This is a genomic window from Pseudoalteromonas rubra, from assembly GCF_000238295.3.
Taxonomy (GTDB): Bacteria; Pseudomonadota; Gammaproteobacteria; order Enterobacterales; family Alteromonadaceae; genus Pseudoalteromonas; species Pseudoalteromonas rubra.
The window spans coordinates 346,029-403,699 of the sequence record NZ_AHCD03000026.1 but is presented as its reverse complement, the minus strand read 5'-3'; the positions used below and the strand labels follow the sequence as shown (position 1 = coordinate 403,699).

The following is a 57,671-nucleotide window of genomic DNA, read 5'->3' as shown; positions in this document are numbered from 1 at the left end:
TTGTTGAGCCACTGTGCGGCGGTGCAGTCTTTGTATCAATACCAGGCAGAAGATCGCTGTGCCATTTCGGTATCATTTGGCTTTGATGCGTCCATTGAACAGCTATGGGGGCCGCTGCTGGTTGGTGCCACTGTGGTGCTGGATGAATTTAAACTGCTCAGCGAGCAGGAGTTGAACGACTTTATTACGGCGCAGCGCATTACCGTGGCGGGCTTCACGCCGGCGTATATTCAACAGTTTGACACCTTACCCGCGCAACTGCGTTTGTGTATTGTGGGTGGTGAGGCCTGGTCAGCTCAGCACTGTCAGACGCTAATGACAAGATTGCCGCAGACTCAGTTTGTCAATGCTTATGGTCCGTCAGAAACGGTGATCACGCCGCTGGCCTGGACTCAGGTGCAGGGCAGTGAGCTGCAAGGCGGGTATGTGCCACTGGGTCAGCCCATTGGTCAGCGCGGTATGGTCATTCTCGATGACAGCCTCAATATGCTGCCCTACGGCATGACCGGTGAGCTGTACCTCAGCGGGGTGGAAATGGCGCGAGGTTATCTGGCACAACCGGGCCTGACGGCCGAGCGCTTTGTAGCAAACCCGTTTGCTGACGATGGCTCACGCTTGTATCGCACTGGCGATTTGGTGCGCTGGAATGCACAGGGTCAGCTTGAATATATGGGCCGCTGTGATCATCAGTTAAAGATCCGTGGTTATCGGGTTGAAGCCGGGGAGATAGAAGCGCGCTTGCTGGCTCACGAAGAAGTGGAAAAAGCCATTGTGGTGGCCGATGAGTCGCTGGGCTCCACGCGCCTCGTAGCCTACGTCAGTGGCCGTGCTGAACAAACGCCACAGGCCGACGTGCTGAGCGCGTCACTGGCCGAGCAATTGCCTGATTATATGGTGCCCAGTGTGATTATGGTGCTGGAACGCATGCCTTTGACCCACAATGGTAAAATTGATCGTCGTGCTTTACCGCAACCACAAAGCAGTCAGCGCGCTGATGCCTTGCCACCGCAGGGGCCACAGGAAGTGTTATTGGCAAACATTTGGCAGCAGTTGCTGAATTTGGCGTCGGTTGGTCGCGAGGATAACTTCTTTGCGCTGGGCGGCGACTCTATCCTGAGCTTACAGATCATTGCCCGACTGCGACAGCAAGGGTATGCCCTGAGTGCTAAGCAAATCTTTACCCATCAGACCATTGCTAAGCTGGCGCCACTGATGACTCGCATTGAAGGCGACGCGCAGGCACAGCAACAGGTATCCGGCGAGGTTGCCTTATTGCCTATTCAGCAGGCCTTTTTTGCGCGCACTATGAGCAACCAGGCACACTGGAACCAGTCGGTAATGCTGGAGCTGGATGCCCCGATCACACAGCAAACTCTGTTGACACAGTTAGCGTCGTTATTGCGTCATCATGATGCGCTGCGTTTGCGTTATCAGCAGGACGAAGCGGGTCAGTGGCATCAGCGCTATCGTGATTTTGACTCGACCATGGCGCAACAATGTTTGTGGTATCGCGATGCCAGCGTGGATGAGATCACGCTTATCGCAGAGCAGGCGCAGCGCAGTCTCAATCTGCAAGATGGTCCCTTGCTGCGCGCCGTTCATTTACGTCTGGATGATGGCAGCGCTCGTCTGTTGCTGGTGATCCACCACCTTGCCGTGGATGGGGTGTCCTGGCGTGTATTACTTGAGGATTTCACTACGCTGTGGCAACACCCAGAGGCAGAATTGGGGGCCAAGACCCACAGCGTGCAATTCTGGGCAAAACAGTTACAAAGTTATCCGGCGCAACACGCCGGGGAATTCGACTGGTGGCAGCAACAGGCGACAACGCCCACTATACTGCCTGAGTTAAACCCTGCCGGCAGCCGCCTGTATAAAGATGTTGAGCAGGTCGAGGTCATGCTGGACCCTGCACTGACTCAGGCGCTTTTGACTGAGTCAGGCCAGGCTTATCGCACTCAGGTCAACGATTTACTGCTCAGTGCGCTGAGTGAGGCTTTATACCGCTGGACCCGGCAGGACGTGCACACCATTAATCTCGAAGGGCATGGTCGTGAACCCTGGCGTGAACAGGTTGACCTGAGTCGTACCGTGGGCTGGTTTACCAGCCTGTTCCCGGTGACTCTGACACGTCACGATACGCTGGCCGAGACTATCAAACACAACAAAGAACAGTTGCGGGCGATACCAAACAAAGGCATTGGCTATGGTGCATTTCGCTATTTTGGTTCTGCTGAGCAGCAGACCATCTTGGATACACAGGGACTGGGCGAGATCGAGTTTAATTATCTGGGGCAGCTCGATAGTGCCGCAGATCAAGCCGGCAACTGGCGCCCGGCTGCTGAAAACAGCGGTATGACCCTGGACCCTGAATATGTGATGGATACCGAGCTGTCTATTCTTGGTCAGGTACTGGGCGGACAGTTGCAACTGCGGATCCGCTATGTGCCTGCACGCCTGCCAGCGCATGCGGTGGCTCAATTTGCCGCGCATCTCAAGCAGGCTCTTACTGAGTTGATTGGCCACTGTGGTGACACGCGTGCCACCCTGACGCCTTCCGATCTGCCCCTGAGTGGACTGACGCAGACACAAATAGACAAGCTGCCGCTGGCACATGAGCACATCAGTAACGTGTATCCGCTCTCGCCAATGCAGCAGGGCATGCTATTTCAGAGCCTCTATCAGGGGGGCGAAACCTATATTAACCAGAGCTGCTTTATGGTCACGGGTCTGGATGTGGCACGCTTCAAAGCCGCCTGGCAGCAGGTCATTGAACGTCATGATGCATTGCGTACCGGATTTGTCGATGTCGATGGTATGTCGTTGCAATATGTCGCCAGCTCAACCGAGCTTGACTGGCAGACGCTGGATTGGCGTGATCAGGCCGTCTCTGAGGCGGCACTGAAAGCATTTGCCAGACAGGAATCGTGTCGTGGGTTTGATCTGCAAAACGACCCTGGATTAAGCAGAATGCGTATCATCGCGCTCTCAGATGGCCGCCATGCTTTGATCTGGACCATGCACCATATTTTGACTGATGGCTGGAGCCGCGCCGCCATGCTGGGCGAGGTACTGATGGCTTACGAAGGGCAAACATTGCCACCGGTGGCGGGTCAGTACGGCGATTATATCGGTTACCTGGCGCAACTGGATGAGGCGCAGAATCGTGCTTTCTGGCAGCAACAACTGGCGCCATTGCATGAACCCAGTTACCTGAGCGGCACCCTAACCAAGCCTCAGCATGGACAGTTCGGTGGCTTTGATGTGAGCCTGTCAGAGGCTGAATTTACGCAGTTGGTGGCATTCTGTCAGGATCTTCGTATCACCCAAAATACCTTAGTGCAGGGCGCCTGGGCGCTGCTGCTCAGTCGTTACCTGGGCCGCGACACCGTGTGCTTCGGTGCTACGACTTCAGGCCGTCCGAACGATTTGGCCGGTCATGACGCCATCCAGGGCATGTTCATCAATACGGTGCCTATGGTCACATCGGTGGACCCTGCCCAGTCGCTGAATGAGTGGCTACACACCCAGCAAACAACGGCGTTGGCGGTGCGTGAGCATGAATTCACGCCCTTGTATGAAATTCAGAAGCTGGCAGCACAGTCACTGGAACTCAGTCGAGAAGGCCTCTTCGATACCCTGTTAGTATTCGAAAATTACCCAATTGATGAGGCGATGCTGCAACAGGAAGCACGCCAGACGCGTTTTGAAGTACTGGAAGACCGTGAAGAAACTAACTTCCCGCTGACCATCAGTTTTATTCAGGAAGACACCTTGCGACTGCACTTCAGCTATCAGGGAAGCGAGCTGGCCGAAGCGGATGTAAAAGCACTGGCGGAACAGTACAAAACACTGATCCTGGCTATGTTGCAGACACCACAAGCGCGTTTGTCTGAGTTTTCACTGGTCAGTGAGACACAGCAACAGGCATTGCAGACGCTGGGCTTTGGTGAGTCCATCACGCCGCTGCATCCGGGGGCTGTTGAGCCCATTTATTTACTAGGCGGTGAAGTGCCTCAACCTGGAGCAACGCAATATCAGGATGTGGTGTCAACGATCAACCGCCTGGCAGAGCTAACGCCAGATGCTGACGCGGTGATCTGTGATGGTCGCAGCTATAGCTATAAAGCCTTGGCGGACAAATCCAGTCAGCTGGCACACTATCTGCGCGAACAGGGCGTCCAGCCTGAGCAACGCGTCGGTGTGGCGCTGGCGCGAGGCATTGATTTACCACTGGCATTTCTGGCCATTCTCAAAGCCGGGGCGGTGTATGTGCCGATGGATCTGAGTTATCCGCAGGAACGTCTGGCCTATATGATCAAGGACAGTCAGATGAGCCATATCCTGGTCAGTGATAACAGCCTCGACGACATTGCCGATTCTGCCACTTTGCACCCGTTTGCTGACATTAAACTGAGCGAACAATGGCAGCAGCCAGCGGTATGTCCGGCGCAGGGGGCATATCTGATATACACCTCGGGGTCGACGGGTAACCCTAAAGGGGTGCTGGTCAGCCGGGCTGCTATCGCGGCACATTGTCGTGGCATTGGTCGACGTTATGAAATGCGTCCAAGTGATCGCGAACTGATCTTTATGTCGTTCTGTTTTGACGGTGCACATGAGCGCTGGTTGACCGTACTGACTCATGGTGCGGCTGTGGTGATCCGCCCTGAGCGCCAGTGGGACTTACACGAAACCTATCAGAATCTGCATCAGCAGCAGGTGTCTATTGCTGTATTCCCGCCGGTGTTCCTGCGAGAACTGGCGGCCCATGTTGAGCAGGTGGGCAACCCGCCGCCGGTCCGGGTATATTGTTTTGGTGGCGATGCCATGCCGCAGGCCACTTTTGAGCTGGCTCAGCGTGTGCTGCAACCCGACTTCTTCATCAATGGTTATGGCCCGACAGAAACGGTGGTCACGCCACTGACCTGGAAAGCTTTGCCTGGCAGTGAGTTTGATGCGGTCTATGCACCCATCGGTGAGCTGGTTGGCCAGCGTCAGGCCTGGCTGCTCGACAGCCATCTTAATCTGGTGTTGCCAGGACAGGTGGGTGAATTATATCTGGCCGAAGAGATCGGTCTGGCAAGGGGCTACCTGAATCGTCCTGACCTAACCGCCGAGCGCTTTGTGGCCAATCCATTTGCCAACGATGGCAGTCGCCTATATCGTACCGGCGATTTAGTGCGCTGGAACGAGCAGGGGCTGATGGAATATCTGGGCCGTACAGATCATCAGGTGAAAATTCGCGGTTTCAGGATTGAGCTGGGTGAAATTGAAACCCTGCTGCGCAAGCGCCCGGAAGTACGCCAGGCTGTGGTGGTGGCAGATGATACGCCCAGTGGTAAGCGCCTGGTGGCCTATGTCAGTGGCCATCAGGACAAGCAGCCGGATGAAGTTGCACTCAAAGCCATGCTGGCGGCCAGTTTGCCGGATTATATGGTGCCTGCGGTGATCATGACACTCAGCGACTTGCCGCTGAACAGCAACGGTAAAATAGACCGTAAGGCGCTGCCGAAGGCCGAGCTACAGAGTGAAGTCAGTTATGTGGCGCCACACAATCAAAGCGAAGCTTTGATGGCACAGATTTGGCAAAGTGTGCTGGGTGTGGCACAGGTCGGGCGTCGGGATAATTTCTTCGCACTGGGTGGTGACTCCATTTCCGGGCTGAAAGTGATCAGCCTGTGGCAGCAACGCAGCGAACAACCGCTGGCGCTCAAGCAACTGTGGCAGGCGAGTGATTTGGCGGCGCTGGTGGCGACTATGCAAAACGCTGATAATTCCGTGTTGCAGCCGTTGAACCCACACACGGACAATGCCGATACCTTGTATTGCTTCCATGAAGGCAATGGCCTGACTGCACCATACCGCCCGCTGGCCGAGCAACTGACGGGTCAGTTTAACTGTGTCGGGGTCGCCCCGGCGGCGAACCTGTCAGACATCAACGGCCTGACGGCGCTGGCCGAGCATTACGCTGAGCTGCTGATGGTGGCGCAGCCGCACGGGACTTTCCATCTGATGGGCTGGTCACTGGGTGGCGCACTGGCAGTGTTGGTGGCTCGTACGCTAAAAGCACAGGGACGAACTGTCCGTCAGGTATATCTGGTGGACAGTTGGAACCCGTGTAGTGACTTTGCCGCCACGCAGCTGAGTTGGTCAGACTGGGCGCTGGAGTGGATTGGTGGGGCTGTCCAGCCGGTCGACACGGTATTGCATCAGACGTTTGTGGCTGAGCTCACTGTCGCCTTACAGCAAGACCTGAAGGATGCCGATACACTGGCAACCTGGCTGGTGGCACATCGTACTCGCTTTGCTGAACTGTTCAACGAAGAGTTACTACTGCTGCCTGCGCAGGAGCTTTGCAAATTGCTATCCGATGGGTATGAGCTGTATCGACTGGCTCGGATGGAGCCGACAGAGCGTCAGCCGGACTATGCGCTGGACGGCGTGGCTGAACGGGCGCACGCCTGGTGGTCAGCGGATGCTGAGCCTGCTGCGACAGCGGCCTATCAAACCATGCTGGGCAGCACAGTGACGGCGAGCCATACAGAGGATGATCACCAGCAGATCATTCGTGCTGCAGCGGTTCAGACCGACCTGATAGCCAAACTCACTCAGCGGGACTAACCCTCCCGCAGATCGCTAAAAGCCGCTGTATAGCGGTTTTTTTATGTCTGACAGGCAACGCGAATATCAAAAAAGGGAAGCAGTGCAACAGGCGTGGTAGAGGATGGGGAAAAGCAACACGGGCTTCGCAGTGGAAGCCCGTTTGCAGGGAGATTATAGCTCGAGCGCGTCGACAATCTCTGCAGAGCGCACTGCCAGAATAGACAGCAGCGAGTCGCTGATCCCGTGGGTTTGCTCATTCACACCCTGAGTGAAGATCTTGGGCTTGAACTGGTCGCTGGTTTCGAGCTGATATTGGCGCGTGATGTTAGGTTGCAACCACTCGCTCACTTGCTCAAGCAAAGGTGAGCGGCTTGGGTACTGGTAGCCTGTGGCCAGCACCAGCTGATCGTACTCAACCTGGCTGACACCATGGACACTTTCCAGTTCCAGTACCACTTTGCCCTGGGCATTGATGCTGGCGCCATTGACACTGGTGCGGTTGCGAATAGCCAGTCGATCTGTGCCGTTAAGCTTCTGTTGATAGAGGCTGGCGTAAATGTGGTCGATCAGCGGCTCATCCACTACTGAATAGTTGGTGCTGCGGAATTCATTGAAGTAACGATCTTTTTGTTCAGATGACTTGCTGAACACCACGTCAGTAAAGCTGGGATCAAAGATCTCGTTCACAAACGGGCTGGAATCGGCCGGCTTCATCGCACCAGCGCGCATGATCATATCCACAGCTGGTTGCTCGGTCATCGCAGCCAGATCAGCGAAGATCTCGGCGCCACTTTGGCCGGCTCCGATCACGGCGACGCGATCACCGTCTTTTACTTTATCTTTGTTATGCAGATACTGTGATGAGTGCCAGACGTTATCGGCATCCTGAAGTGCGCTAAACGGGGCTGGCACTTTCGCCGAGCCACCCACACTGACCACCAGGTGCTTGGTCAGGCGAACACTTTGCTGTCCTTCATTGTCGCGGCTGATCACTTTAAGGTGATCAACCTGACCGTCCAGTAACACCGGCTCTACGCCACATACCTGCTCACCAAAATGACAGTGATCACGGAAATGACTGGCTGCCCAGCCAAGGTAATCGTTAAATTCGTGTCTTGACGGGTAGAAGGTTTTCAGGTTGATAAAGTTGTCGAGGCGCTTGTTGTGGTGCAGGTAGTTAATAAAACTAAAGTGACTGGTAGGGTTACGCAGCGAGACCAGATCCTTTAAGAAGGAGATCTGCATCGTGGTGTTGTCCAGCAACATGCCGCCATGCCAAAGAAAATCCTGTTGCTTTTCGATAAAGCAGACTCGATCGCTCAGTTTGTTTTGCTCCTGAAGGGCGATTGCCAGGGCCAGGTTGGCGGGACCAAATCCAATCCCAATCACGTCGTATAGTTTCATTGTTTTGCCTTTGATTACCTTAACCACACGCATAGCTGCGTGAAATAGTGTTTCTTGCCCTTAAGGACGAAGGCAGCGGGGGTTTCTTTAGGCTTGAGTCGGGGGAAATCACAACAAACCACAGAGAAAAAAAACGCCTTGATCCAGAGCAAAAACCCAACGATTAATATGAATTTTTTACCCACCAACTCGTCTAGCTAATCAACTGGGGCAAAGGTTTTACTTTTGTCCACAATTTCAATAACTAAGAATGAATGGGTAAAGCGATATGCAAGTTGCCGGAACGGCTCTGAAACGCTGTGCGATATTGAGTGAACAGGCCATTGCACTGACTCAGAAACTGGTGCGTTATAAATCCATTACCCCGGACGATGCCGGCAGCTTTTGCTTTTTAGTTCGCAAGTTGCAGTCGCTGGGGTTTGACTGTCATGAAGTGACGCGTCAGGGGGTCCGTAATCTGGTGGCTAAACGGGTATTTGGCCCGGGTGAAACACTGGCTTTTGCTGGACACCTGGATGTGGTACCGCCAGGTCCGATGGAATTGTGGCAAAGCCCACCCTTTGCAGCCAATATTCAGGATGGTCGACTTTATGGCCGTGGTGTTGCGGATATGAAAGGCGCGATTGCCTGTTTTATTGCCGCCGTTGAGTCGATCCTGGCGCAGTGTACACGTGGCAGCCTGATGTTTTTGATCACCTGTGATGAAGAAGGAGAGGCAGAGCATGGCACCGTCGCACTGATGAGCTACCTTAAGCAGCAAGGGGTTGATCATCTGCCAGATTACTGCCTGGTTGGTGAGCCCTCAAGCCGCAAGACGTTGGGTGATGTGCTCAAAATTGGTCGTCGTGGATCTTTGTCTGCGCATATTCGGGTCTATGGCCGTCAGGGCCATGTGGCCTATCCGCATAACTGTGATAATGCCACCCATCACACCGCGCGATTATTGCAGCGCTTGTTGGCGCTGGAATGGGATAAAGGCACGGCGCAGATGCCGGGCACCACGTTTCAGGTGACGCAGCTCAACAGTGGTGAGTTTGTTGACAATGTGGTGCCAGGCGCGTGTGATGTCTGCTTTAATTTTCGTTACAGCAGCCGCTTTAATGAGGCGGAGTTAAAGCGCATGATCGACGATATTTTGCTGGATCTGGATTTAAATTACGACATTGAGTGGCAACGTCCTTGCGCACCCTATTTTAATCAGGCGGATGAATTCGTCGCCTTGATCTGCAATGCCATTGAGGCGGTGGTGGATCAGGTGCCTGTGTTGACCACAGACGGTGGTACGTCTGATGGGCGGTTTATTGCCTCCAGTCATACTCAGGTGATTGAGTTTGGCCTCAGGAACGACAATATCCATCAGGTCAACGAATCAGCAGATGTGCAGGATATTGCTGATCTGGCACATATTTACCAGTTGGTGATCCAGGCGTTCTGCCTTGATCCGCAGCGGCTGATGGATGCGCAGGTTGAGCAGCTGGAAGCGTTAACTTAATCGTTTGAATGAGGGCGTGACGTTAAAACGTCGCGCCACCATCTAGGGTGATCACCTGTAAGGTGGTATGAGAAGACAGGCTGGATGCCACAAACACGATACTGTCGGCAATTTCTTCTGCAGTGGCCAGCTTCTGTAACGGGATCCCCAGCTTATACTGCGCTGCAAAGCCATCAATCACTCGTTGTGCACCCTTTTCATCTTGCCACATGCCAGTCTGCATTGGTGTCAGCGTCGAACCTGGTGCTATCACATTACAACGCACACCAAAGTTGGCCAGCTCCAGCCCGGCTGTGAGCGTCAGCTGTGTCACCGCAGCTTTGGAGGCGCAATAGGCTGCCATTTGCTGGCGTGGGGTATCAGCAGCGTTGGAACCAACAGTGACCACTGCGCCTTTACCTTGCTGTTTAAAATGCGGCGTGCAGGCGCGTAAAAAAGTAAACACTGCAGTGCTGTTGACGGTTTGACAGTGCTGCCACTGAGCCAGCGTCAATTGCTCCAGGTCGCCCAACTCCAGCACCCCGGCGACATTGATCAGGTTGTATGGGACAAGTCCCTCCGCGACCAGTTTGTCCAGCTGTTGCGCGAGCAGCTCCGGTGCACTTAGGTCACATTCCACGGCACGATGCAGCACACTGAGATCGCTAAACTGGCGATCAAAACCAATCACTTTGGCACCCAGTGCATGAAAACGCTGTGCGGCGGCCAGGCCGATACCCTGGCCGACGCCACTGATCCACACGATCTGCTCGTGATATTCCTGTTGCAGTCTGGCATCAAACGACATATCCAGCTCCAGCGGTGAGTTCATTGATGACCGAGTTGAGTGTGCGATTCGGTTGTGCTGACCAGCTGCGGGCTGCGGCGAAGATCTGCTTTTGTACTTGCTGCTGCTCAGAGTCTGTATAGCGGGCGACGTTGGCGTCGGTATCCAGCTTAGCAGGTTGGTCCTGCAGCAAGTGCCATTGCAACATAATGTCGTCGGTGGCACCGGCGCTGAGAATATGCGACTGGCACGACACTGCCCCGTATTTAGGGTTGCTGGAAAACGGCAACAGGTTCACTGTTGGGCCATACACATGTGGGCTCAGGCCTTGCTTGTTGCGTTCACGTTTGAGGTCTTCCACCCGGAAGGTCTGCAGTGTCTTGAGGGATTTGATCCCCTGGTTGATCACCCGGCAGCACTGACTGAGGGTCATCTCAGCATCCAATTCCAGTGGCAGTGGCATTACGTTGCTCTGCACACAGGGCGTACTGAGCTCCACCTGGTGCTGGCGGTTCATCATGATCATGCCCAGGGTGACATGGTACTGCCCCGATTTGGCGACCAGTGCAGCGCACACGGCGGCGATTAGCAACTCGGCGTGGCCCGCCTGACATAAGGAAGCAGCCGACTGAATAGTATGCCAGTCTGCACGGCTTAAAGTCGCACTTTGGCGGCGGTTAGCCTCCGTCACATCGGCCTCACTGGTGCTAAAGCTTTTTGCTGGCGGGGTGTTCTCAAGCCAGGAGATCAGGGTGGCTTTCGCCACTTGCTGGCGCGCCAGGTAGGTTTCGCTGCGTTGCCATGCCAATAACTGAGCCTGCGTGCCAAAGCGTAAATTCGGCAGAGCCCGGCCTTTTTGTAATGCGTTATAACTGCGATTCAATGCCTGAGTAAATAAGCCAAACCCATAGCCATCTAGCAACAGATGGTGACCCACAATAAACAGCAGATCTTGCTCTGGCGTGCGTACCAGCGTCAGTTTTAGCAAGGCTTCATCGGGCAATGAAAAACTTTGTGCCATCGCTGGTGCAACAAAGTCATTGGCAAAAGCCTGAACGTCTTCTGGTTGGGTGTCCTGGGTTTGAATGTGGATCTGTGGCACATCTTTATTCGGGCTAAGCTGAGGCACAAAACTGGCGTCATGGACAAACCGGCCTGCCAGACAATCACTGCTTTGCCACACGTGGGCAAGGGCCTGTTGTAACATGGTTGCGGAGATCTGACCCTGAAACTCTATACATTCGGCGACGTTGAACAGTGTTCCCCGGCCGCTGATGGTGTGCAGCAGCCACATCGCCTGTTGCGAGTCGGTTAATGGCAACGCGCTGGACATCAGTCCTCCTTACGCTCTTCGAGCAACTCAACCCAGGCCGCCAGTGTCGGGATCTGAGCCAGTTCGATGAAGTTGGTTTCTATGCCTTGTTGCTGCCACAGCGCGATGAGGTTCATCACCTGCACAGAGTCCAGACCATAATCGATGAGGCTTTCATGCTCATCAAATTCATCATCTTCACAATCAATCAGTGGCAGGATATGCGCTTTGAGGCCTTCCAGTGTGGTGATGTCCTGCGTTTCTTCTCCCAGGATTTCGGCAACCGTCGCCACTTTACCGCAGCGCCCAGCCACAAAGTTCAGTGCCATCAGGTGCTCATCGCGGCTGAAGTCGGCAATCGCATCGGCAATCACAAACGGCTGAATGTCCCGCATAAAGGCGTCTACCGCGGTGGTCATCACCCCGATATGACCATAGATGCCGACTATCATCAGCTGGTCACGGTTGCGCTCACGCAGTTGCGCTTCAAAGTCGCACTTCTGAAAGGCACTGTAGCGCCACTTGGTCAGGACTACATCCTGCTCGCCTGGTGCCAGTGCATCGACAATCGGCTGTTGCGCCGGGTCTTGCAGGCCCGGGCCCCACATATCGCTCAGTAGTCCGCGTTCATGCTGGCCCTGCTTGATTGGCTGGGCGGTGTAATAGACCGGAATACCCTGGTCGTAACAGAACTGCTTGAGGCGCTGAATGTGGCTGATCATGGTTTCAATCAGCGGGTTATTATCACCGTAGTAACCGACAAAATAGTGCTGAACATCGTGGATCAGCAGGGCGGCACGGTTTGCATCGAGCTGCCAGTCAACGCGGTTTTCGGGTAACTCCGCGGCGCGGGGTAACGGATAATGGGATAGCTTAGGAATACTCATCGTGTTTTTGCTTCTTTTATTAATCAGGCCTGGCCGTCGAACGTGGCACGCAGGGCTTTTTTATCGACTTTACCTACCGCAGTCAGGGGCAGGTCGGTTACAAACTGGAACTTATCGGGGACTTTGAAATCGGCGATCCCCAGCTGACGCAGGTATTTGCGTAGTTGCAAAGGGGTGAGCTTTTCAGCGGCCACCACAAATGCGCAACTTTTCTCGCCCAGTGTGGCATCCGGCATAGAGACAATGGCAACCTGCTCGATGTGCTGATGGCCCAGCAGGTGGTTTTCCACTTCTTCGGCCGCGATTTTCTCGCCGCCACGGTTGATCTGATCTTTATCTCGCCCGACCACAATCAGGTGGCCAGAGGGCAGTTGCCTGACCAGATCACCGGAGGCATAAAACCCCTCTGTATCAAATGCACTGGCGTTATGCTGAGGTGATTTGTAATAGCCCCGGAAGGTATACGGGCCGCGGGTCATGAGTCTGCCGGCTTCACCCGGGGCGACCGGCTGGCCGTGTTCGTCAACGACTTTGATCTCATCATCCGGGCTGATGGGGCGTCCCTGGGTCGTCAGAACCAGCTCGTCATCATCGTCATGGCGGGTGTAGTTCACCAGACCTTCTGCCATGCCAAACACTTGTTGCAGTTGGGCACCCAGCACCGGCCTGACCTGCTCGGCCACGGTGCGGCTGAGCTTAGCACCCCCAACCTGGATCAGCGACAGGCTGCTCAGGTCATGGTCGCTGTGGGGGGCGTGTTGCAACCACAGCTGGAGTGCAGGCGGTACCAGCGCGGTGTGGGTTATGGCAAAGCGTTCAATCAAGGCAAAGCAGTTACTTGGACTGGGGTCTGAGGCCAGGATCACGGCGCCACCAGCTGCGAACACGCCCAATGCGCCGGGCGAGCTGAGGGGGAAGTTATGGGGTGCCGGCAGGGCACATAAATAACGGGTATCGCCATGTAACTGACAAATATCCCGGCTGGCAACAACAGAGTACAGATAATCGTTGTGGGTGCGCGGGATCAGTTTTGGGGTGCCGGTGCTGCCGCCAGAGAGCTGGAAAAAGGCCACATCTTCTGGATTGAGCTTTGGTGCACGGAAGCTGCGTGGTTGTAAATACGCTTGCTTCAGCTCGCTGTTGCCCTTGCTGTGATCAACCATGATGTGTTTGATACAGGCAAAGCGATTGTATAGCTCCTGAGAGAATGATTCGTCTGCAAACAAAGACTGAGCGGACGAAACCAGCAGCAGCTTAGGTTGCAGGATCTCACAATAACTTTGTAACTCAGTGCGCTGGTGGTTAAACAGCGCACAAACAGGTGCCACGCCAAGCTTAAGCAGTGCAAAGTAACTGATATAAAACTCCACACAGTTGGGCAGCTGAACCAGCGCGGTATCGCCTGGTTGCAACCCCTGACTGGCCATGTGGGCAGCGAGGTTGGTGCTATATTCATCGAGTTGCTGATAGCTCAGTTGCCGGTTGGCATCCGCCACGGCAATGCCTTGTCCATTGTGCACCAGTTGGTCGTCTAGAATACTGGTAAGCGGTTTATCCTGCCAGTAGCCCTGGGCGCGGTAGTGGGCGGCCAGCTCTTCGGGCCATGGGGTATATTCAATACTCATAGTGTGTGTTTCGTTGCTAAGTGATAGGCATGCCGTACGTCCAGCGCGTTCAGCATAGTGTTTAATTTGGCCTCGGTTTCCAGCCACTCTGAACTGGGGTCAGAGGCAGCCACAATACCGGCACCGGCAAACAAGGTCGCCAGATTGGCTTGCAGATATCCACAGCGGATCACCACCACCCATTCACCATTGCCCTGGTTGTCACACCAGCCAACGATCCCTGAGAATAAGCCGCGGCCGTGACCTTCCAGCGTGTCGATGTGCTGGTACGCCAGTGCAGTAGGTTTACCACACAGTGCCGGCGTGGGGTGGAGGCGGTTGGCCAGCGCGATTGCGGGCTGCTGTGGGGTTGTGAGTGTGCCTTCTATCACCGTTGATAGATGCCACATGGTGGCTGTGCTAAGCAGATCGGGTTGCTCGGGTATATGCAATTGGGTACACAGTGGGCCGAGGATCTGTGCCATGTCCTGCAAAACCACAGCATGTTCGTAACGGTCTTTTTTCGATGCGAACAGAGTGGAGCGGCGCTGTGCTTCGACGCTGGGGCAAGGATCCCGAGGGATTGAACCGGCCAGCGGGTTGCTAAAAATTTGTCCGTCAGATTTGCGCAGCAATAGCTCAGGGCTGACGCCCATTAATACCCCAGCTTCTTGCTCAGTATCTGCATCATGCAACTGGCTGGGGATCGAAAAGTGATAACCACTGGGGCTTTGTGCCAGTAATTGAGCGAGTACGCCAACCTGATCCAGTGGCTGCTCAAACTGTAATTCAACCTGCTTACTGAGTACGATTTTATCCAGCTCACCGTCGGCAAATAAGGCTTTGGCATCGCGCACGGTTTGCTCAAAGTGTGCCCGATCTTGTTTGTAGTGCACGGACTGTAAGCGATTCGGTGTCTGGGCACTCGTATGCTGTGCACTCAGACACTGTGCGAAGAGTTGTTTATCCAGCGTGCTGACCTGCTCCGGGATGATAAACTGAGCCTGCTGCTGCTTACAAAACGGTATCACTCCGAAGGCGATGGCATGATCCTGGTGGCTGGCTGCGTGCGCATCTAATTGTTGTTGCAGCTGACTGGCCAGTGCCTTGGTATCATTAATGGCTAAGGTAAAACGCTTGGCCATACCACGACTTATCAGGCATGACTGTCCGGAAACAAATAAACAGTCCTGCTCGGGCCGGAACTCGCCAAGTTGGTGCGTTTGGGTGGGTTCGGATAATTGACCAGCATGCATGGATTTACTTTCCTCTGTTAACTTTGTCTATAGCGACGCTGATGCAAACTGCGTTCAGCGAGATGTGACCAAGACGACTCATTGTGAAAAAGATTTAGTGCTGCAGGCCATTTGCTTGCGGGCTGTTTTTCGTGCCGCCATGAATTCCGGGCGCTTAGGGCAGTCACCGCAATAGTCTTTGTGCGGGTGAGCATGAAGTAAGCAACAGGCACCTCGCACACGTTTTCCACTTGCCATGTATTCATTGCGCTGTGCTCCGAACAGAGGGTTAGGCTGGTCTTGCCAGCAATCACGGTGCAGCAGGGTACGGACATCCTGTAGCAGCCCAGAGGCATCCGGTAGCACATTGGCAACAGTCGTGCTGATTTGGCGCAGGCGAAACACCAGATTGCTCCACAGTACACGCTCGGCGATGCCAAACTGGGTTGAGAGAAAGGCATGAAGGGGGGCAAAGTGGGCAAAGATCATCGGGTGATATTTGGCCCCAGTGCTGCTGCCTGGGGTAAATGGCTGGCCACAGGTGCGCAACATCAGGCGCTGAGTGACTAAACATAGTTGCACGTCCTGCGCTGCAATGGATAGACCCCGATTGAGGACACTGTGGCTCAGTAACATCGTTGGGAGTACTCTGACGCAATAGCGCATATGCCACACGGAAGCATGTGCCCGGGGTGAGTCAATCCCCTCGTGCAGCGCCCAGCGGGTGATGGCGCTTTTTAACGCGCTCACCTCGGCAAACTGGTGTGAAAGAGTCGGTAAGTCCGGGGTTTGTGACAAAGTGACGGCTTCGCCATATTCTCTGAAGGGCCCCTGAAAAAACGGCTGTAATGTTGGAAGCAAGCGTACCTCTTGGTTGATTTGCTACAAATACCTAGTCATAGACGTTTTGTGGGTGAATTTTTTTACTTTCTGTTCGTCACCACCTAAAGCAAATCCACGTCAGCATAGAAGAGAGACCCCGTGCTTGCAAAATTGATCCGTAATACCTGGTGGCGATTCATCGCGACCGCACTCAGCAGTGTTTTGTTTGGTCTGATCAGCGTGTCGCTGGTCGCGCTGATCAACGAAATCATTAACAGTAATCAGGATGGCCGCTCTGAGCAGTTTGTCTGGTTTGCCGTACTGGCCTGCCTGGGGGTGAGCTTGCAACTGGCTTCTAAATTACTCGCAGAGCAACTTAGTCAGCAAAGTCAGGCGACTGTGCGCCGCGAGGTAGCAGAGCATGTTATCGGCGCGCAATTCAGTCATGTAGAAGCGCAGGGGGCCGGTAAGATCAAATCGTGCCTGACCGAGCACAGCCTAAAAGTCGCCGAGTTCTTCCAGAGCCTGCCAAACATTCTCAGTAACGCCATGGTGGTGCTGGGCAGCTTTGTATATATGGCCTGGCTTGACTGGCAGGTGTTTTTGTTCGCACTGCTGACCCTGGTACTGGGTTCTGTGGGTTACAGTCTGGCTAATGCCAATGCCTTTCGTAAAGTAACCGAAGCGGCAAAAATTCAGGACTCTTTGTACGATCAATTTGATGCCATTTATGCCGGTGCAAAAGAGCTCAAGCTGCACCGCAAAAAGCGTGAGACTTTCTTTCAGGATGTGATTGGCAGCACCATTACTTTGCTGCAAAAGCGCCGTGTGCAGGGCGCCAGTATGTATCACTATGCGGCATCCTGGGGGGGCTTCAGTGTATTTGCATTTATCGGGGGCGCACTGTTTTATCTCTCTTCGCCAGGTGCGGATAGCGGAAAAGTGATGTCGGGTTTTGCGCTGTTATTCCTGTACATGCTGACGCCGTTGGAAGTGATGCTGGCCGCCATTCCAAAGGCCGCCGCGGCGAAGGCCTCGGCCAATACCATTGCCTCGTTAACGGAAGAAATGGCGTTGATGCCACGCAGCAATGAGGCCATGAATGACTTTAATGAACTGACCCTGTCGGACATCAGCCACGGTTATTACCATGAGCAAAGTGATGAGGTGTTTGCCCTGACACCCATCAACCTGACCTTGCGCAAAGGCGAGCTGATCTATCTGGTTGGTGGTAACGGCAGTGGTAAAACCACCTTTGCCAAGTTGCTGTGTGGTCTGTTTGAGGCGCAGCAGGGACAAGTCTTGGTTGATGGAAAAGCAGTACAACCAGTGCAGTTTGATGATTATCGTCAGTTATTCAGCACGGTTTTCAGTGATTTTTATCTCTTTGATCGGGTCTTAGGTTGTGAGGGGCAGGCGCTGGAAGACAAAGGCAATGCCTTGATCCGCAAGCTTAACCTGCATCATAAAGTGGCCATTAAAGACGGCGCGTTTACCACCCAGAAGCTGTCGCAAGGACAGCGTAAGCGTCTGGCACTGGTGGTGGCGTACATGGAAGACCGACCGTTTTATATCTTTGATGAATGGGCGGCAGATCAGGACCCGGTCTTTAAAGATGTCTTTTATCGCGAGCTGCTGCCTGAACTCAGCGCTCAGGGTAAAACCGTACTGGTGATCACCCATGATGACAAGTATTTTGAGCTGGCCGACAGGCTACTGAAAATGGATAACGGGTGTCTTAGCGAACCACTCAGCACTGAGAGTACTAAGGCAGTGAAACCGCACACGGCGCTGGCTTAAAGGTCAGCGCGCAGGCAGCACTCGGTCAGGACCAACTCATCGTTGAGCTGGTAATAGACACTGATTTGGGTGCCCTGTGGCAGGGTTTCATGGAGTGTCTCTGTGAGCGTAAAATGCAATTGGTTGTGACTGAAGTCGTTTAGACAGGCGGCCTCAAAGCCAAAAAAGCGTTGTACGACCGGGTACAGCGCTTTAAAAATACTCTCCTTGGCGGAGAAGATCAGGGTGAGCGGGGAAGCCTGTTCCTGACTCAGTTGCTCAAATGCAGTCCGCTCTTCCTTTGCCAGGATCTGTTTTTGTAGCTCCTGCTCTTGCTTATCCGACATTTTTCTTTCCAGATCGATGCCTAATCCCAGCACTAATGGATCATCACTGACCATGGCCATAGCCAGCTCCTGAGTATGGGTAATGGTACCCTGAATGCCATCTGGCCATATGGGGGCACGACTGTCTGCACTGGCAATTATGGTATGGGGTCGTCCCAGCGTTTTGAGTGCCTGACTGGCGCAGTGACGTCCGGCGAGATATTCCGCTTTACGCTTGGCGACAGCGCGGCTGAGTTTATCCGGCAGTGGTTGCGTGTAACGGGCAAAGTCGCTGTCCTGATACGCGGCAACGCGAAAGGCGCTGCTGTGACTGACGAATGGCAGCTGGGGTGTAAATAGTTCGACTGGTGTTAACGACATACGGCTCCCTCAATTAGTGCCAGCCAGTTTACCGATATGGGGAAGGGTTGCAAGCACACTCAGGAGTAAAGCCTGGAATAAAATTAAGGTGGCTACGGTTGTTGTGGGTTGGGCACACAAGGTATGCTAGGCAAGACCCTAAATTCGCCTGTCTTAGGGTAAAACAAGACACATTGCTCGCCACGTATTTGCAGTTCGAAGCCCGTTACGCCACCTTCTCTGCTGCCGAGGATAGGTTGCCCATAGGCATCGAGTATATTGCCTTTTTCAAGGAACAAGGTGGAGCGCTGCATAAATACGTTATTAGCTAGTTTGGGTGCCTTGCCGCCCTTGAGGGCGACGATGGCGTGTTGTATTTCACGGATCATGTCCGGTGTGGTTTGCTCTATTAAAGCCGCGTGCACCGGTGCTGCCTTGCTGTATTGGCAACCACTGAGCAGCAGGGTCAGTAATGTGGCAAACCATCCCGAACATTTCATCATTATTGTCCTTTCAGTGTGGCGTGGATCGCGCCATCACGTAGTGGTCTGAATGGCAGCGTCACAGTGTTATGCTCATCCGCCTGCGCATTATCATCTGGTCTGGCGGAGACCCCCGTCGCTTCATTGACCAGACAGGTGCCGGTTGCGCTATGATGCAGTGCCGTGGCCAGTAGCTGCTCGTTTTCGTCACCTAAAGCACGACTCAAATCATCACTCACCTGACAACCCGGCACTTTTCCATCTAATCCGGTTTCGCCGTTTATCTGGCTGGCTGGCGTTGGCGTAAAACCATTGGCATAGTCACCAAAGCCTTTTTCATTGGCTGACTTTGACTGAATGGTGTAGTACACCATGCCGCAGTTAGGGGCTGGCAAGAAACCGTAGGGTTTTCCGCGTGTGGTGGAGCCTATCTGGATCACCTCAATATCAATACCACGCAAGCCGTTGATCACCATTTCACTGGCAGAGGCCGTGTCGTCAGTGGTCAGTACGTATACCTTAGAAAGATTCAGGCTGGGCAAGGTGGTGTCGTTGAGAAATACATCCCGGGTCCAGTCTATCCGGCGAGGCTCGAAGGTATATATTCGGTTTTCACTCTGGCGCTTGTCATTGTAGGTTGTGACGCCGAAATTGCGGCTGAGTGAACCATCGCCGGCAATCATATAACCAAGCTGTGCCGCACTGTGGATAAGCCCGCCACCGTTATAGCGCATATCCAGCACCAGTTCATTGACACCTCGATCAATAAAGGTCTCAAACGCGGCGATCAGGGGTTCCTGTGCCGTGGGTATAAACTGATTAAACTGCACATAACCGACGGTTTTGTCTCCGTGTGGTATGACTTTAGTGTGTTGCACCGGCGTTTGTTCAAAATCCGCAGCGGTCATAGTGGCTGATTTTTCTTCGCCTTCGACAGAGCGAAAAGCAAAGGTATAGGCTTTTGGATCGCTGGGAAACAGTGCTTCATTGAACAGTGTGACATTGTCGCCGTCCACAAAATCCTCGCCATCGATATTGATCAGGCGATCGCCCCTGCTCAGCCCTGTGGCCGCAGCTGGCGAGTTTGGCTCGATGTAAGCAATGGTAAAGTTACGATTCGGTGAGGCCGTTTTGATAGCAGACCAGTGAATACCATAGCTGGTGGTCACACCGGACTGTTGTTCTTTTTGATATTCTTCGTAGGTATTAGAAAAATGAAACTGGTCTTTCAGCGATCCATCCGGATTACGTTGGGTGGTTTTTAGCTGGGCAAAATAATCGGCCACTGTGCTGAAGTCCTGCGGATCGTTGTCAGCAAGTTCGTCATACCATAAATAGGTTTCATGGCTGAATGAGCGAAGCCACATTTTTTCATGCATGACCGTCCCGGCTCTGTCCGGAAAAGGCTGGTTATTGTTAAATTCATCCTGCCCGGTACGCGGATTAGCGCAGTAGTTGATGAAGTTAGTGGCTGGTGGAAATACACCGGCCTGCCAGTTGGGCTCGGTGCTGCTGCCCCCTGAGTCTGAACCGTTATTATTGTTGTTATCCGGCGTAGTCACAGTACCTGAATCACCGCCATTGCCGCTCTCGGTACCGCCGCCACCGCATCCTGAGAGCGCTGTGAGGGTTAAAGCCAATCCGATGGCAAGGTATAAGTTGCTGAATTGCATCATGGTTTTATCCTATATATTCATTGCGCTAAAAACTATCAACACTGTTCCTACAATACAATAGATAGACCGGGTTGACTGTTAATTAATGTCAACAGCAGCAAAAATAATCAATTTAACCCTTACTTTGAGTATAGAGTAGGTGTCTGGTTGCGCAATATGTTGCCCATGCCAGCTAGGGCGAAGCGGGGCCGCCGGAGGTCTGAGACTTGCGCAACGTCGCCCGCCAGGCGGGTAAGTAAGTTAACAGCAGCAGTCCCAGGCAGATGATATTCATCAGCAGGTTCAAATAGAAAACGGATTGAAATGCGGTAGTTCCCGACAACGCATGGATCCCTTGTTCTATCCTGCTATATTCTCTGCTCGTGGCATCTAAGCTTAAGTAGCCTGTTGATTCCATGGCATTGCCTGCGGATTGCCACAGCTGGTCTGATGCAATGAGCTTGCTGCGTTCATATAACAGGCTAAAGAGCATCACACCCAGCGCTCCCCCTATTTGTCGGGCAAAATTGATCATGCTTGAACCATAAGCCAGCATAGGTCCTTCAAGGTGCCTGAGCGAACTCACATATAAGCTGGGAAGCATAACTGACATGCCAATGCGTGACAGGGATGTGGCCACCACAATGGCAATAATCGCACTTGAAACATCTTGTTGTGCGGTGAGCCAGATGGCGTATGTATTGATCAGCAAACCACATAAGATAATTTCTCTGGGTGGGAAGCGATCGGATAGCCAGCCCGAAAAAGGCGCCATAAAGGCCATGATAAGACCCGGAATGAGCAGGGCTTCGCCAGCCTGGCGGGCACTGAGCCCTCTGATCTCAAGTAAGTAAAGGGGCACGATTAAAATGGAGCTGAACAAAAAGATCCCCAGTACGCAGATCACCACGATGTTGACGCTAAACACGGTGTCTTTAAACAGTGCGAAGTTGACCAGAGGCTGAGCGGTCTGTTTTTCAAAAAAATAGAACATCAGCGCCAGCAGGGCACTGACGCCGCAGCTTATTGCAAACTCGGTGGCATACATGCCGACCTCTTCAGCCAGCTGTAAACTGATGAAAAAACCAGACAATACGCCAGTCAAAATACACAAACCCGCCCAGTCGTAAGCGTACGCGGCCTGGTGTGGTTTATCTGGATTTAAAAAGATCAATGCACATAGCAGTGACAGGGCTGCCATCGGAATTTGAAACGCAAACAGGCCGCGCCATGACATAAAATCGATTAAATAGCCGCCGATCACCGGACCAAGCGCAGGGGCTAACAGCATAATCGCGCCAAAAAAGCCCATCGCAATGCCCATTTTTTCTCTGGCAAAAATGCGCCCCAAAATAATGGTAGCCAGTGGGGCCTGCAATCCGGCCGCAAACCCTTGCAAGGCACGGCCGCACAACAAGCTGAACAGGCCATCTGCCAAAGCGCCGATCAGTGAGCCTGAGATCATGATGATGAAACTGACTATAAACGTGTATCTGCAACCAATGCGATTCACCAAGTCCGCGGTTAATAACATCGCAATGGTCATCACCACCATGTATAGCGATACGGTCCAGTGTGCTTCACTCAGGTCCATGGCCAGTTCTCCCATCACCTGCACAAAAGCAACCTCAATGGTGGTACTGCTGAGTAAGGTGGAAAAGCTGCCGAGTCCAACAGTAAAAATACATGCAACGGTTTGCCTGTTAAACATAGGGATCCTTTACAGTGGAATAATCACGGTACTCATCATGCCCGGTGCGACCATGGCTGAGGTGGTGTTATCTAATTTGATATCCAGCGTGAACCTTTGTTTTACTCTGACAAAATCGCTGCTCATTTGACTGGTGGGGATTAGCGCCAGTTTGTCATTGCTGACTGACGCAATTCGGGTGATCACCCCCGAAATCGTTTGTCCGGGCTGATAGCTTAACTGCACTTCAACTTGTTGCCCCAGGTGCACTTTGCCAAGGTCACTTTCCAGAATGTTGGCCTCGACTTTCAGGCTGTTGAGATCATGCATCATGTACAGGCGCTGGCCTTCTTCGACATATTCACCATGACGGACAAAGACTTCATCAATCACGCCATCAAAGGGTGCCGAAGAGGTCAATTTTTCCAATTGATATTCCAGCAGCGCGCGTTGTGCCTGAGCGGCTTGCTTTTGACTCTCTAATCTGGAAATCTCATGCAAAATTAAGTCGGCCTGGCGCTTTTCATTACTCAGCAAGGCCTGATTGACGGCGTGTTCCGCAATTCTGGCTTGATGAATATCTATGTCTAGTAGCGCCTGCTGAAGTGCTGACTGGGCGGTGAGTTTATCTTGCCTGGAGACAGCTGCCGTGGTTGCGAGGTTCTGAATATTGTCTGTTTTCTCCATTTGTAAGCGGGTGCTTTCTTGCTTGAGCGCCAGTTCCCGGTTGAGTAGCTCCTGCTGCCAGATAAACTGTGTTGCCTGCTCTTTGTTGTTGGCAATGGCGACCTCATAGCGTTGCTGGTTGAGTTGTTTTTCGGCTTCAATCTGAGCGATTTCAGCGTCAGAAACTTGTAGTTGCAAGCGAATTTCCCGCGCGTCCAGAGCGATGATCTGCTGACCTTTGGGCACCCGCTCTGAGCGCAGTGCCGCATCCGCCATCACAATGCGACCATCGCTTTCACTGCGGATAGTGATCAGATCCGCACTGACCCGGGCATTGTCTATGGTCAGGTACAGTCGGCTGTATGCAACTGCCCAGACTGTGGTTGTGGTGATCAGGATAAAAATAAACACCGCAATGGCTTTATTGCGTTTAGAGAGACTACTCACGACTTGGATTCCATATTGCTAAAATAGTGTTGAAGTCGGTTTTTGACGGTTTGACTGGCAGCATAGTGATAGGCGCAGGCCTTAAACTGTGGGTAGTATGCTTTATCCGTCCCGATATAGACTGCCAGCCATGCCTGAAACTCTTGCTGTTGCATGACGGCGGTTTCCAGCCGCGCACAAAGCAAGATTTTTACTTCCTCATTGGGTTCAAAGCCGCGTGCGATGAACTGCAAAATCCTGATACAGACCACATTGTCGTGGGCCAGTCGCTGCGTGCACATGACAAATGACAAACGGCGATGTTTGAGATCAGACAAGCCCTGCTGTGAAGGGTCGAGAATATGCCCGCTGTCACAGCAATAGTAGAGCGCATTGACGGCGAAGTCCCGTGACAGGATATCGGCTTGCAGGCGTGCGAGAGCGGTGGTTGCTGACTGCTTCACTTCGTCATGCTGGTGCGACTGAGACAGGCCGACTCTGGGCGGCACGGGCATGGAGAAAGCGGCTTCGCGTAGTATATTGATGTCTAATTTATATTCAGAGCCGAGCACGGTCACTAACCCAAAATCTGGGTCAGTGAGCAGTTGATGGGGCTGAAATATACTAAGGCAAAATGCGTACAGGTCGGCAAAGCTGGTGTTCACAGACAGATCAATGTCTTGTGCTTGCAGGCCTTCAACCCAATCTCTTGGTGCTCCGCCTGAGATAAACACCGACCAGTTTAGTGATTGCATCTGTGCGATGAGCTCGCCAATCGTCGCCGGGCTTGCCTGGTCGATGCGCTGTGCCATCGCGGCGTGGATCAAATGCTGGTGGTGCTCTGGCAAAGTGTAATGATCATACATAGTCATGGTGTCACTAAATTACAGCTGGGCGCAGCAAACAGGATGATAGCCTTCCAGGGTGTTGCGTCCGCCAAGACTGGGCAGTTCAAGCAAGAAGCCGGTGCCCACGACATGCGCACCCAGTTGTTCACACAGCTTGATGGCAGCCAGGCAGGTCCCACCCGTACCCAATACATCATCAATCAGCAGGATGTGATCATCCTGATCAATATCATCTTTGTGAATATGCAGGCTGTTGTGTGCATATTCACTGCTGTAATCGGTGCTGATGGTTTCACGCGGTAGTTTGCCGGGCTTTCGGATCGGCACAAATTTTAAATTCAATCGATCTGCCACCATGGCTCCAATGATAAAGCCCAGTGCGTCAATGGCTGCCACACAGTTCACTTTGCCCCGGTAGTGCTCGGTGAGCTGCGTGATAGCCCGGTCTCGTTCATGGGCGTTACTCAACAAAGACGTAATGTCATGAAATTTAATGCCTGGTTTTGGGTGGTCCTGCACGATGGCAATGTGTTGTGAGATCATAGTAATTCTTCCTTATTGAGCGTGGAGTTAAGTGATAGCAACTCTAAAATTGTGCGCAGTGCCGCAGGGTCGGCACCGAGCAACTGCACAACCTGGTCTAAAATTGAGGCTTCCGCCGGGCGCATGGGGATCAGCGCTTTGGCTGTTTTAATGTAAGACAGTGCATGGGCACGATGGCGAATGGTATTGCGCGCTTCGGGGTACAGCCACTTTAACGGTGCGGCCAGTGCCTGCAAGCGGTTTGACGGGGAGAGCTCAAGCACCCCGCTGTCTTGTTCTGCCCGGATAAATACGGAGTGCTCGACTTCTGATGCTGAGTGTTCATAGAGCTTATTCAGGGCCAATATCACAAGCTGACCGGTTTCAATGGGGGCATTTAACCGGTAGGATTTACCATCTTGCGCGCTGGTGAGGGTTTGTTCTGCCAGATAGTAGCGGCTGAGTTGTTCTGCGATGGCTTCGACCAGATCATCCGGGGTTGAAAATGGCTCAGTCACCAGGGTGTCGTACAGATGTCGGGTCAGACAGGTGTAGACAAACCCGTCTGCGACAATTTGACTGTCCAGGTCGCGTTTTCCCGGCAGAGAAATCATACTGCGAAATTGCTTGTTGGTGATCTTGGCACTCAAGTCGTGATAATAGCAACCGTATAGTGTGGGCTTACACAGGGTGCTGACCAAGTGTGCAAAATCATGCAGATCATACACCACCTCATCACCGAGCCGCTTTACCTGTTCACTGTGTCTGTAAAATGCGTCATCGCGATAGTACAGCACCTGTTCTTTGCTGAGCTGAAACTGGTTTGGTGCAATCATCTGCGCACACGCCGCTTTACTGGGCCAGCTAAAGACAAACTGATTGATGGTCAGGTTGTAAATGGTATTGAGCAGTTGTTGCTGTGACAAAACCCGGTAAACCTCATCGATTTGTTGGCTCTTTGCTGTGATTGTTGCCAACCGTGCGGAGACTTCACGTCGGGAAGCAAAAAAGATCATGCCATAACGGTGGGCGATAAAGGCCAGCTGGAATATTTCCCTGGAGTGTGTCCATAATTTTGCAATCGGCTCAGGCAGCTTGGGCAATGCATGCTGCTCGAAGCAATCATGCCAGCTTTGCCAGAATAACGATTTGACGAAATGGTTATGCTTAAGCACTCTGTCAGCTTGATTTACAAACGGCAGCTTAGCAGGGCTATAATCAAACATGCTGCCCTCCTAATGCCAACTGTTGTGTAAGTGCTTCGAAGTGACTGCAATACCAGGTCGGCTGCATCGCCAGAGCTGCTTCATCATCGCCAAAGCCATGGGTCAGATAGGCGCTGTCGGCACCGATGGCATGAGCAAATGCCAGATCTGCTGTGGTGTCGCCAATATGCAATATGTGCTCGGGTTTAATGTCTGGGTAAGCCGGGCGGATCACTTGCTCATAGACATCCGGCTGTGGCTTGCCTGCTATGCCGACGCGCTCTCCTATCACATCGTCAAAGAGCGACGTGAATGCGTACTGCTGTACGAAGGCATTGAGTGCGGCTTCGCCCTTATTGCTGACGATCAGGCACTGCGCACCAGCTTGTCTGAACGCCATGATGGTGTCTCTGGCATGAGGAAATGGTACTTGTAACCGATGGTGTTCCTGATTGTATAGCGCCCGATATTGGTGGCACAGTGCATCCAGCTCAGCGGCAGACAGAGGGTGCTGATGTAACTGGGCAATCACAGATTTAAGCGGGGTACCCACGGATAACTGCGCGTCTATCTGTGTCTGTTCAGTACCGGGAAACAGCTGCTGAAGTGTGCTGATAATGGCAGGCGCGGTGTCACACAAGGTACCATCAAAATCAAACGTGACTAGCTTATAGGTTTTCAAAAGCTCTCTCCCTGATGATGTGAATTAATGCTTGCTCCGGGCAGGTCTGGTTAAGCGTCAGGTCAGCAGCCTGATTGAGTTGCGGGTGCGACCCGATGCAGACGCCCACTTGTGCTTGTTTGATCAGGTGCAGGTCGTTTGAATCATTGCCAAAGGCGATACTATTAAGGGGATCGATATCGAGTTGCTGAAACAGGTTGGATTTACAACACCCAGTTGGAGAGATATCAAAAAAGTCGACGCCAGCATAAGGGTAGACCGTGATCCCAAGTCGCTCAGCATCTCTGTTCAACAGTTCAATGAGCTGGGTATCAAACACCTGAATTTTATTGATACCCTGGGCCAACGCCGCTTGCTGGGAGATTTTGGGTGCTTTGTAACTCCCCTGGGTGTACTCAAAAAAGGGGTGGCTGGTGCGACTCAGGTAAAACCCCTGCGCACAATCCAGAATATAGGGCGCATCCAGATCCTCGAGCAAATGTATCAATCGGATGCTGGTGTTCTTAGTGAAATGTTGTTCAGCGTAAACTTTGTGCTGCTTAAATAGCAAAGCCCCATTGGTACAAGAGATAGTATTGTTGCGTAGCTCGGTTGGCAGCACCTGTAACACATCCCGAAACGGCCTGGCTGTGGCGAAGATCACGTCGCTGTCATCACTTAATTCGACCAGGGCGTCGGTCAACGCCGTACTGACGGGTTGGTTGTTAAAGGCGATTGTGCCGTCAATGTCAAACAGCCAATGTCTGGCTTTTATTTCTGTAAGCATAATGCGTTCACTTTAAATTAAGAACGCGACAAGGCCGCTGTGGCGTCGGTATGTTTATAATATACGGCCAGGTCAAGCGCGGTTTCCTGTGCGTCTGTCAGGGCGTTTTGATCAGCGCCAAGTGAAAGTAACAGCGTGACTGCGTCGGCATGGCCTTCGACTGCGGCTTCATGCAAAGGGGTACGTGCACTAAAAGAAGGCACATCCGGGTTGTTGGTTCTGGCTTCTAAATCGGCGCCCAGCGTGAGTAAGGTATGGATGGCATCAAGCTGACCAAAGGTAGCAGCTTTATGCAGTGCGGTACTGCCGTTGCCAGTCGCCACCTCAAGCGCGCAGCCCTTGGCGACCAGGGCATCGATGACCTCACACTGTCCTTGAATCGCCGCATAATGTAAGGGGGAGTAGCCTTTTTCGTCTTGCACATTGACCGCTACGTTGTCCGCTTGCAAAAGTGTGGTTAGCTGAGTCCATTGTTGCTGTTGCGCTAGTTCTAAAATTTCCTTGTTCATTCCAACCTCGTCTCTAAGAGTTTTTTGTTATGTTTTATGATCTGGGGTGGCAGCGCTGGACACACTGTCCGCGCTGCTTTTCGCTTATTGATATGAAAGTTTTTCTAATAGTTCTTGTGCCAGGGGCAGGGAAGCCGCTGACAACAGAGAGTCGCGTTTTAATAACTGATCCTGATTGCCGTGTAAGTCCATGACCACAGCACCGGCTTCTTGCAAACACACAATCAGTGCGGCGCTGTCCCACGGCTTCATGATGGTGTCGATGGCTGCATCGACTCGGCCGCAGGCGACCTGGACATGCTGAATGCAATCACCTGACAGTTTAAAGAGTCGCGCTTCGTGAAATACGTTATCGATCCGCCACGGATACTTGCCATTTTCAAGCCACAGGTTGGTGCCATGAATACCCGATGCAGTGATCACTGCCTTTTTGACTGAGGTGACCGGATCCTCAATGGTGACTCTGGTGGCCGCTTGATAAGGTGTTTCAATAAAACAGCCGAGTCCCTTAGCTGCGTAGCACACCTCATTGATCCCGGGTAACGCCACACATCCTAATACGGGTTCGCCTTTATCAATCAGGCTGATCAGTGAACCATAAATAGGCACCCCCAATCGGTACCAGGCTGTGCCGTCGATGGGGTCGATTAGCCAGTAAGTGTCTTGTGTCTCCATCCCTGATACACCCAGCTCTTCGCCAAACACGGGGATATTGTAATCAAGGGATTTAAGCGCCAGGCTAATGAACTCCTCAACGTTAATATCCACTTTACTGACAAACGTATTATCACTTTTCATAGAGAACTCAGCATTGAGCTTAGATTTCTCTATTATTTGTGCAGCTTCCTTTGCAATTTTCACCACTTCATCAAGTAAATCAGTAAGATTCATTTTTTGTCCCAATTTGATTTGTCATGTTGTACACGATCAAGGTCAAAGCCAGTGATGAGTACAGGATAAATTTATAAGTGCTTATGTCCTGGTGGTATAAATGAAACCCGATGATCATGCCTAAAATAGGAGACATAATCTGATATAAAGACAACACATTAAAGCTCACTTTTTTACTTGCACTCACAAACAGTGTGAGTGGTAAAAAGGTAATGAAGCCCAACATTAATAGCATTGCCCAGTCATTTAATTTCACACTTTCTATAAATCCAAAATCAATGAAAAACCACAATAAACAACACAGCGGTAGCATCGCTTTGGTTTCATTAAATAGCCCTGTTAATGGATCTAGGTTGTGCTTCTTATGCCACAGTAAATACAGCACAAATGGCACGGAGATCAGCAGACCTATAAATGGAAAATTGCCGCTAATATAGAACTCAAGAAAAACGATAAAGAGGGAGAGCGAGAAAAAGAACCAGTCCTTTTTCTGATTACTCTCGCCGCTAAAAATACTCACTGACAGCAATAAAATAGGCAGTAAAAGATAGGCGTAGCTTGCCTCAATTACATAGCCCGACTTTATTGCTACGGCATATCCACCCCAATTCAGCATTAATAATAATGCGGGGATCAGGTTTAGCTTTAAGCTAAAGCGCTGCGTTTCCTCTGCTCTCATTAATTTTAGGTACAAACCCAGCAATATAAAGGTGCTGATAATTTGTGCCAGCAAGAAGAAAAGCGGGGGATACTCGCCAGAGAAATAAAAATATAAAGGCAGAGAACCCCAAATGACGTTTGCGGATATACCTTTTAAATGGTATTTAAGCATTGTCTTTATAGATCTCTAATTCGAGTGTTTTCTCGACCATTCTGTGGATCGCCGGATCGTCGGTGAGTGCTTTTACTTGCTCGAGCGGTATCCATTGCAACTGTTTTGATTCCGCATTTTTAATCGCTTTTGCCTGCGCCGGGGCAACAAAGTAGCAGGTCACATCATAGTGCGGATGCTGCGGTATTCCTTTGTATTCCGGGATATCGTGAATATCGATGTCGAGCACAAAGGTGTTTGCTGATGACAGTGAGGTGATGCCGCTTTCTTCGGTTGCTTCGCGCAAGCAGGCATCAATAAAAGAGCTGTCTTCTGGCTCAATGTGGCCACCAAGCTGAAACCACTTGCCAATTTTAGCATGCTGAGTGAGCAACACGTGCTGGCGATCATGCGACAAGACCCAGGCAGAAGCGGTAAAGTGCCCTGCCTGATTGCTACTGTAAATGGGGTCGTCACTGTTTTTCAGGAATGACAACATATGCTCCCGATACCGTGCCTCTATCTCGTATGTTGTCGCGTAGTTTTCCAACAAACCTTGTAATTCATTGATTGTATTTTCTTTGTTCATGAGTCGTCCTTGGTATGCTTACAGTTGTGTTGACCAGTTACGCAGCGAGGTGGTTAACTTGTCTTCCAGTTGGCTAAAATCGATTTGCTCATGGGCTAGACACACGAATGAGTTGTGCCCCTGCAGCATGAAAATACCCTCAGCGATCATGGTCTGTTTCAGCTGCTCTCTGGCCGCAAAGTTGTTCAGCATAGGGTCTGAAAAGCGCAGATCAAACAGGGTGTCGTTTAATAAGCTGGTTGCGCTGAGTAACTCGGTTGTGGCCGAGTGGGTGATGGCGGCATTGATGGTTGAAACAATCTTTTGGCAGATGAGCGGCAGGCGCGCATAGCCTTCTCGTTGCTGCATTATGTCTGCGACTATGATCCCGGCGTGCGCTGACAGGACTTCTTTGGTGTGGGTACCGCCAATCCTCGCGTTTTGATAAATCTTGATGTGCTCTGGCTTGCCGAGCAGCACCGCCAGTGGTAATCCATTGCCCACGGCTTTACCAAGGATGATGTAATCTGCTGGGATCGCTTGCGTATCAAGCATGCCTGCCGGGTTTGCTCTGCCGGCGGTTTTGGTTTCGTCGATGATGATTTTTATGCCATATTGGCGACACAGCGCGGTTGCCTGTTGTAATGTTTCAGTGGTCATGAATGCCAGCTGGTAGACATCAATGGCAAAGGCGGCTGTGGTGTCGCCGTGTTCGCTCAACAGTGCTGTCAGGCTCGCGATATCACCATCCGTCCAGTTAAATACGCCCTGCTCACCATCAATCCCGCGCATACCTTGTGAGAATCTCAGTGCTTCGCGCTTTTCACTGCCTGGCCATTCGTGCCAGCTTGGTGTGTTGGCAATCTGGCTGTCGTGCCATCCTAAGAAACCACAACGGATGAATTTACTGCGACCTGTTTCCAGCATGGCGCAGCGCATTGCTGCGGTTACGGCTTCTGAACTGGTTTTGAATAGGGTAACAACTCGCATATCCTGATACTGGGCTTCATACACTTTGGCAAGTTCGCTATGCACATCGGCAAAACCAGGAAATGACAGGCCATTGCTCAGTTGTTCTGATACTCTGCGCACAAACTCTTCATCAGAATGGCCTAATATGACGGGTCCCAGGCCCAGAATGAAGTCGATATACTGGTTGCCATTTTGGTCTGTCACTGTGTAGTTTTTTGCCTTTTTAAATAAAATAGGTGCATCATTTTTGGCAAAGTACCTATCACTTCCTACTAACGGTGAAATCATTTTTTTCCCTTTTCTTCTCTTTTTATACGGTTGCTACATGTTGAAGGCGTTCATTTTTCGGCAGTTTTCTCCAGCCATCATAACTAAACCCATACATTCGGATTAGCCACCTGTCATTGCCATCGTACAGGGCGTGGTTGGTGAGGTTGTCTCTGCCATGCAGGAGTGTTCTGTTATTGAGAATGAGGACTTGTCCTGGTTTGAGCACGAGACGTGTGACGGTACGCTCATCATCAAGGTATGCCTTGAGTTCCGTCAGTGCGGATTTGGCACGTGGCGTTAACCCTTCCAGCTTGCTATAGCTAAAGCGAATGTTGAGCTTGCCATTGATTTCCGCGATGACGCTCACCCCTTCGTTTACATAGTTAATGTCGAAGCTAGACTGGCTGGTGGTTCTAAATTCGGGCCGCATTAAATTGCGAATGGTTGAGTAGGGCAGGCTATCCAACAGATCTTGCAAATACCAAACCCGTGTAGCGCAATTGGTTGGGTTCCTGATGCTGGCCAGACCAAATATGTCGGGTGCAATACAGTGTTTGTCTGTATTGGTTTTTATTTCTTCAGGCCAAAGCCCATTCACCACTTCGGTGTGTGGTTTGAGCTGTTTTGTTGAGCGGCTTTGATATAACGGGTTATTTTTTGCTGGCATCACCATGTGGGCTAAACGCCCATTCATTTCACCTTTATAACTGGCAACTTTGTGTCCAGTTAGAGAAATTAATCCCATTAATGTTGCCGCTGGCATTTTCCATGTTTTATGTTCAGGTGGATTATCATTGCAAGGCGTCGATGGTATACCTGATGTATCAAAACAGTTGTTAAAGATTATCCAGTCATATTCATTGTCTTCAGCAAAGTTTTCTACTTTTTGTAAGATAGACTGATTTTCAAATAGTTTTTGCCGTATTACGTGCTTTGCAATTTCACTAATAACGTAAGGCTCTATTTCCTGATCATAATTGCTCAAGTTGCTTTGCAAATAACTGTGCACGGCATTTGAACTGGTCAGCCCTTTGCTGAAGTTAAGTTCCAATCCTCGTCCTTTTGGAACTGCGCTGATACTCATTGCCTTAACCTCCAATGATGTTAATTCTCAATTATGAGCTTGTATGTTGAGGTTAAGGGTACTTGAAGTAATGTTCAGAATCTCATACATCAGATGTTACTAAGTGGAACAATCAGTGGAATATATGTACAGACAAGAAAAGGCGAGGAGGCATGATATACCGCTGATATAGTATATCATCTTGTGTTAAATTTTTGTGTTATAAAGAGAAAAAAATAATCATGCTGCGGAGTGATATAATTATCACTCCTGGCCGGTTAGGTATTTAGACTCGGGATCAGTGTGATAAGTGCATCGATGAAGTTTCTTACGCGGCTCGACATATTGTCTCTGTGCTGCAACAAGGCATTGAGCTGCACTTCGTGAGTCCACTCCTCAAGACATGTCTCTAACGTCCCGTCTTCAATGTATTGCTTCGATGTAAAGTCTAACGCGGTGGCAATACCTGAGCCGTCTAGTGCGAAAGAGATCAGCATTTCATCACTGTCACAGATATGGGACGTCCCTATATCAACTAAAAACTGCTTTCCAATATCACTGAAACTCCACTTATTACCGGTTTTACAGTGGCGATAGCGAATACACGGGTGATTAATTAACTCACTTGGATGACTGGGTTTTGGGTGGCTGCGCCAGTACTCTTTACTGGCAACAACATAAGTATTAAATGTCGTAAGGCGTTTGCAAATATAGTTGCTGTCGGGTAACTCCCCCAGGTGTAAAGCAACATCCACTTTTTCTGCGACCAGGTCTCCCAGGTTGTTGTCGACCATAATATCTAAAATGACGTTGGGGTGGCTTTTTTTATATTGACTGAGGAGGGCATGAAAGACTTTGTTATCGAGGACGCTGGGGATTTTAACTCTGAGTAGCCCTTCGCTGTTTTGTGAAAAATCACGGAGCATTTCGTGACTCTCTGAAATGGCCAGATTGAGCCGTTTGCATTGCTCAAATAGGGCATCGCCTTCACGGCTCAGGGAAAAGCTTCTTGTGGTTCTGTTGATAAGCCGAACGGAATACAAGGACTCAAGTTCAAACACATGATTTGTTAGGGTACTGCGCGATTGGCCTAACTTTTTTGCAGCTTTGGAAAAGCTACCACTGAGCGCAATATGATAAAAAGACTGAAGCCAGATACTGAGCTTCGCTTGGTTATCCGATACATAACTGCACATCTTCGAATTCCGTTTTACTTTTATTAAATTGCTACATCACCTCTGGGTGTTATTTCCTTTATAACAAAGGTGCAAGTTAAAGTAAGCGCAGGTATCAATTGGTGTGTATCCATACAATTCAGCCAAAATGAAACCCAATAAATTAGTGCGTTTACTGTAAGTTGTCATTAAAGCTTAACAGAGCCAGCTAAGGCAAGAATAAAGCGACAACATGACACGACCGGCAGGCAGGAGTCAGAGGCGAGCGCGCTTTCGCATACTCTTTGTCCGGCCCCGGTCAGATGTTGTACAGAACGTTTAACGGGCGTGTTGGCGACGTCTGCGCCAGGGGGGAGATTGCAACAACAGCACCATACCACTGAGGCAAAACGCGACACTACAGGCTGCAAAGGTGATCAGTAAAGGGTTGTTGAAATCATCCCGCTCGTCATAATCCATGATGTGTAACATCCAAAAAAAGTCGAAAATGCGCCACAAGGTGCTTCTGACCGTGATCACCTGACCGCTAAGGGCATCCAGATACAGGGTTGTGCTGAGTGTGTCGGCAAAGGTGACCTGCCATATGTGAGGGCGATATTGCACTTCCCGGGGACCTGTAGTGAGCAACTGTGCAGAGCCGACGGGGCTGTCACCGAGAAAGTGGGCCTGTGCATTAGCACGGATCTGCGCTTCGGTGGGAGCAGGAAACGGCGCTCCTGTGGCGGTGAAATAGGCGCGTTCTTCACCACTGGCAATGATCATGGGTTGATCAAGAAAGTGACTAAATGTCAGTGTGTTAAACCCTTTAACAGAGTGTGCCAAGTGATTAAGGTCGGCGCGATAATCAGTCTGACTAAACGGGTTGTCCAGCGCACGCTTGGCCAGGTGCTTACCATGCACCATGTCCAGTGGTATGGCACTCATGATCAGACCACCGAGCAGCCAGGCAAAGATCTGTAATGCCAGCAGATAGCCTGTCAGCTTATGGAATTTTCGAATGGGTTTATAGCGGGATTTATTCATAGTGCTGTTTTTTCGTCAAAATTGCTGATAGCTTATGAGAATTCGCGTAAAATCAATAGTGACATATTGTCGCACCTGCCAATCGAATGTGTTCTGGCGCTTGAACATGGCGCAGGTATGGCAGCGAACCACTCATAAAGAAACAAGGTAAATGTCCCGTCATGTCAGAAATCCAGTTTTTAAATGTCGATTTAGAGTTAGAATCCAAGCAGGATATTTCTGCCCTGGTTGCGGATCTTAAAAAGAACGCAGTAATACTGCATTACGATAAGGATGAGTATCGCCAGTTGGCCAGAATTGAGGCCAGTGCCGAAGTGACGAGTCCGGATAAAGCCATCAATCATTTGTGTGAATTGATCGAATCATGCTCTAAAGCAGCGCTTAAGCAGTGGCTGGGGTGCTCTAAGCGCACCTTTGATATCGGCTTCAGCAGCGGCGAGCAGCCAAAGTGCTATTCTCAGGCGCTGCACGCAGACACCTTGTTACGCATCTCCGCCATCGGTGCGGGTATGGAAATTACGCTTTACCCTGTTGAAAAATAACAACGTCTATTAATTACCTTCACTCGTATAGAGAGCCGGGCCTGTTCAGTTGCACAGGCCTTGGTGGCCATTGTACCGTCTGCCTGTCACTGTTTCCCAACCAAAAATAATGAATCAAACAAAATAGAGTCTTCACTCTTGTTTAAATCCAGATCTAAAAATAAATTTAAATTTAACATTTAAAGTTCTTTTAAAACATATATTTAATGTCTTTTTGTTAATTTTTATGTGTAAAGTTTATATTAATATGTTGATAATTTGATTTTCGTGTTTTATCTTGATTTGGCACACGAGAGGTGGCTTCCCGTGGTTCAGGTGAGGCCAGAACAGGATTATTTCTGGAGAATTATAACAATGAAACGCATATCTCAGATGACCTTATCTGCACTGGCTTTGAGCCTGAGTGCAGCGGCAAATGCAACCGCAGCCCCGATTGACGCTGTGAATAATCTGGCAGCACCACTGGCGCAGATTGACCGTTTTAACCCGCAGGCTTTTCAGGTCAGTGACATCAAAAAAGTGATGGCGAAATCACTGGCTCTGGAACTGTCACAGCAAGGTCCGCGCTGGCAGTCAACGCTGGCGAGCCAGTCTCGTCTCACTGTGCAGGAAATGGGCGTATCTGCTCAGGCACAGTCATTGATTGGTCAGGCAAGTACGCAGACACGGGTATTAAAAGGGTTGCCACAAAGCGACAGCAATTTATATCAATTGCGCCTGGCATCTGACACTATGCTGAACCAATGGCAGGAAGGTGAAACACCGCTGATCGCCTTTGCCCCTAAAGGCGATGATAAAACCTGGATCCATGTTGAGGCTTATGACAGCGAGGGCCAGCTGCACTTGCTGGATGCGCAGCAAATGCCGCAGCGTCCGGTGCTGGTCCTGGAGTTGGATCAACAGCAGGTGCGCCGCGAAGGGTTAGCTGTGATGCAGGACATTTTCAGCCGTGCCAGACAGACTCAGACCGTTGAGCGTTTTGCACAGGACATGTTGCAAACCAATGAGGTGCGTATACAGTCTGACGCGATCTCGACCAGCGTTTTAAAGCGTATTCGCCTCAATAATGATCAGGAACCCTGGGTATTGGGTAAGGCGGAAGTCTATGGGATTGTCACCGGGGTGAGCCCATCACGAGACGAACCCGTGCTGGATATCGTTGATATGCCTTACCTGGACCATGATGGTACAGACTACACCCCTAACCAAATCCTTATCCACTGGGAGCGTTATCGCTGGCAGGCTGCTGACGTGCTGCTGATGGAGCAGGATGACAACACCAATTACAAAGATTTAGCAACGACCTTTTTGGATATTGTGACGCAGGTAATGCGCACTATCCCGGATCCAAATGTACAAGGTTATGCGATCATCCCACAGCTGACCAATCAGTTGATTAAAGCCATGCCGGATCATTGGTTCAGTAACGACGATGACTACGTCGATGTGTTCTATACCTTGTTTGAAGGTCAGAATTACAGCGGTTATATGGGGGCCAGCAACAACGCAAAAATCACCTTATCTCCCTTAACTATCGAGCCAAGATAAGCGTCAGTAGCTTGTCTATTGCCTCGCTTATTAAGCTCACAACCCGTTGAGTAGGTTACGGTCTAATGGACTAGACCGGTTTTTTTATTCTCCCGCGAGCCTGCCATAGTGCAGGCTCGCTTGTTTCTGTCGCTGAGTGGTTATACCAATTTCAAATAGAACACTTAATTAAGCAAACTGGTATTAGTGCGAATAGATGGCTTGCATCAGCGCGCGCAGGACTTGCTGATCTTTTTCTTTTTTCACCAGCGCTTTAAGGCGTGGCTTGAGCGCCGGGTCGGTTTTGGTTTGTTGTGCCAATGCCGCGACCGCAGCCAGTCGTACCGCTTGAGGCTGAGATTGACTATAGCTGAATAGCCCATCGACCTGCTTACTGGTGAGTTCGTTGTTGCCAATGGCTTTGAGTAGCGCTGCCTGAGTGTCTTGATCTTGCTCCTGAGTGAGTTGAGTCGTCAGGTAATCGAGACTCTGCGGATTGGGCATTTTACCCAAAGACTCGGCGGCTTGTTGTCTCAGTCTGGGTGCACTGGCTTGCAAAAAGGGGGCAATATGCTGTTGCTGGCTTGCATCACCACTGTTACCGAGCGCAGCCAGCAGGCTGACCTGACGGTGACTGTGTGAGGCTTGCCTGAGTTGTTGCGTCAGGCGCTGCGCAACATCACTGGCGAACTCACTGCCTTGCTGATTATGCGCAATAACGCCCAGTACCATCATGGCGCTGTTACTCAGGCGGCGATGTTCACCATTGCCTGTTTGGCGGGCGGACTCCATGACCAGGTCGACTAATTCAGGGTTGAGTGGCTGCTGCGCATATTTCAGGCCCATCAGGCTTCTGAAGCGTTGCTTACCTTGTATTTCCGGATCTAAATACACATCCACCAGTAACTTGTGTGCGTAAATCGAGTCATTTTTGCCAACCATCATAAACAAACGCTTCAACGCCTGATCAGACAGGCTCTGCGATTTGATCACTGCTTTCAGCGCGCCGAGGTAAATTTGGTTGTCATACAGAAGTTGAGCCAGTGCATCTGAGCTCAATGTGCTGATATCTTGAGATTGCAACAAGGCAATGAACTGCTGGGCATCTTTTAACGGTTGTGCGGGTGGCCTGGGATAGAGTTGTGCTTCGCTGAGCTGTGGCCACAAGGTCGGGTCATCTCCCAGTGTTAATAGCAAAGTAGTGGCCGGGATGGGGGCTGGGTTATAGCGGAACTGGATCTGTTGCTTCACGTCAATTCGGATGTCGCCTTGCTTGCTTTCAATCTGGGTATGATTTTGTCCGCTGAGCCGGGTTAAGCCACACTTGTCTAATGTGAGTGTAAACTGATCAGCACGGACTTGCGGGAGTCTGAATTCGAGCAAGTTCGCACTGGCCTTGGTGCTTAGATAGGCCAGCTTGGCGCGACGGATGGACTGATCTGCATTGCGGCTGTAGACCACCTGATATTGCCCCAGATTGTCTTGTTCTTGCTGTGTGCTGGGTACGGACAAATCCAGCGATTGCAGGTGTTCGCTGTGCAGGCTCTGATAAATCGCCAGCAACTTTTGCTGATCTGCACCCTTGAGCTTACCGGCAAAGTGATGTGCCATCAGTTGCTTGGTCTGGACATGTATTTTCACCGCAAAGGGTACGCTATACAGGGAGGCTTCAACCGCCTGCTGGTCAAGCTGCAGTGTGGGTTTCACCAGCTGCAGGCCCAGCCAATAGTACTTTTCAGTGCGCATCAGAGGGCGATACAGCAGTCGGCCGTCCAGCGTGAGATGATTACTGCTTGGCTGATTGAGTGTCAGCATATTGGTTTCGGCGACGGTCTTAAAGTCGCCCCAAAAGGTGCATTGCGTCTGCGCCTGCAGGCTGCCCAGAGGCAGCGCACAGGCGAGAAGAAAACGTGCAATCGTCATGGGTGTCATCATCAAAACTTAAAGCTGTCGCTATAATCCAGCATTTGCCAGGTTTTATTATACAAGGCGCCAGTATCATACAAAGTTTTGGTGGCCGTTTTAGTTGGGAATGAGCAGCAGAACTCATACCCCGGGTATTTCACCCACAGATAGAACTCACCCTCAATCGCTTTCATGTGGTTGCTGACATCAATGCCGTAACCAATTTCAGAGTCAGAAATTGCTTTGCTGATATCGACATAGGCTTCGGCTGATAAGGTGTCTGAGATGATCAGGAAGTCTACACCAATCCCGCCGCTCGCAACCAGCAGATCGATCCCCGCGGTGGCATAGGCATCCAGGCTGGCCGTGAGCACGTCACCCCCAATGCTGAACTTTTGATCTTCATATTTGAGGTCGGTATTTACACCGACAGAACCTTTTACGCCGGCAGATACAGAGACCGGGACAATCACAATTGTAAAGGTGGTAGAGAACAACTTCTGTTCTTCTTCCCAATCATAACCATAGGATTCATCCAGGGCAGAGACGGTATCGCCTTCTTTGATCAGGCTGTTGCCCAGCAAAGATACCCCCATGGAATAGGTGACTGTACCGTCTGCACCGGAGGCGATGCCTGACGCGCCGGCGGAAAACAGATCGGTGCTTTTATCGAACATATATAAGTCAAAACCACCAGAGGCCACGGTCCATGCCAGGCCACCATTGGAGGACTGGAGCAACACCCAGGACAAGAAAGAGGGCACGATCGCAACCTTAGACTTATCACCATATGTATTACTAAAAATTTCAAATGCCCAGAGCGTGTCACTGTTGCTCAGCAGCCCGGAGATCCCCTGCGAGTCTGTATTTGGCACGTAATTAGCGGCCTTTTGACTGACAGCTGGTGTATTCACCGTTGCCGGGGCTGTGAGATCATGGTCGTCCAGCCAGCTCTGATCGGGCTGCTGCTGATCGTACAGGGAATAGGGCACGGTGATGGTGAGACTGTTGTTCTCACTATTTGCTTCAGAATGCGTCGACAGATCGTGCAACGTGAGTGTCAGCTCAAAGGTGTTCTCTTCTGCATTGCTGTCATAACTTTGCTGCAGTTTGTCCAGGAGGACACCATTGATAGCGATATCGTAAGGGAAATAGTGACTTTGCGTATGGTCGGCAAACTTGATCAACATACTGTCGGCATATTTGTCCTGCCCTTCTTGCCAAAAATGTGCATCAAAGTCGGTTCCGGCAACGTTTAATGTGGCGGTGACTTTGGCATCGCTGACCAGGTGACCAAATTTACTGGCATCAAAATGGCCAATAATGTCGGAACGTTTGTGCTCGGGCGCATCCTGAGAGGTGATCTCACGTTTGCCTTTATCCGGGAACATCGCAAAACCATCGCCGACCACAAGGGTGTCCATGACAAAGTCATGATAATAGGTACTGTCTATGCTGATCTGGGCATAGGTAGTCAGATCTCCCTGGTCAAAGTTGCGAGAGCGGTTATCGCTGAGGTCTGCTTCATTTTCGATACTCTGAGCGCTGTCAACGTAGGCGGCGATCAGGTAGTCCCCGCTTGGCATGTCCTCATTGGGCAGCATCAGCTCGGCAGTAAAGGTGTGCTCACCGTCGGATAGTTGAGGAACGTAATGGGTGCCCAGGTTATAGCCTTGCGGCTCTACCTCGCTGTCCAGTTGCGCCACTTTGTCCAGAGCAATGGCCATAAAGGTAACACCCACGTGTTGTGTTTCCAATAATGTGCTGTGGATAGTGTAATCCAGTTGCAGTGGCTGTCCGGGTTGCAAAGCAGTTTGAAGCGGGTTGGTCAGACTGTCCAAACGCACATTAGCAACGGGTTGGGTGGTCTCATCATTCGATGTGGGTTGTACAATGCTCAGTGATTCCTGATCGTCACAGGCTGTAAGAGCACCCAACATGCTCAGGCTTAAGAGTATCTTGCGCATAATTTATTCGTATAAAGATGGGGGCTTCATTGTACCCATATAATTATGGAGAGAGTGTGGATTTAAACGCGTGGGATTGTTTTTTATTTATTAATATCAGTGTTTTATATCATTGTTGATAGAGTCTTCACTCTAAAGCTGCCTGTTTGCATTTCAATGTGGAGCGCGTTCATCCGTGTGAGGCGCATACAAAACAAACAAAATTATTTTACATACATTCTGGTATGTATATAATTCAAACATTCCAGTTGGTATGTAAGTGAGAGTGAATGTGAAATCGTATCCAGTTATTGCAACCATGATGATGAGTCTGTGGTTCGTTCAGCCCGTTTATGCGCAGAGCACAGCGGATGCTTATGCCGTTGAGGTCAGCCCGGTGAGCAAGCAAGCGGTGAGAGACTGGGCATTTGCCGAGGGGATTGCGCAGGGGATCCGCCGTGAATACCTGAATTTTGAAAGTGGCGGTAAAGTGGTGTTTCTGGCGGATGATCACAGTGGCAATCGTTTACGCCCCGGCAGCTTTGTCAGCGGTCCTAAATCCGGTGAGCGTTTTGGTCAGTTGCTTGCGCGGATTGACGAGCGCACTGGCGCGGAAGCCGTAAAAGGCTATGAGGCGTCTTTGCGTAGTGCCATATTAGGCATTGAACAGGCGCAGGCACAGTTGCATCAGGCACAAAACAATCACCACCTTGCACAAACTAACTTCCAGCGTGCTGAATCTATGTGGGCGCGTGAACTCATTTCCAAAGAGCGCTACGAGGCAGCAAAAACCGACCTGCTTAACACCCAGCAATCGATGAATAATGCATCCGCGGCACTGGATGCTGCCCGCAGTCAGAAATTGGCTGCACAGGCTCAGCTGAATCAGGGCAAGGTCAACCTGGAGAAAACCGGTATTTTCGCGCCGTTTGATGGCCAGCTCAGAGCCGTCAACATTCGTCAGGGGGATTATTGGGCAGGTCCGGCGGCAGCTATGTCAGATAAAGAACGAGAAATGCATGCGGCCATGGTGGTGATCGATACCAGTCAGTACGAAGTCACGCTCAACGTTCCCTACTATGCAGCGGATAAGCTGGCTGAGGGGCAAACTGTGTACCTGAGCTGGAGCAATGAGAAGCTGCTGAATGCTGCACGCAGCGGATTTACCACACAGGATATCAGTCTTGGCAAAATTTTTTCGGTCAGCCCGAGTATTAGCCTGAACAAGCGTGCCATTGAGGTCAAAGTACATACGTTTCAGGGGGCTGATACCCTCAAAGATGGTATGCACGTGAGCGCCTGGATAAACGTTGCAGAGAAACCACAGGCCCTGAGTGTGCCCCATCAGGCAGTGATGATGCGCAATAATCAGCCTTTTGTGTATGTGGTTAATCAAGACAACAAAGCGCAATTGACAGCAATTACAACGGGTATTGAAGACCTTTATCGGGTTGAGGTTGTGGCTGGCCTGAAAGCGGGCCAGCGTGTGGTGGTAAATGGTGAGCACTTGTTAGTGCACGGCAGCCAGGTACGCATTGTCGGAGCTGACCATGAATAAGCAGGGATTGGCGTACAAGCTGTTTGTCGACAAAGTCATCTCGACGCTGTTGTTGGCAATTTTACTGGTGGGTGGTGTTCTGGCTTACTCCGGTATGCTGAAAGAAAATTACCCAGACCTGGAAATACCTCAAGCTATTATCACGGTGGAATGGCCAGGCGCTGCCGCCGAGCAGGTTGAGAAGGAAGTCACTAAACCGCTGGAAGATGCGCTTAATGGCCTACAGGGGCTGAAAAAACTGCAAAGTGGCTCGCAGTTTTCTTTCGCTGTGATCGCGGTGGAGTTTAAATCTGACGAACCAATGAGCGAGGCAATGCAGCGCCTCAGAGCCAAGGTAGATGAGGGGAAGGCGGAGTTCCCCAGTGCAGTGAAAACGCCACTGATCGAACAAGTGTCGGTCAATGATACGCCTGTCATTGAATTTATGTTGTATGGCTCGCTGGACGATACAGGTTTCAGTCGGGTGGTTAAAACCATTGAAAAGCGTCTTGAGGCCAAGCCCGGGGTGAAAAAGGTCGATAAGGGCGGATATCGTGAAACAGTGGTACATGTGCGGATGCTGCCGGACAGGTTAAGATCGCTGAAAATATCGCCTAACCTGGTTCGTCAGCGCATCGAAGAGGCCAATCTGGATACCAGCTGGGGTGAATATGACAATGGTAATCGTATCCACCGTCTTTATCTTGCGGGTCGCTTTGATGATATCAAAGCGCTGCAGCAGTTGCCGGTAGCCAGGCTCAGTGACAACCGCTTAGTGCGTCTGGAGGAGGTGGCGCTGGTCTATAAAGGGCTGGATAAAGTGAAAAGTGAAACCTACTTTTCCGAGCAGGGGGAGGCGTTTACACAGGGGGTGTCACTGGGGGTGAAAAAGCGCCCGGGCGTTGACACCATTACCTTGATCAATGAAGTGAAAACCGCCATGGCGGACTACCAGACGCAGGGGTTCTGGCCGGAGGGTCTGAAGGTGCAGATCATCAGTGATGAGAGTGCGCTGATTGATGAGTCGTTTGCTAATGTGTTTGGCAATATCTGGCAGGCCATGCTGGCCGTGTTCATTATTCTGATGGTGTTACTCACCTGGCGGGAGGCACTGATCGCGGGGGCTGCCATTCCATTGACGTTTCTCGGCGCGTTGATGATCCTGGGCCTATTCGGTTATACCCTGAATACGATGATGATCATCGGCATGGTACTGGCTCTGGGCATGCTGGTTGACGTATTTATTCTGGTGATGGAAGGCATGCACGACAATTTGTATCGTAAACGGTTGCGTTTTCAGGACGCGGCGTTGGCAACCGTTAAAACCTATGCCATGCCGGCGTTTTCTGGCCAGCTGACCACCATTCTGGCAATGGCGCCAATGATGGCAATTGGCGGCGTGGATGGCAAATTCATCCGTCTTATCCCCATTACCGCTGTATTGTGTCTGGTGCTGAGTTACCTGATAGCCTTTTTAATCTGCATTCCTTTGTCGCAGTATCTGTTGCGTGATGCCAAACAGGCACAACTGAGTCAGGTTGATACACTGACTCAGGCTGCCGGACAGGCGTTACAGCGCTGGCTCGGTCGGTTTGCGCTGGGCAGCCGCCGTCAGGCCGGTGCCTGGGTGGCTGGCAGCATGCTCGTGTGGGTGATATCAATTGGGCTGATGAGCACTTTACCTTCACTACTTTACCCAAAAGGGGATGGCCGCAATTTGGCTATCACGATTGAGCTGGGGCCCAATGCAACACTTGCCCAAAGTCGCCTGGTGGCTGAGCGTGCCGGGGATTACCTCGCCACCAAGCCATACTTCGAAAACGTGACTATGTACGTGGGTAAAAAGAGTCCCCGTGCAATCAGTTCTATCAGTGATCAACTATTGCTCAATGAAAATCCGAATCTGGTTGGCTTTTCGGCCTTATTTGTGCCAAAAGATGCACGGGAGCAATTAGCCTATGAGTATGTGCCTGAGCTCAGAGCGGGCCTCAACGAAGCGCTGGTAGGTGTGGCGGGTGTCACAGTGCTGTTTACGCCGGAGGTAGGGGGGTCGAGTAATGATGATCCGGTGCAAATTGTACTCAGTGGTCCGGATATGGCGCAATTGTCGGCGAATGCCAGCGAGGTTCAGCAGCTGCTGGCAACCATTGACGGCGTCACTGACGTGCGTAACAACCTCGGCGCCTGGCAAAGTCAGGTCAGGCTGACAGCTGACAGGGAAGCACTCAATTTTCATGGTATTACAGAGCAGGATTTTGCCAGTCAACTGCGCCTGGCAACGGAAGCCGATGAGTTTGGTAAGTTTAAACTGGCAGGGACCGAAGACGACCTGAAAATCAGGCTCAGTACGTACTGGGAAAGTCGCGATGAGGACATTGGCGGACCAAAATCTCATGCTGAGATCAACCTGATCAGCCTGTTTACGCCCAGTGGTGAGCTGGTGCCGGGCGGCAACCTGGTTGAGTATGAGATTGATGCGGTGCCGCCACTTTACACCCATGCGCAGACTCAGCGTGCCATCACCATCAAAGCCAAGGTGGACGGCATCACAGTGGGAGAAGTGATCTCGCAGCTTGAACCACAGCTGCGCGCCAGGGAGCAAAACTGGCCACAAGGGTATCACTATAGTTACGCAGGGGAAGCTGAAAATGCGGAGGAAACCTATGGCTCTGCCGGGATGGTATTTGTACTGGCGATCATGATGGTGTTTGCAGTCCTGACCCTGGCGCTGGGATCCTTTAAACAACCTCTGGTGGTCCTGTTTACGATCCCATTGGCCTTGATAGGCACCTTCACCGGATTCTGGGTGTTTCAAATTCCGTTTTCTTTCCCGGCCATGATAGGGTTGATAGCCTTGGTGGGGATAGTGGTCAACAACGCGATAGTGATGCTCGACACCATTAACGGCCATATCAAAGCAGGTGTGGTTTTACGTGAAGCCTGTGCTCGTGGTGCAGCAGAGCGCCTGAGGCCCATCATCGGCACCAGCATCACCACCATCGTTGGGTTAGTGCCGCTGGGATTAAGCGATCCAACCTGGTTCCCGCTGTGCTTTGCGATTATCTTTGGCTTACTGGCATCGACACTGGTAGCCATGATTGTCATACCGGCAATGTACATGCTAGTCTCGCGACCAGTAACCGATAAGCCTGCTTAACAGTGTGTTGGAACAAACTCATGCCCAGAAGAACCAAAGAAGAAGCCGAACAAACACGACTGGCGCTGATCAAATCGGCGCTGCAATTATTCAGTGAAAAAGGGGTCGCGCACACCACCCTGATGGACATTTCCAAGGCTGCTGGCGTCACCAAAGGGGCGTTTTACTGGCATTTTAAAAATAAGCTGGAAGTGCTGGAGGCCATCACTCAGGAATACGCCTTGCCGTTGGATGAGGCCGCGCAGCAAAAGCTGGAAACTCTGACCCCCACCCCGGCAAACCTGATTGATGCAATCGCCTTTTATTTTGAAACGCTGGAGCAGTCAGAGGCGCTGATTGCCTTTCAGGAAGTGATCTTGTTTAAGTGTGAATATACAGATGAGTTCAGTGCATTGCTTAAACGGGACAAAGATGATCTGGAGAAAGCGCGGGATACGTTCGCGGCCTTCATGGGTGATATGGATGCGGCACACTGGTTGGGCCCGCGAGGCGACGCTCAGCACATAGAAGCAGTGAGTCAGGCATTGCTCAATGCTTTAGTCGGGGCGCTGCTCCATTGGTTGACGACCCGTCAGGGGATACTGTCTCAGACCGTGACGCAGACAGTCAGATTGATTTTACGCGGTGGCGGACTCAAAGTGGATTAAAGGCAGACAGGCGTCTGCCTTTATTGATTGGGGCCAGCCACAGCCTTGTGCGCTGGACCCCATTGCGCTTAATACAGTGGTATGCGTTACCAGATCTGCTCTACAAATTCAGGGTGGTCCACAAACGGATTGCGGTTGCCCTGGAATTGATAGGCACCGTCATTGCGGGCACGCTCCAGTGCATCAACCGGATCTGCCTGGTGCCAGCGTTTGAGCATAGTGACAACCCAGTTCTCAAAGACCTGATCACTGCTGCCATTGAGCACGGCATCTCCATTCGTGGAGTAGCTTTGCCAGCTGGCAATGCGGTCCTGGTAGCGGGTCGCCATATAGAAATAGGCGCGGGCGAAGTCTCCCTTAAACGCGTCGATAGGTTCAAACACGGTGCCACTGTAACCGATGCCAGAACCACTTCCGACTTTACTGCCATTACTGGAGATATAGGTGCTGCTGCCTACCTCGCCAAATGGAAAGCTGCTGCGACGATTGTTCACGTAGCCATCGGATGCAAAGATATGATGTATGTCCGAGTTCATTGGCTCAATCTTGCCACCAAACCAGCTTTTCGGGAACGAATGTTCACGGTTGTAGCAGTCGCCTTCCGTACGGGCGGTGCCACATTGATCGCTTACCGCCGTAAACTCGTGGCTGTCAGTACCGGTTGGTTTTTCTGAGTAACGGTCCAGCACTGTGCCATTGTTCTCGAAGTAGCGGTCACGCTCGTATTGATCGATGAACGACCAGATAGCGCTATAGCCCTGATTGTTATGGCTGGCAATGATATTATGAAGTGCTGTTTTAAGCGCATAACCGCTTAAACCTGCTGCGGCACTATAGTAACCCGTCGGGGTATCACCACCGCCGTCGCCACCCCCATTGTCCGTGCCCAGCGTGAAGCTGTGCGAAGCCGAAGAAGTAAACTGGCTGCCCGACGCCAGCGTCCCGGATGGGCCTGTCAGGCTATATGAGCCGTTTCCATAATTGCAACAAATGCCGTCACCATAGCTGTCAGATATCGTAAAAGTGTATGAGCCATCTGTTAAACATACCGCTTCACTGTAGTTCTGGCTGGCCCCGTAATTTTGACCACTGGCCACAGTCGCGTTCGACGCGTTCTTAATGACCCAGCTGGTTTCTTCGCCATACCTGTCTGTGGTCAGACTGAAAGTGAGCGCGTGATCCTGGCAGCTTCCACCGGCTGGCGGTGGTGTGGTGGCAGCCCCGCTGGGCTGAAAGTTATCGACATAGACGGTTTCGTTGCCGTCAAACCCGCTGACATCGTAAAAACGCAGACCCACGGTGATTTGGCCATTGCTGGTGGCCGTATAATCGTGGCGCAGTTGTTGCCATTGGTTTAATTGCTGTGGGTCTGAATAATTGTGATAACCGTCGGCTACCAGGCGAGCTCTGACGCCGCCTTCCGTATGATACACCCAGGTACTGAAGGTGTATGTCTTACCGGCCTCTACGGACACAGATTGTGTCAGATCCGTATTTCCCTGCGTTGTGGTGAGCACACTGACGGCCGCCGCTGTCTGTCCGCTTTGAACGCGATTTTGTTCGGTAGTCAAAGAGATACCCGAGTCAATGGTGGTCCAGTTGCTGGGCTTACCCAGCTGCCATTGTTCGAAATCTCCGTTGGTTACCTGTCCCCATGTCATGGTACTGAGCAAGCCTAAGGCACTGCCCACCAGACGCTTTGTCAGGCACGAAGCCCTTTTTTTTGTAATCATTTTATTATTCCCGTGTTCTATTTTGTACTTATCATTGTTGTTTGGTTGTAAAAAACCGAGTGGGAGTTTAAAGGGTTTTTGTTACATTGTCGTTAACTTTTGTATTGTGTAAATCGGTACAATGATTTTTAATCTGTTTTATTTGGAGTTTTTGAATATCCATAACCAAATGGAATAACAAAGCAGATACTGTTCTTTTTGTCGCGCGGTGAGTTGCGTATCCTGCATGCTAAGAAAATGACCGAATTGCATCTATGTGCGCGGGTGGAACCGCCGGGGCAATTCGGCGGGGCAAGCTATATAAGGGTTATGGGGAAACAATCATCATGTTGTTAAGTCAACTCAGTGCCGCGGCCAGTCCGCTGACACAAGAACAACTGCAAAAATTACAGGGGTTAGTGGCGGAGCTTAATCCGATCCAGCAAGCCTGGGTCAGTGGTTATCTGGCTGCCAATGCCAACACCGCCGCGCTTGCGGGGAGTTTAGGACAGACGCCTGCGGCGGTTTCTGAAGCGGCGCCTTTGACCATTTTATATGGCTCTCAGACGGGCAATGCCAAAGGCGTTGCGGCGCAGTTAGAGAGTGCAGCAAAGGCACGTGGCCTGCAAACCAAGCTGGTTAATATGGCTGACTACAAACCTTCAGCCCTGAAGAAAGAACAGTTTATTGCCGTTACGGTGTCCACTTATGGTGAGGGTGAACCGCCCGAAGATGCTGAGACGTTGCATGCCTTTTTGGCAGGTAAAAAAGCCCCGAAACTGGATGGTGTTAAAGTGGCTGTACTGGGGCTGGGCGATTCAAGCTATGAGTTCTTCTGTCAGACTGCCATTGATTTTGAAGAGCGCCTGCAAAAACTGGGTGCCGAGTCTGTCGTTGCACGTGCTGATTTAGACGTCGATTACGAAGATCAGGCAACAGCCTGGATTGACAGTGCCCTGGACGCGTTTGAGCCTGCGCTGAAAGCTCAGCAGGCGGATGCGGGTGCCAACGTGGTCGCTATGCCATTAGCAACGGCCGGTGCTCATGCCAGCCAATACACTAAGCAGAATCCGTTCAGCGCAGAAATCTCTGTGGTACAGAAGATCACTGGTCGTGATTCAAGCAAAGATGTACGCCATGTAGAAATTTCTCTGGAAGGGTCTGACATTGCGTATCAGCCAGGTGATTCACTGGGCGTTTTCTTCCTTAACGATGAGCAGCGTGTTGACGAAGTTATCGCCTTGCTTGCGCTGGAAGGGGATAGCGAAGTCACACTTGGCACTGAGACGCTAACACTGCGCACTGCGCTGATTGAAAAACTGGAACTGACGCAGTCTTACCCTGGTTTTGTCGAAAAATATGCGGCAGCAACAAGTAATGAAGAATTGAGTGCACTGGTGAGCGACAAAGCGGCGCTGCGCGAGTACATCGAAGCGCGCCAAATTTTCGATATCATCAAGCAGCAGCCAGGCACGCTGAGTGCACAGGCACTCGTGGACAGTTGTCGTAAGATCCAGCCGCGCTTGTACTCCATTGCATCGAGTCAGGCTGAAGTCGAGGAAGAAGTGCACCTGACTGTGGGGTTGGTTGAATTTGACGCCTTTGGTGAAACCCATCAGGGCGGTTGCTCTGGCTTCCTGGCGCATCGCGTTGAGGAAGGCACGCAAATTAAAGTGTTCAGCGAGCATAACGACAATTTCCGTTTGCCAGCAGACGACAATACACCGGTGATCATGGTAGGCCCAGGTACTGGTATCGCACCATTCCGTGCTTTCCTGCAAGAGCGTGAAGCGCGTGACGCTGAGGGCGAGAACTGGTTGTTCTTCGGTAACCCGCACTTTACCCAGGACTTCCTGTATCAGGTTGAATTACAAAAGTACGTGAAATCGGGCGTGCTAAATCGCATTGATCTGGCCTTTAGTCGTGATCAGGCGGACAAAATCTACGTTCAGGACCGTTTACGTGAGAAGGGTCAGGACGTATACACATGGTTGCAAAATGGTGCGCATTTTTATGTATGTGGAGACGCCAGCCGTATGGCCAAGGACGTTCATCAGGCATTAGTGGACATCGTTAAGCAGTATGCAGGTAAGAGCGACGAGGAAGCTGAAGAGTATCTCAAAGAGCTACGCAGCGCGGGTCGCTATCAAAAAGACGTGTACTAATCCTGCGGGATTAGTCAGTACACACCGTCACAGTGTAAGAATTTAGGAATAAAGATGAGCAATAGCGATTACAAACCCAACAGTAAGCTCGACCCGAACGCCAAACTGTCTGATAACGAGCGTTTGAAAACCCAGAGCAACCTGCTGCGTGGCACCATTAAAACCGATCTGGGCGATCAGCTGACCGGTGGATTTACTGCCGACAACTTCCAGTTGATCCGCTTCCACGGCATGTATCAGCAGGATGACCGTGATATCCGTGCTGAACGTATTAAACAGAAGCTTGAGCCGATGCACAACGTGATGCTGCGTGCGCGGATGCCGGGCGGGATCATCAAGCCGCACCAGTGGCTGGCGATCGACAAATTTGCGGAAGAAAAAACCGAGTATGGCAGCATTCGTCTGACCACGCGTCAGACTTTCCAGTTCCACGGTGTACTTAAGCCACACATTAAGGAAATGCACCTGACGCTGAACGATGTGGGTATCGACTCCATCGCCACCGCGGGTGACGTAAACCGTAACGTCCTGTGTACCACTAACCCGGTTGAGTCTGAACTGCATCAGGAAGCTTATGAGTGGGCGGCACGCATTTCTGAGCATCTGCTGCCAAAGACCCGTGCCTACGCCGAGATCTGGCTCAATGGTGAAAAGCAGGAAACCACCGAAGAAGAGCCGGTACTAGGTAGCACTTACTTACCGCGTAAGTTCAAAACCACAGTGACTATTCCACCGAATAACGAAGTGGATGTGCATGCCAATGACCTGAACTTTGTGGCCATTGCCGAAGATGGCAAGTTGGTTGGCTTCAACGTCCTGGTGGGCGGTGGCCTGGCTATGACTCATGGTGATGTGAACACCTACCCACGTAAGGCCGATGACTTTGGGTTTATCAGCCTGGACGACACACTGGCGGTGGCCGAGCATGTGGTTGGGGTGCAGCGTGACTGGGGTAACCGCGCGAATCGTAAGAACGCAAAAACCAAATATACCCTGGATACCTTTGGTACAGATACGTTCAAAGCGGAAGTAGAAAAACGTGCCGGTGTGACCTTTGCACCGAGTCGTCCGTATGAATTCACCCACCGTGGCGACCGCATTGGCTGGGTAGAAGGGATTGATGGTAAGCACCACCTGACGGTCTTTATTCAAAGCGGCCGGATCCTGGATTATCCAGATAAGCCTCTGAAGACAGGTTGTCGCAAGATCGCCGAGATCCACCAGGGGGATTTCCGCATGACAGCAAACCAAAACCTGATCATTGCAGGTGTACCGGCAGAGCAAAAAGCGGAAATTGAACAACTGGCACGCGAACATGGCCTGATTGATGAGGCGCATACAGAGCAGCGTAAAAACTCAATGGCCTGTGTCTCCTTGCCGACTTGTCCGCTAGCGATGGCGGAAGCAGAGCGTTACCTGCCTGAGCTGATTGAAAAAACCGAAGCGATCCTGGCGAAGCATGAAATTGCTGATGATGACATCATTTTACGTGTTGTCGGTTGTCCAAACGGCTGTGGCCGCGCCATGCTGGCAGAAATTGGCTTTGTGGGTAAAGGACCGGGTAAGTACAACGTGTACCTGGGTGGTAACCGTGCCGGTACGCGGATCCCGAAACTGTATTTAGAAAACGTGGGTGAAGACGTATACCTGCCGGCGCTGGACGAGCTGATTGGTCAATGGGCCAAAGAGCGTCAGCCGGAAGAGTGTTTTGGTGACTTTGTGATCCGTAAGGAAATTGTGGCGGAAGTGAAGGTATCTAAAACCGACTTCCATGCATAATGAAGTGGGCGCTCGGCGCCCCTGACCACGGCTTTTAGCGGTGGTGGAATACTGGGAATGAGTAATGAGTGACTTTAAACAAATCCTGACGTTGGATAAGGCCTCACAACAGGCTTTATTGAATGATGCCAATGGCATGCTGGCACAAAAAAGTGTTGAAGAACGCGTGATCTGGGCACTGGAAAACTTGCCAGATAACCCCATTTTATCGTCCAGCTTTGGGATCCAGGCAGCGGTGATGCTGCACTTAGTAACCCGTCAGCGTCCGGATATTCCGGTGGTTCTGACCGATACCGGCTATTTGTTCCCGGAAACGTATCGTTTTATTGATGAACTGACAGAACAGCTGCAGCTGAATCTGAAAGTGTATCGCGCAGCACAGGGGCCGGCGTGGCAGGAAGCCAAATATGGCAAGCTGTGGGAGCAGGGTGAAGAGGGCATCAAGCGCTATAACACCCTGAACAAGGTAGAGCCGATGACCCGTGCACTGAACGAACTACAGGCCGGGACCTGGTTTAGCGGTTTACGTCGACAGCAATCCTCGACCCGCGCGGACAAGCAGATCTTAGAGATCAGCCGTGGCACGGTGAAAGTGTACCCTATCATCGACTGGCACAACCGCGATGTGTATCAGTACCTGACTAAACATGGTTTGTCTTACCATCCGCTATGGGATGAAGGCTATGTGTCTATGGGCGATGTTCATACCACCCGTAAACTTGAGCCGGGCATGAGTGAAGAAGAGACGCGTTTCTTTGGCTTGAACCGGGAGTGTGGCTTGCACATTGACGGCGACGGTATTTAATCGCTTATCGCCAGACAGCGTATACAAACAGCGGACTTTGCTACTTAGCTCAGTCCGCTTTTTTGTCACTATGGAGTCACAAAAGCTACACTGTGATTCATGAAGGAAATGAGCAGGTAAATGAGATGCGCCCAATATACTGTCTGGTTGGTCTGTTGTGGTGGCTGGTTTCGGGAAGCGTCAGTGCTCAGTCACTGAATGGGGCTGACTTGCCGGTATTACGTGTCGCTTTGCCCTACAACGCGTTCCCACCGTTTGTCACTGGTGACCCAGCCCGGCCTGGCGTGTTACCAGAGCTGCTGGCCCACTTTACTTTGGATGGTCAGCCGGTTCAGATAGCGTATATCCCGGAAGAGCGGTCGAAAAAGCTGATCAGCCAGGCACAGATACATGTGCGGATGGAGTCTGAATCCTGGTACCGGGGGAATACGCCCATGTGCTGGAGTCCGGGGTTATATTGGGTAGAGGATGTGTTGGTGACACATCAGGGGGCAGATGCGCCTGAGCAGGATTATCAGGGGTTTATTATGCTTGGCCGGTTTGGTTATACCTACCCGACCGTTGAGCAGGCACTGACACGGGGGCTATTGCAACAAAAGCTGTATTATTCAGAGCGAGAGATGCTGGCTGCGCTGGCGTCGCCAGTGAAAGAGGACCGGCGCTTTGCTGTGATGAGTCTGCCTGCAATTCGTTGGCTGCAATTGAGTAATCCTAAGTTTGTCCGCGCGCTCAAGGTACATAAAGTGGTGGATACCGCGCCTTTGCAATTACAATTTAATCATTCCAAACTGGGGTTACGTGGCTGTGCGCAATTTCGTGATTTCTTTGTGCGCTTTCGTCACTCTACCGAATATCACTCTATACTGTTAAAGTATGGCCTCGATATAAAAGGAGTGCCGCAATGAAGTACGCAAGTTATCTGTTAATTATGGTGATGCTGGTCGGCGTGGCGTCGCTGTTTGTTCTGAAACGTCCTGACGGGCGCACCTGGTTGAGCCTGGATGATATTCTGGGTAAAGCGCAAACTCAGGCTCAGCACATGCTTGATGAGTCAAAGCAACAGCTGGACAAAGCCGTAGATATGGTGAGTAGTTCCGATGCGCAGGCACCACAGAAGCAGCCAGGCAAAATCTACAAATGGCAGGACGCACAGGGCAACTGGCACTATTCAGATCGACCGAATGCCCGTGGGCAAAGTGAAGAAATGACTTTAGACCCCAGCAAAATAACCATTATGGCAGCCGAAAACACCGACATTCTTAAACAGCTCAAAGTGCAGCAGGATGCCGGCCGTATTCCCAAAGATCTGCCGGCGAACATGAGCCCGGCTGACATCAAGAAGTTGGTGCAGGACGCGCAGAACATCGAAAAATTGATGCAGGAGCGCAGTAAAAAGCTGGAGGAACTATAGCCTCAGAGCTGCGCCTCAACATACTCGGCGATCGCCAGGCTGGCGGTCAGTCCGGGTGATTCGATACCAAACAGATTGATGAGTCCATTGATCTGATGGTGCTGATGTCCCTCAATCACAAAATCCTGTCCTTTGTCCCGAGATAGCTTAGGCCTGATCCCGGCATAGTCCGGCTTTAGTCGCTCAGGGTCCAATGCGGGCCAGTAGCTTTGTATGGCCTCAACAAAGCGGGCCTTGGCACCGGGGTCAAGCTGGTAATCGAGGTGATCAATAAAGTGCGTGTCGGGTCCAAATCGCAGCTGGCCGGCCATGTCTAACGTTGCGTGGATCCCTAAACCATGTTGTTCAGGCATCGGGTAGATGAGATTACTGAATGGGTGATGGCCCTGATAGGAGAAATACTGACCGCGACACAGATGGCTTTGTGGAATGTGGTGCTCACCCAGACCATGGATGCGTCTGGCATTATCCTGTGCAAACAGGCCTCCAGCATTGATCAGCGTATCGCAGCTGAGCGCAAAGGCTTCCCCGTCACAATCCAGCGTAATGTGAAACCCACTGGCTGTGTGTTCGGCAGACTCAAAGCGTGTGTGACAGACCAGGTTGCCACCCGCTTGCTCTAGTTGGTGAACCAGTGACAGCATAAACTGATGACTGTCGATAATGCCTGTGGACGGAGAAAACAGCGCGGCGCTGGCAGACAATCCTGGTGCCATATCCCCAACCTGGGTTTGACTGAGCGGCGTCAGATCGTATACCCCATTGCGCTTTGCCTGCGCCTCGATGGCAGCCAGTTTATCGTGTTCTGCCTCTGTGCGGGCAAACAGGATTTTACCAAGTTGTTTTACTGGCACATGGAAACGCGCGCAATGGGCGTATAACAAGGCCTTACCGCGGACACACAAGCGTGCTTTGAGGCTGTGTTCGTCGTAATAGAGCCCGGCGTGGATCACTTCGCTGTTACGGCTACTGGTGTGTTCGCCAAATTGCCCCATTTGGTCGATGACCAGGACGGAGCGGGTCTGACTGAGGCGTGCGGCAATGGCCAGGCCAATAACGCCTGCGCCAATGATGACTGTGTCTACATGGTCCATGATACTGTGTGAGTGAGCGACTGAAAGGCAAAAGTGTAACGAAATGCCTGCGCATAGGCAAAAGCCTGGGTGTGGCTGGAAGATACCGTGCAACCTGGATCAGTCTGGCTTTTCTCTGCGCATCAGCAAAATTGTCAGGTAAATCTTGGTTGGTAATGAACAGATCAGGCCAATGGCAATACAGGCTGCGCCCAATACGTAACCTGTGGGTCCCAGCTCAGTCAGCCATTGAGCGCTCAGCAGTGTGTGGCCTGTAAAAATGAGCAACAGTCCACACACAATGACACAGTGCAGAATAACAATCAGACGTTTTTGTGTGGTCATGAACTTAGCCTCCGGGTTTGGGCTAAGTTCATTGTGCGGTTTTAAACAATAAAAAGCGTTGCGCTACATCAAACAGACGTTATTGTTATCGACGTTCAACGACCGCGGCGGTCATACGGGCGATACAGCAGAGCTCGCCACGGGCATTGACGATTTTGACTTCCCAGACGGAGGTACGGCGGCCCAAGTGTAAAGGCCGTGCCGTCGCGGTGAGGATGCCATTGCGTGATGCTTTCAGGTGATTGGCGTTGATCTCCTGCCCGACACAGTAAAAGCGCTCAAAGTCGACTACAAAGTTGGCCGCATAACTGGCAACGGTCTCGGCCAGTGCGACGTTGGCGCCACCGTGTACCATACCCAGCGGGTTGTGGTGTGCTGGGGTTGCCGGCATGGTGGCCACCAGATAATCATCGCCAATTTCACTGATGGCGATCCCGAGCGTTTGCATAAGCGTGCCTTTTTGATGAAGTCCTTCATCCAGCGCCTGACACTGTGCTAACGTAATTGGGCGGTACCAGATACTCATGCCGTATGCTCCCGGTTATCCGAACGAGATGGGCTTGCGGCCCGTCACGCTGTCGACGTTGTTTTTTTGCTTATTGCGTTTCTTTTTGCCAGATTGACTTGGCTTTTTGCTTTTGTCAGAGGCTGAAGGTGCACTGCTTTGGTGCGCAGCGGGTGGTTTGGGCTGGCTGCGCTCGGCGGGCACGGCGCCCTCTGCCAGGGTCAGCATAAAGGTTTCTTCGTTAAAATAGAGGGTGTCTCCGGCGTACAGTTTCTTGCGTTTAACCGTACAAAGTTCGCCGTTGACGCCCACAAATCCAGCCGCAATCAGCTGTTTAGCTTGTCCGCCACTTTCTGCAAAGTCTAATACTTTTAACAGGTTACAAAGTTCAATTGGCTCTTCTTCAAGCTCTATTTCGATATATTCTTGATTCATATCACAACCTCACTGGATGTTTTGCGACAGTATAGCGCGACGCTGCGGTGAACCACGAAACTTTTTCGCTGATCACCGTGTCTTTAATGTAATTGCAGCATTTGGTGTGTATCTTGCACGCCGATCGGAGTCGGGCGGTTTTGAGCCGTCGCTTTTAGCAGTCATTCGCTGCGGCTTTTGTAAATTATGACAACAGGAGACACACCATGGGGATCCGTTCTGCATTGAAAAAAGATCTGATGAACTTAGAGGCATCCGGATTAATGACAGCAGATGATGTGCGTGGCTATCTCAATACTCAGCTCAATCAGGGCCGGGACAAATTGACACTGATCTCACGATTCAATGAACACCACAGCCAGGTACAGGCCGGCTTACCCAGTCAGGAAAGCGATCTGACGTTTGAGCGTCACCGCCTGTTTAAAGAAATCGTCTATCCCAAGTCGGCAGTACAAAATTGGCTGACGCGCAGCCATTGATGCTGTGAGTGGCAGTGACACAATGGACAGGTGTCACGCTGCTGTGGTTTACTTTGACCATAATAACAAGAACAAGGATATTTCATGAAAGTATGGTCGGTGGCTGGGTGTGTGTTATTGAGCGCTTGCAGCACGCAGCCTGTGGTACACGTATTCCACGCATCTTTGGACGACACACAGCAGCAGAGATTGGTCAGCCAGTTAGAGCAGGCCAATATACATTATGTCCTGAATGATCTGCCGGTGCCTCCAGAATACAACAGTGATGGTGATACTGTCCGCCTGAATCGTTTTCCGGCGGACCAAAATGCGGCTCTGATCTCACAATTGTCTGAGGTGGTAAATGCGTTAGGATACGCTGGGCTCGATGTGCAGGATTTTAACGGCGAGTTTCATCGTTTCAGCGAGGGCAATTACGGTCTGTACTTTCCGGGGGTAATGACGTCGGTGAGCTTACCGGAAGTGGTCCATTCCCACGACTGCGAGATGGACGCATTTCAGATTGAGCTGAAAACGAGCGGAGACTGGATCCTTACCGGGACCGCGACGCAAGGGCAGTGGCAGTATAATGCCCCCTATTTAACGCTGATTTGGAATGATGGCCGTGGCGCGATGCAGCAGGCCTATCAGATGACCTCGCATACCGTAAAAACCATGTTTGGTGAGAAACCTGCCCTCACGTACCAGGTAATGGGCCACCGCAGTTATGCCGCCATCCCCATCTTTAACTGTGATTTGCAGGTGATCTATGCCGAGTAGCTCGGTAGCAACGGTTAACTGACCGCGTTAACCGTTGCAGAACATGGCGTTTCGTTTATGGCTGGTTGGCATTATTCATGCTGGCAATAAAGGCATTTGAATCTTCAATAGAGCGATTCATATCG

Annotated in this window: 48 protein-coding genes (2 of these 48 cut by a window edge); 15 read left to right on the top strand and 33 right to left on the bottom strand. The window is 51.3% G+C overall.

Annotated features, from left to right (window positions below):
- Positions 1-6,624, top strand: the 3' portion of a protein-coding gene (locus tag PRUB_RS04400) for a non-ribosomal peptide synthetase (protein ID WP_010383851.1). 5,094 nt of this gene lie to the left of the window's left edge; only the last 6,624 of its 11,718 coding nucleotides appear in the window; its start codon lies off the left edge, out of view; it ends in the stop codon at positions 6,622-6,624.
- A 153-nt stretch (positions 6,625-6,777) separates the two neighbouring features.
- Here PRUB_RS04400 and PRUB_RS04395 read toward each other — a convergent pair whose 3' ends face one another.
- Positions 6,778-8,010, bottom strand: coding sequence for a lysine N(6)-hydroxylase/L-ornithine N(5)-oxygenase family protein (locus PRUB_RS04395; RefSeq protein ID WP_040644610.1), 1,233 nt, complete (start codon positions 8,008-8,010; stop codon positions 6,778-6,780).
- A gap of 268 nt (positions 8,011-8,278) precedes the next feature.
- Here PRUB_RS04395 and dapE point away from each other — a divergent pair, with 268 nt between their 5' ends.
- Positions 8,279-9,502 carry a succinyl-diaminopimelate desuccinylase gene (dapE, locus tag PRUB_RS04390; RefSeq protein ID WP_010383849.1) on the top strand — a complete coding sequence of 408 codons (1,224 nt, stop codon included), beginning with the start codon at positions 8,279-8,281 and terminating at the stop codon, positions 9,500-9,502.
- A 22-nt stretch (positions 9,503-9,524) separates the two neighbouring features.
- Here dapE and PRUB_RS04385 read toward each other — a convergent pair whose 3' ends face one another.
- From PRUB_RS04385 to fhuF, 6 genes are all read right to left on the bottom strand, one after another.
- Positions 9,525-10,313 (bottom strand): SDR family oxidoreductase, encoded by a 789-nt coding sequence (locus PRUB_RS04385; RefSeq protein WP_242065212.1) that lies wholly within the window; start codon positions 10,311-10,313, stop codon positions 9,525-9,527.
- Entirely contained in the window at positions 10,279-11,601 is a 1,323-nt protein-coding gene (locus tag PRUB_RS04380) for a condensation domain-containing protein (RefSeq protein WP_010383845.1), read from the bottom strand. The genes PRUB_RS04385 and PRUB_RS04380 overlap by 35 nt, the downstream gene beginning before the upstream one ends.
- Positions 11,601-12,467, bottom strand: coding sequence for an isochorismatase family protein (locus tag PRUB_RS04375; protein ID WP_010383843.1), 867 nt, complete (start codon positions 12,465-12,467; stop codon positions 11,601-11,603). Before PRUB_RS04375 ends, PRUB_RS04380 begins: the two co-directional genes overlap by 1 nt.
- Before the next feature lie 23 nt (positions 12,468-12,490).
- Positions 12,491-14,092: a (2,3-dihydroxybenzoyl)adenylate synthase gene (locus tag PRUB_RS04370; RefSeq protein ID WP_010383842.1), complete on the bottom strand. Its 1,602-nt coding sequence runs from the start codon at positions 14,090-14,092 to the stop codon at positions 12,491-12,493.
- Positions 14,089-15,327 carry an isochorismate synthase gene (locus PRUB_RS04365; protein ID WP_010383841.1) on the bottom strand — a complete coding sequence of 413 codons (1,239 nt, stop codon included), beginning with the start codon at positions 15,325-15,327 and terminating at the stop codon, positions 14,089-14,091. The genes PRUB_RS04370 and PRUB_RS04365 overlap by 4 nt, the downstream gene beginning before the upstream one ends.
- Positions 15,328-15,405: 78 nt before the next feature.
- Positions 15,406-16,167, bottom strand: coding sequence for a siderophore-iron reductase FhuF (gene fhuF / locus PRUB_RS04360; protein WP_010383840.1), 762 nt, complete (start codon positions 16,165-16,167; stop codon positions 15,406-15,408).
- Between the two features lie 120 nt (positions 16,168-16,287).
- On the opposite strand from fhuF, the gene PRUB_RS04355 reads away from it, so the two are divergent.
- The gene (locus tag PRUB_RS04355) at positions 16,288-17,928 is read left to right on the top strand and encodes a cyclic peptide export ABC transporter (protein WP_010383839.1); all 1,641 of its coding nucleotides are present in this window, start codon (positions 16,288-16,290) and stop codon (positions 17,926-17,928) included.
- Here PRUB_RS04355 and PRUB_RS04350 read toward each other — a convergent pair.
- The 18 genes from PRUB_RS04350 to PRUB_RS04265 all read right to left on the bottom strand — a co-directional run bounded on the left by PRUB_RS04350 (position 17,925) and on the right by PRUB_RS04265 (position 34,817).
- Positions 17,925-18,614: a 4'-phosphopantetheinyl transferase family protein gene (locus PRUB_RS04350; RefSeq protein ID WP_010383838.1), complete on the bottom strand. Its 690-nt coding sequence runs from the start codon at positions 18,612-18,614 to the stop codon at positions 17,925-17,927. The genes PRUB_RS04355 and PRUB_RS04350 overlap by 4 nt on opposite strands.
- A 92-nt stretch (positions 18,615-18,706) precedes the next feature.
- Positions 18,707-19,096 (bottom strand): hypothetical protein, encoded by a 390-nt coding sequence (locus PRUB_RS04345; protein WP_010383837.1) that lies wholly within the window; start codon positions 19,094-19,096, stop codon positions 18,707-18,709.
- The gene (locus PRUB_RS04340; protein ID WP_010383836.1) at positions 19,096-20,751 is read right to left on the bottom strand and encodes a S41 family peptidase; all 1,656 of its coding nucleotides are present in this window, start codon (positions 20,749-20,751) and stop codon (positions 19,096-19,098) included. Before PRUB_RS04340 ends, PRUB_RS04345 begins: the two co-directional genes overlap by 1 nt.
- 172 nt (positions 20,752-20,923) lie before the next feature.
- On the bottom strand, positions 20,924-22,441 hold the full coding sequence (locus PRUB_RS04335) for a DHA2 family efflux MFS transporter permease subunit (RefSeq protein WP_010383835.1): 1,518 nt from the start codon (positions 22,439-22,441) through the stop codon (positions 20,924-20,926).
- Positions 22,442-22,450: 9 nt separating this feature from the next.
- The gene (locus tag PRUB_RS04330; RefSeq protein ID WP_010383832.1) at positions 22,451-23,533 is read right to left on the bottom strand and encodes an HlyD family secretion protein; all 1,083 of its coding nucleotides are present in this window, start codon (positions 23,531-23,533) and stop codon (positions 22,451-22,453) included.
- On the bottom strand, positions 23,530-24,384 hold the full coding sequence (locus PRUB_RS04325) for a nucleotidyltransferase family protein (protein WP_081694281.1): 855 nt from the start codon (positions 24,382-24,384) through the stop codon (positions 23,530-23,532). The genes PRUB_RS04330 and PRUB_RS04325 overlap by 4 nt, the downstream gene beginning before the upstream one ends.
- 12 nt (positions 24,385-24,396) lie before the next feature.
- Positions 24,397-24,903 (bottom strand): adenine phosphoribosyltransferase, encoded by a 507-nt coding sequence (locus tag PRUB_RS04320; protein WP_010383830.1) that lies wholly within the window; start codon positions 24,901-24,903, stop codon positions 24,397-24,399.
- Positions 24,900-26,108, bottom strand: a complete 1,209-nt coding sequence (locus PRUB_RS04315; RefSeq protein WP_010383829.1) for a hypothetical protein — start codon at positions 26,106-26,108, stop codon at positions 24,900-24,902. The genes PRUB_RS04320 and PRUB_RS04315 overlap by 4 nt, the downstream gene beginning before the upstream one ends.
- On the bottom strand, positions 26,101-26,769 hold the full coding sequence (locus tag PRUB_RS04310) for an HAD family hydrolase (protein WP_010383828.1): 669 nt from the start codon (positions 26,767-26,769) through the stop codon (positions 26,101-26,103). Before PRUB_RS04310 ends, PRUB_RS04315 begins: the two co-directional genes overlap by 8 nt.
- A complete protein-coding gene (locus tag PRUB_RS04305) occupies positions 26,756-27,535 on the bottom strand; it encodes an HAD hydrolase family protein (RefSeq protein WP_010383827.1) in 780 nt (259 codons plus the stop codon). The genes PRUB_RS04310 and PRUB_RS04305 overlap by 14 nt, the downstream gene beginning before the upstream one ends.
- Positions 27,536-27,552: 17 nt before the next feature.
- Entirely contained in the window at positions 27,553-28,044 is a 492-nt protein-coding gene (locus tag PRUB_RS04300) for an ankyrin repeat domain-containing protein (protein WP_010383826.1), read from the bottom strand.
- An 84-nt stretch (positions 28,045-28,128) separates the two neighbouring features.
- Complete coding sequence (locus tag PRUB_RS04295; protein ID WP_010383825.1) at positions 28,129-28,935, bottom strand: inositol monophosphatase family protein; 807 nt, start codon at positions 28,933-28,935, stop codon at positions 28,129-28,131.
- Positions 28,922-29,767, bottom strand: a complete 846-nt coding sequence (locus PRUB_RS04290; protein ID WP_010383824.1) for an EamA family transporter — start codon at positions 29,765-29,767, stop codon at positions 28,922-28,924. Before PRUB_RS04290 ends, PRUB_RS04295 begins: the two co-directional genes overlap by 14 nt.
- On the bottom strand, positions 29,760-30,335 hold the full coding sequence (locus tag PRUB_RS04285) for an NUDIX hydrolase (RefSeq protein ID WP_010383823.1): 576 nt from the start codon (positions 30,333-30,335) through the stop codon (positions 29,760-29,762). The genes PRUB_RS04290 and PRUB_RS04285 overlap by 8 nt, the downstream gene beginning before the upstream one ends.
- Positions 30,336-30,353: 18 nt before the next feature.
- A complete protein-coding gene (locus PRUB_RS04280) occupies positions 30,354-31,574 on the bottom strand; it encodes an aminotransferase class III-fold pyridoxal phosphate-dependent enzyme (protein ID WP_010383821.1) in 1,221 nt (406 codons plus the stop codon).
- A 22-nt stretch (positions 31,575-31,596) separates the two neighbouring features.
- Positions 31,597-32,640: a TauD/TfdA family dioxygenase gene (locus tag PRUB_RS04275; protein WP_010383819.1), complete on the bottom strand. Its 1,044-nt coding sequence runs from the start codon at positions 32,638-32,640 to the stop codon at positions 31,597-31,599.
- Between the two features lie 257 nt (positions 32,641-32,897).
- Positions 32,898-33,815, bottom strand: a complete 918-nt coding sequence (locus PRUB_RS04270; protein ID WP_010383817.1) for a LysR family transcriptional regulator — start codon at positions 33,813-33,815, stop codon at positions 32,898-32,900.
- A 297-nt stretch (positions 33,816-34,112) separates the two neighbouring features.
- Entirely contained in the window at positions 34,113-34,817 is a 705-nt protein-coding gene (locus PRUB_RS04265; protein ID WP_010383816.1) for a hypothetical protein, read from the bottom strand.
- 161 nt (positions 34,818-34,978) lie between these two features.
- Between PRUB_RS04265 and PRUB_RS04260 the strand changes: the two genes are divergently transcribed.
- Both PRUB_RS04260 and PRUB_RS04255 read left to right on the top strand, forming a co-directional pair.
- Complete coding sequence (locus PRUB_RS04260) at positions 34,979-35,359, top strand: hypothetical protein (protein WP_010383815.1); 381 nt, start codon at positions 34,979-34,981, stop codon at positions 35,357-35,359.
- 354 nt (positions 35,360-35,713) lie between these two features.
- Positions 35,714-36,907 (top strand): DUF3103 family protein, encoded by a 1,194-nt coding sequence (locus PRUB_RS04255; RefSeq protein WP_010383813.1) that lies wholly within the window; start codon positions 35,714-35,716, stop codon positions 36,905-36,907.
- Between the two features lie 183 nt (positions 36,908-37,090).
- Here the strand turns inward: PRUB_RS04255 and PRUB_RS04250 are convergent, their stop codons facing one another.
- Together PRUB_RS04250 and PRUB_RS04245 are read right to left on the bottom strand one after the other, a co-directional pair.
- The gene (locus PRUB_RS04250) at positions 37,091-38,809 is read right to left on the bottom strand and encodes a HEAT repeat domain-containing protein (RefSeq protein WP_010383811.1); all 1,719 of its coding nucleotides are present in this window, start codon (positions 38,807-38,809) and stop codon (positions 37,091-37,093) included.
- 11 nt (positions 38,810-38,820) lie between these two features.
- Entirely contained in the window at positions 38,821-40,758 is a 1,938-nt protein-coding gene (locus PRUB_RS04245) for a hypothetical protein (protein ID WP_010383810.1), read from the bottom strand.
- Positions 40,759-41,029: 271 nt separating this feature from the next.
- Between PRUB_RS04245 and PRUB_RS04240 the strand changes: the two genes are divergently transcribed.
- Genes PRUB_RS04240 through PRUB_RS26580 form a run of 3 tightly spaced genes read left to right on the top strand, consistent with a single transcriptional unit; the run spans position 41,030 to position 46,078 of the window.
- A complete protein-coding gene (locus tag PRUB_RS04240; RefSeq protein WP_010383808.1) occupies positions 41,030-42,295 on the top strand; it encodes an efflux RND transporter periplasmic adaptor subunit in 1,266 nt (421 codons plus the stop codon).
- On the top strand, positions 42,288-45,431 hold the full coding sequence (locus tag PRUB_RS04235) for an efflux RND transporter permease subunit (protein ID WP_010383807.1): 3,144 nt from the start codon (positions 42,288-42,290) through the stop codon (positions 45,429-45,431). The genes PRUB_RS04240 and PRUB_RS04235 overlap by 8 nt, the downstream gene beginning before the upstream one ends.
- Positions 45,432-45,451: 20 nt before the next feature.
- Entirely contained in the window at positions 45,452-46,078 is a 627-nt protein-coding gene (locus PRUB_RS26580) for a TetR family transcriptional regulator (RefSeq protein WP_010383806.1), read from the top strand.
- A gap of 86 nt (positions 46,079-46,164) precedes the next feature.
- On the opposite strand, the gene PRUB_RS04225 is transcribed toward PRUB_RS26580, so the two are convergent.
- Positions 46,165-47,811 (bottom strand): endonuclease, encoded by a 1,647-nt coding sequence (locus PRUB_RS04225; protein WP_010383805.1) that lies wholly within the window; start codon positions 47,809-47,811, stop codon positions 46,165-46,167.
- Positions 47,812-48,137: 326 nt separating this feature from the next.
- Between PRUB_RS04225 and PRUB_RS04220 the strand changes: the two genes are divergently transcribed.
- The 5 genes from PRUB_RS04220 to PRUB_RS04200 all read left to right on the top strand — a co-directional run bounded on the left by PRUB_RS04220 (position 48,138) and on the right by PRUB_RS04200 (position 53,950).
- The gene (locus PRUB_RS04220; protein WP_010383804.1) at positions 48,138-49,955 is read left to right on the top strand and encodes an assimilatory sulfite reductase (NADPH) flavoprotein subunit; all 1,818 of its coding nucleotides are present in this window, start codon (positions 48,138-48,140) and stop codon (positions 49,953-49,955) included.
- A 54-nt stretch (positions 49,956-50,009) separates the two neighbouring features.
- On the top strand, positions 50,010-51,734 hold the full coding sequence (gene cysI, locus PRUB_RS04215) for an assimilatory sulfite reductase (NADPH) hemoprotein subunit (protein ID WP_010383803.1): 1,725 nt from the start codon (positions 50,010-50,012) through the stop codon (positions 51,732-51,734).
- A gap of 64 nt (positions 51,735-51,798) precedes the next feature.
- Positions 51,799-52,539 carry a phosphoadenylyl-sulfate reductase gene (locus PRUB_RS04210; RefSeq protein ID WP_010383802.1) on the top strand — a complete coding sequence of 247 codons (741 nt, stop codon included), beginning with the start codon at positions 51,799-51,801 and terminating at the stop codon, positions 52,537-52,539.
- 125 nt (positions 52,540-52,664) lie between these two features.
- Positions 52,665-53,444, top strand: coding sequence for a hypothetical protein (locus tag PRUB_RS04205; RefSeq protein WP_010383801.1), 780 nt, complete (start codon positions 52,665-52,667; stop codon positions 53,442-53,444).
- Entirely contained in the window at positions 53,441-53,950 is a 510-nt protein-coding gene (locus PRUB_RS04200; RefSeq protein WP_010383800.1) for a DUF4124 domain-containing protein, read from the top strand. The genes PRUB_RS04205 and PRUB_RS04200 overlap by 4 nt, the downstream gene beginning before the upstream one ends.
- A 2-nt stretch (positions 53,951-53,952) precedes the next feature.
- Here the strand turns inward: PRUB_RS04200 and PRUB_RS04195 are convergent, their stop codons facing one another.
- From PRUB_RS04195 to PRUB_RS04180, 4 genes are all read right to left on the bottom strand, one after another.
- Complete coding sequence (locus PRUB_RS04195; protein ID WP_010383798.1) at positions 53,953-55,044, bottom strand: NAD(P)/FAD-dependent oxidoreductase; 1,092 nt, start codon at positions 55,042-55,044, stop codon at positions 53,953-53,955.
- A 99-nt stretch (positions 55,045-55,143) separates the two neighbouring features.
- Positions 55,144-55,368, bottom strand: a complete 225-nt coding sequence (locus PRUB_RS04190; protein WP_010383797.1) for a hypothetical protein — start codon at positions 55,366-55,368, stop codon at positions 55,144-55,146.
- 85 nt (positions 55,369-55,453) lie between these two features.
- Positions 55,454-55,894, bottom strand: a complete 441-nt coding sequence (locus PRUB_RS04185) for a PaaI family thioesterase (protein WP_010383796.1) — start codon at positions 55,892-55,894, stop codon at positions 55,454-55,456.
- A 15-nt stretch (positions 55,895-55,909) separates the two neighbouring features.
- Entirely contained in the window at positions 55,910-56,308 is a 399-nt protein-coding gene (locus tag PRUB_RS04180) for an RNA-binding S4 domain-containing protein (protein ID WP_010383795.1), read from the bottom strand.
- A gap of 206 nt (positions 56,309-56,514) precedes the next feature.
- On the opposite strand from PRUB_RS04180, the gene PRUB_RS04175 reads away from it, so the two are divergent.
- Positions 56,515-56,787 carry a hypothetical protein gene (locus PRUB_RS04175; RefSeq protein WP_010383794.1) on the top strand — a complete coding sequence of 91 codons (273 nt, stop codon included), beginning with the start codon at positions 56,515-56,517 and terminating at the stop codon, positions 56,785-56,787.
- Between the two features lie 84 nt (positions 56,788-56,871).
- Positions 56,872-57,546, top strand: coding sequence for a glycoside hydrolase family 18 protein (locus PRUB_RS04170; protein WP_010383793.1), 675 nt, complete (start codon positions 56,872-56,874; stop codon positions 57,544-57,546).
- A 55-nt stretch (positions 57,547-57,601) separates the two neighbouring features.
- On the opposite strand, the gene PRUB_RS04165 is transcribed toward PRUB_RS04170, so the two are convergent.
- On the bottom strand, positions 57,602-57,671 hold the end of the coding sequence (locus PRUB_RS04165) for a DUF2959 domain-containing protein (protein ID WP_010383792.1). Its footprint extends 593 nt past the window's final position; the window shows 70 of its 663 coding nt (coding positions 594-663); its start codon lies off the right edge, out of view; it ends in the stop codon at positions 57,602-57,604.

Excerpts from the sequence above, each read along its gene's own strand:
- PRUB_RS04270 (WP_010383817.1), bottom strand. The coding sequence starts at position 33,815 with ATGTGCAGTTATGTATCGGATAACCAAGCGAAGCTCAGTATCTGGCTT.
- PRUB_RS04325 (WP_081694281.1), bottom strand. The coding sequence starts at position 24,384 with ATGACTATGTATGATCATTACACTTTGCCAGAGCACCACCAGCATTTG.
- PRUB_RS04290 (WP_010383824.1), bottom strand. The coding sequence starts at position 29,767 with ATGCTTAAATACCATTTAAAAGGTATATCCGCAAACGTCATTTGGGGT.
- PRUB_RS04235 (WP_010383807.1), top strand. The coding sequence starts at position 42,288 with ATGAATAAGCAGGGATTGGCGTACAAGCTGTTTGTCGACAAAGTCATC.
- PRUB_RS04365 (WP_010383841.1), bottom strand. The coding sequence starts at position 15,327 with ATGCATGCTGGTCAATTATCCGAACCCACCCAAACGCACCAACTTGGC.
- PRUB_RS04210 (WP_010383802.1), top strand. The coding sequence starts at position 51,799 with ATGAGTGACTTTAAACAAATCCTGACGTTGGATAAGGCCTCACAACAG.
- PRUB_RS04175 (WP_010383794.1), top strand. The coding sequence starts at position 56,515 with ATGGGGATCCGTTCTGCATTGAAAAAAGATCTGATGAACTTAGAGGCA.
- PRUB_RS04180 (WP_010383795.1), bottom strand. The coding sequence starts at position 56,308 with ATGAATCAAGAATATATCGAAATAGAGCTTGAAGAAGAGCCAATTGAA.
- PRUB_RS04220 (WP_010383804.1), top strand. The coding sequence starts at position 48,138 with ATGTTGTTAAGTCAACTCAGTGCCGCGGCCAGTCCGCTGACACAAGAA.
- PRUB_RS04335 (WP_010383835.1), bottom strand. The coding sequence starts at position 22,441 with ATGTTTAACAGGCAAACCGTTGCATGTATTTTTACTGTTGGACTCGGC.
- PRUB_RS04380 (WP_010383845.1), bottom strand. The coding sequence starts at position 11,601 with ATGTCCAGCGCGTTGCCATTAACCGACTCGCAACAGGCGATGTGGCTG.
- PRUB_RS04385 (WP_242065212.1), bottom strand. The coding sequence starts at position 10,313 with ATGAACTCACCGCTGGAGCTGGATATGTCGTTTGATGCCAGACTGCAA.
- PRUB_RS04195 (WP_010383798.1), bottom strand. The coding sequence starts at position 55,044 with ATGGACCATGTAGACACAGTCATCATTGGCGCAGGCGTTATTGGCCTG.
- PRUB_RS04245 (WP_010383810.1), bottom strand. The coding sequence starts at position 40,758 with ATGCGCAAGATACTCTTAAGCCTGAGCATGTTGGGTGCTCTTACAGCC.
- PRUB_RS04350 (WP_010383838.1), bottom strand. The coding sequence starts at position 18,614 with ATGTCGTTAACACCAGTCGAACTATTTACACCCCAGCTGCCATTCGTC.
- PRUB_RS04340 (WP_010383836.1), bottom strand. The coding sequence starts at position 20,751 with ATGATGCAATTCAGCAACTTATACCTTGCCATCGGATTGGCTTTAACC.
- PRUB_RS04370 (WP_010383842.1), bottom strand. The coding sequence starts at position 14,092 with ATGAGTATTGAATATACCCCATGGCCCGAAGAGCTGGCCGCCCACTAC.
- PRUB_RS04280 (WP_010383821.1), bottom strand. The coding sequence starts at position 31,574 with ATGATTTCACCGTTAGTAGGAAGTGATAGGTACTTTGCCAAAAATGAT.
- PRUB_RS04225 (WP_010383805.1), bottom strand. The coding sequence starts at position 47,811 with ATGATTACAAAAAAAAGGGCTTCGTGCCTGACAAAGCGTCTGGTGGGC.
- PRUB_RS04250 (WP_010383811.1), bottom strand. The coding sequence starts at position 38,809 with ATGACGATTGCACGTTTTCTTCTCGCCTGTGCGCTGCCTCTGGGCAGC.
- PRUB_RS04395 (WP_040644610.1), bottom strand. The coding sequence starts at position 8,010 with ATGAAACTATACGACGTGATTGGGATTGGATTTGGTCCCGCCAACCTG.
- PRUB_RS04295 (WP_010383825.1), bottom strand. The coding sequence starts at position 28,935 with ATGAATCTTACTGATTTACTTGATGAAGTGGTGAAAATTGCAAAGGAA.
- PRUB_RS04285 (WP_010383823.1), bottom strand. The coding sequence starts at position 30,335 with ATGAACAAAGAAAATACAATCAATGAATTACAAGGTTTGTTGGAAAAC.
- PRUB_RS04375 (WP_010383843.1), bottom strand. The coding sequence starts at position 12,467 with ATGAGTATTCCTAAGCTATCCCATTATCCGTTACCCCGCGCCGCGGAG.
- dapE (WP_010383849.1), top strand. The coding sequence starts at position 8,279 with ATGCAAGTTGCCGGAACGGCTCTGAAACGCTGTGCGATATTGAGTGAA.
- PRUB_RS04205 (WP_010383801.1), top strand. The coding sequence starts at position 52,665 with ATGCGCCCAATATACTGTCTGGTTGGTCTGTTGTGGTGGCTGGTTTCG.
- PRUB_RS04260 (WP_010383815.1), top strand. The coding sequence starts at position 34,979 with ATGTCAGAAATCCAGTTTTTAAATGTCGATTTAGAGTTAGAATCCAAG.
- PRUB_RS04320 (WP_010383830.1), bottom strand. The coding sequence starts at position 24,903 with ATGATCTCACAACACATTGCCATCGTGCAGGACCACCCAAAACCAGGC.
- cysI (WP_010383803.1), top strand. The coding sequence starts at position 50,010 with ATGAGCAATAGCGATTACAAACCCAACAGTAAGCTCGACCCGAACGCC.
- PRUB_RS26580 (WP_010383806.1), top strand. The coding sequence starts at position 45,452 with ATGCCCAGAAGAACCAAAGAAGAAGCCGAACAAACACGACTGGCGCTG.
- PRUB_RS04275 (WP_010383819.1), bottom strand. The coding sequence starts at position 32,640 with ATGAGTATCAGCGCAGTTCCAAAAGGACGAGGATTGGAACTTAACTTC.
- PRUB_RS04345 (WP_010383837.1), bottom strand. The coding sequence starts at position 19,096 with ATGATGAAATGTTCGGGATGGTTTGCCACATTACTGACCCTGCTGCTC.
- PRUB_RS04170 (WP_010383793.1), top strand. The coding sequence starts at position 56,872 with ATGAAAGTATGGTCGGTGGCTGGGTGTGTGTTATTGAGCGCTTGCAGC.
- PRUB_RS04315 (WP_010383829.1), bottom strand. The coding sequence starts at position 26,108 with ATGTTTGATTATAGCCCTGCTAAGCTGCCGTTTGTAAATCAAGCTGAC.
- PRUB_RS04300 (WP_010383826.1), bottom strand. The coding sequence starts at position 28,044 with ATGAACAAGGAAATTTTAGAACTAGCGCAACAGCAACAATGGACTCAG.
- PRUB_RS04185 (WP_010383796.1), bottom strand. The coding sequence starts at position 55,894 with ATGAGTATCTGGTACCGCCCAATTACGTTAGCACAGTGTCAGGCGCTG.
- PRUB_RS04190 (WP_010383797.1), bottom strand. The coding sequence starts at position 55,368 with ATGACCACACAAAAACGTCTGATTGTTATTCTGCACTGTGTCATTGTG.
- PRUB_RS04265 (WP_010383816.1), bottom strand. The coding sequence starts at position 34,817 with ATGAATAAATCCCGCTATAAACCCATTCGAAAATTCCATAAGCTGACA.
- PRUB_RS04305 (WP_010383827.1), bottom strand. The coding sequence starts at position 27,535 with ATGCTTACAGAAATAAAAGCCAGACATTGGCTGTTTGACATTGACGGC.
- PRUB_RS04200 (WP_010383800.1), top strand. The coding sequence starts at position 53,441 with ATGAAGTACGCAAGTTATCTGTTAATTATGGTGATGCTGGTCGGCGTG.
- PRUB_RS04255 (WP_010383813.1), top strand. The coding sequence starts at position 35,714 with ATGAAACGCATATCTCAGATGACCTTATCTGCACTGGCTTTGAGCCTG.